Genomic DNA, 57,671 nt, shown 5'->3' with positions numbered 1-57,671 from the left:
CTTGGCAGCACCGGCACCGCCGATCCAGTACATGGCTTCGCCCCGGGGGCTTTCCTGCACGATGACCCGTTCCGCCGCATGGCGGCGCCCCAGGCGGCACAGCTTGGCCGGGCGCAAGGCCTCCAGCGGCATGTTGGGGATGTTCACATTGAGCAGCCAGGGGGTTTCGTTGACCAGTTGCTGCGCACGCATCTGCGCCACCAGTTCACGCGCCTTGGCCGCGGCGGCCTCCAGCTCGGCCCAGCCCTTGTCCACCTGCGAAAAAGCGATGGCCGGAACGCCAAAAAGATATCCCTCCATGGCAGCACCCACCGTGCCGGAATAGATGGTGTCATCGCCCATGTTGGCGCCATTGTTGATGCCCGATACCACCAGGTCGGGCCGGTAGCCCAGCAAGCCAGTCAGCGCGATGTGCACGCAGTCTGCCGGGGTGCCGTTCACATAGCGAAAACCATTCGCCGCCTTGTGCACATACAGCGGCGAATGCAGCGTCAGCGCGTTGGACTTGGCACTGTTGTTATGTTCTGGCGCAACGACCTCCACCTCGACCCCGTCGAGGGTCTTGAGCGCGTCATGCAGCGCGACGATGCCGGGGGCCTGGAAGCCGTCGTCATTGGAAATCAGGATCTTCATGGTCTGGGTAGGGGTTGCAACGGATTGTAGGTGGGCAGGCCATTGCTGCGCCCGAGGGCGCCAGAGAAGCCGCCGCCGCAGCCCGTCGCTCGTGGGACATCCGGCACGCCAGCGCCCCACCTATCATGCGGGCCATCATTGACAAGACCGACCGACAGGAGACTTCCCCATGCATGCCTGGCTTTGCACCAACCCCACCGGCGTCGAGGCACTTGCCTGGACGGAGCTGCCCACCCCCACCCCCAAGGCGGGCGAGGTGCTCATCGAGATCAAGGCCGCCAGCCTGAACTTCCCCGACCTGCTGATCGTGCAGAACAAGTACCAGATGAAGCCGCCACTGCCCTTTGTGCCCGGCTCGGAATACGCGGGCGTGGTGGCTGCCGTAGGCGAAGGCGTCACGCACCTCAAGGTCGGCCAGAACGTGGCCTGCCTGTCGGGCACCGGCGGCTTTGGCACCCACACCATTGCCCCCGCCGCCCTGTGCATGCCGTTGCCAGACGGCTTTTCGCATATCGATGCAGCCGCTTTCATCATGATCTACGCCACGTCGCACCATGCGCTGGTGGACCGCGCACAGCTCAAGGCGGGCGAGACCGTGCTGGTGCTGGGCGCTGCCGGGGGCGTGGGCACGGCCGCCATTCAGATCGCCAAGGCCATGGGCGCACGTGTGATTGCCGCCGCGTCCAGCGACGAAAAGTGCGCGCTGTGCACTTCCATCGGAGCCGACGCGACCATCAACTACAGCAAGGACAACCTGCGCGAGGCCATCAAGACCCTCACGGACGGCAAGGGCCCCGACGTGATCTATGACCCCGTGGGTGGCGACTTTGCCGAGCCCGCGTTCCGCTCCATCGCCTGGCGCGGCCGCTATCTGGTGGTCGGGTTTGCGTCCGGCCCCATCCCGGCCCTGCCGTTCAATCTGGCGCTGCTCAAGGGCGCGTCCATCGTGGGCGTGTTCTGGGGCGACTTTGCCAAGCGTGAACCCAAGGCCAACGCCGCCATGATGGGCGAGCTGGCACAGTGGTATGCCCAGGGCAAAATCAAGCCCGTGATCGACCGCACCATGCCCATGGCCGAGCTGCCCGCCGCCTACGCCCACATGGGCTCGCGCGGGGTGATGGGCAAGCTGGTCATGGTGAACTGACGGCCAGCCGCCCCCTTTGGAACGTGTGGGCAGATCTCGCAAGGGGTCCTCCCCATGTTCCTGGCTGGCATACCCGTGTGGCCCGGCGTACCAGCACGCACGGCGCCTTGCCTGTGTCACACTTGTGCATTCCAGCCTCCTGACACTGGTGCCCGCCCATGGCCGACCGACCACCTTCCGAGATCGCGCGCGAGACGCTCAAACAACTGGCCGCTCGCCGACTGGCCCCCACGCCAGACAACTACCTTGCGATCTACGATGAAATAGCGGGCATCCGCAGCCCGCAGCCTTTCCCCGAGGGACCGCTGAGCAGCATCCAGCGTGTGCTGCCCGGCCAGACACCTGCGCAAAAACGCCTGCTGGGCCAGTTCGAACGCGCCATCATTACCAAGGACTGGACATCGCTGCAGAGCGTGATGGTGGGTTACGCCAACCTGGGTCTGCACCCGGCCACGGCTTCCAAACCCATCGAGGTGGCCGATGCGCCCACCGCACTGGGCGAACTGCCCGCCGAGTTTGCCGAAGCCCTGGCCCGCCTCATCGACAACACCCTGCCCGCCCTGGGTGACGACGATCCCCGCGTCATCGACATGGCGCAGCAGCTCATCACCTTTCTGCGCGAACCCACGCCCCTGGTGACCACCGCGCAACTCATGCTGGGCAACTTCAGCTACCGCCTGTCGTTCGCCACCGAAGAACAAGCCTCCATCCGCGCGAGCCTGCTCGAGCTGCTGCACATGATCTTCGAGAACATCGCGGTGCTCAGCGTGGACGACCGCTGGCTGCAGGGCCAGGCCGAGGCGCTGATGAGTGCCTCGACCCCGCCCCTGACGCTGCGGCGGCTGGACGATGTGCAGCGCCGGCTCAAGGACGTGATCTTCAAGCAGACCGAAGCCAAGGCGCGGTCGCTGGAGGCGCAAGAGCAGATGAAGGAAATGCTGGCCACCTTCATCGAGCGGCTGGCGCGCATCACCGCATCCAGCACCAGCTACCAGGGCACCATGGAGCGCTGCGCGGACCTGATCGGCAAGGCCAGCACACTGCAAGAGATTGCCCCGGTGCTGCAGGAGGTGATGAGCGCCACCCGCGCCATGGCGCTCGACAGCCGCGTGACCCACGATGAGCTGCAGGACCTGCGCGAGCGCACCGAGGCCAAGCGCGCCGAGGTCGCCAAGCTGCAGGAAGAACTGGACCGCGCCAGCGCCCAGGCCCGCCACGACCCGCTGACCGGCAGCCTCAACCGCAAGGGCCTGGACGAGGCCGTGGAACGCGAGATCGCCCGCGCCCGCCGCCTGGGCTCGTCCCTGTGCCTGGCGCTTCTGGACGTGGACAACTTCAAGACCATCAACGACCGGCTGGGCCACGCGGGGGGCGACGCTGCCCTGGTGCACCTGGCGCAGGTCACGCGCGAGGTCATGCGGCCGCAGGACTTGCTGGCACGGTACGGCGGCGAAGAGTTCGTCATCGTGCTGCCCGACACCACCGTCGAAGCCGGCGTGGCGGCCATGACCCGCTTGCAGCGCGAACTGACCACGCGCTTCTTCCTGCAAGGCACCGAAAAGGTGCTCATCACCTTCAGCGCAGGCGTGGCCCAGTTGGTTGAAAGCGAGAGCGCCACCGACGCCATCGTGCGGGCCGACCAGGCGATGTATCTGGCCAAGCGCTCGGGCAAGAACCGGGTGATGGCGGCGTGACCACCTCCCCCCTGTGTCGCCTTCGGCGCCATCCCCCCGGAGGGGGACGCCAGCAGCGCCGCGGGGCGGCCCTTGTGCGGCGGCCACTGGTCTGGGTTGCGTCAGTTTCTGAGCACGGCGCCCGACGCAAAGGGCAGCTGAATTGACATCCGAGCAAAGACGGCAGTTCCTGCGCAACGCAGCCCTGGCTGCCTCCGTCGCCACCCTCCCCCGCTGGGCCTGGAGCAATCCGCCCGCGCTGCAAAACAACCCCTTTGCCCTTGGCGTCGCCAGTGGTGACCCGGCGCCTGATGGCATGGTGCTCTGGACGCGGCTCTTGCTCGTCGATCCAGCGCAGATGCTGAGCACCCACACCGTGCGGTGGGAGGTGGCGCACGACGCTGGGTTTGCCCAGATCGTGCAAAAGGGCGAGGCCACTGCGCTGCCCGCGCTGGGCCACAGCGTGCATGTGGAGCTGCAAGGCCTGCAACCCGCACGCTGGTACCACTACCGCTTCATGCTGGGCGATGCGGTTAGCGCCACCGGCCGCACGCGCACGGCGCCTGCGGCGGGCGACATGCCCGGGGCGCTGCGGGTGGCGTTTGCCTCGTGCCAGCGCTGGGAGCATGGGCACTACGCGGCGTGGCGCCATCTGACTGCTGACCAGCCGGACCTGGTGCTGTTCCTGGGCGACTACATCTACGAATACGCCACACCAAAAACCACCACCGATCTGGCGCGCACCCACAGCCTGCGCCATGCCACCACGCTGGCCGACTACCGCGACCGCTACGCACTACACAAAAGCGACCCCGCCCTGCAGCTGGCCCATGCCACCTGCCCGTGGGCCGTGACCTGGGACGACCACGAGGTGCAAAACGACTACGCCGCCGATGCGGGCCGGGGCGAAGGCCCGGGCAGCGCCGCCTTTCTGGCCCAGCGCAGCGCGGCCTGGCAGGCGTTTTACGAAAACATGCCGCTGCGCACGACCAGCCTCCGGGGCCCCGCGTCCGCCACCGGCCGGGACACGCTGCAGATCTACCGCCGCCTGCGCTGGGGCCGACTGGCGCACATCCACCTGCTCGACAGCCGCCAGTACCGCAGCTGGCAAGCCTGCCGCACGCCCGAGGCCAGCAGCGCGCCCGCCGTGCGCCCCGCCGACTGCGCAGAGCTGGCCCAGCCGCAGCGCAGCCTGCTGGGCAGCACGCAAGAGCGCTGGCTGGACGCGGGCCTGGCCGCAGACACGGCCAGCGCACAGGCCACGCGCTGGAGCGTGATCGCACAGCAGACGCTGTTCTCGCCGCGCCACTACCCCTCTGGCACGGTGCCCACAGACGCCTGGGACGGCTACCCCGCTGCACGCCAGCGCCTGCTGCAATCCGTAGCCCGGCACACGCCGCGCAACACGGTGCTGCTGGGCGGAGACATCCACCAGAACTACGTCTGCCGCGTGCATGCCGATGCCGCTCGCGCCGACTCGGCCGTGGTGGCCAGCGAGTTCTGTGGCACGTCCATCAGTTCGCGGTCGGGCACCACGCAGGCCAAGGTGGACGCCATCGTCCGCCACAACCCGCATGTGCTGCTGGCACGCTGCGACCAGCGCGGCTACGGCCTGGCCGACATCACCCCCACACGCTGGTCCACCACGCTGCGTGTGGTGGACGACCCGCTGCGCGCTGACAGCGGCGCCTCCACGCTCGCCCGGTTTGTGGTGGAAGACGGCCGCGCAGGGCCCCAGGCGGCCTGAGGCGACCTGGGAAGGCGTGAGCCGACCCGCCGGGCAGGCAAGCCTCTGGTCGTTGCGCCCCGCCAGGGCCCCGGGATGGCCTGTGAACCGCCGCTGACGGTCGGTAACAACTATCTTTTTGATAGCTGCTCAGACATATTGCACTAGCGCTACCGCCGCAAAACACCTTCAATCGGTGCACAAACCCCAGGGGCAGCCTCCTGCACGCCCTCGCAGGCTGCAGCAAGGCCCCTTACCATGGCCGCTTCGCTGCTTGCACCCACAGGAGACCCGCATGTCACCCACTGCCCTGCCTGCCACGTCGCACCTGCGCCGCCCGTTCACTCGCAACCTGCTGGCCCCTGCGGCCCTCGCCACCCTGATGGCCCTGGCAGGCTGCGCCGGTGCGCCATCCCAGTTCGCCTACACCGTGCCCGCCCAGCCCGAGGGTTCGTCCGGCTACACCGAAAAACCGGGCTGGGCCACGGAGAAGTTTGCCGTGGCTGCTGCCAACCCGCTGGCCACCGATGCGGGTTACCAGATCCTCAAGGCCGGCGGCTCGGCCGTCGATGCGGCCATTGCCGTGCAGATGGTGCTGACGCTGGTGGAGCCCCAGTCCAGCGGCATCGGCGGCGGCGCCTTCCTGCTGCACAGCAACGGCAAGCTGGTGGAGGCCTACGATGGCCGCGAAACCGCGCCCGCTGCCGCCGATGAAAAGCTCTTCCTGGGTGCCGACGGCAAGCCCGTGCCCTTCTACGACGGTGTGGTGGGCGGCCGCTCGGTGGGTGTGCCCGGCACCGTGCGCATGCTGGAGATGGCGCACAAGCAGCACGGCAAGCTGCCCTGGGCCACGCTGTTCCAGCCCGCCATCACGCTGGCCGAGGGAGGCTTCAAGGTCAGCGCGCGGCTCAACACGCTGGTCAAGGCCGACGCCCACCTCAAGAAGGACCCCGTGGCCGCCGCCTATTTCTACAAGGCCGATGGCGACGCGCGCGATGTGGGCGTGAACTTGCGCAACCCCGAGCTGGCCGCCGTGCTGCGCAAGATTGCCGCTGAAGGCAGCAAGGCCCTGCACGAAGGCGAGGTCGCCCAGGCCATCGTGGACAAGGTGCAAAAGCACCCCACCAACCCCGGCAAGCTCAGCCTGGCCGACCTGGCGGGCTACCAGCCCAAGAAGCGCGAGGCGCTGTGCCACGACTACCAGGTGGCCAGCAAGGACTACCGCGTGTGCGGCTTTCCACCGCCCAGCTCCGGAGCCATCGCCATCGGGCAGATCCTGGGCATCCTGAAAAATACCGACGCCGCCGCCAAGCCCCTGCAGGACGGCCTGCCCAGCGCGGACTGGCTGCACCTCTACACCGAGGCCGCTCGCCTGGCCTTTGCCGACCGCGCGCTGTATGTGGCCGACCCCGACTTTGTGCAGCCGCCCGCCGGCAGCTGGACCAGCCTGCTCGCGCCCGCCTACCTGGCCGAGCGCGCCAAGCTCATCGGCACCCAGAGCATGAAGGTCGCCCAGCCCGGCAACCCCGGCGCCGTCAAGACGGGCTTTGCGCCCATGCCCGACCAGCCTGAATACGGCACCAGCCACATCAGCATCGTCGATGCGTTTGGCAACGCGGTCGCCATGACCACCACCATCGAAGACCAGTTCGGTGCGCGGCAGATGGTGAAAGGCTTCCTGCTCAACAACGAACTCACCGACTTCAGCTTCGCCCCCACCGACGCGCAAGGCCAGCCCATTGCCAACCGCGTGCAGCCCGGCAAGCGCCCGCGCTCGTCCATGGCACCCACGCTGGTGTTCGACAAGGCCACGGGCGAGCTCTTGATGAGCGGCGGCAGCCCCGGCGGCGCGGCCATCATCCACTACACGGCCAAGACGCTGTATGGCGTCTTCAACTGGGGCCTGATGCCGCAGCAGGCCATCAACCTGCCCAACTTCGGCTCGATGAACGGCCCGACGCTGCTGGAAGAAAAACGCTTCCCACCCGCCACCGTCGACGCCCTGCGCGCCCGGGGTGCCGAGGTGCGCGAGATGAACATGACCAGCGGCCTGCAAGCCATCACACGCGGCCAGGCGCATGGCAAGAAGCTGTGGATGGGCGGGGCCGATCCACGCCGCGAGGGCGTGGTGATGGGCGACTGAGAGCCAGCCCTGCGCGGCCCACCACGGTGCTGCGCGCCGAGTGCGCAGCCGCCTGGGCGGACATGGCGCGCGCCAAGGACGGACCCCGCTACAGTCTTGCCCCATGGATCTCCGAAGCCTGCGCTACTTCATCGCCGTGGTCGAGGCCGGCAGCCTCTCGCGGGCGGCGGGCAGCCTCTACATTGCGCAGCCCGCCCTCACTGCCCAGATCAAGAAGCTGGAGTCCGAGCTGGGCGCGCAGCTGCTGGAACGCTCGCACGCGGGCGTCACGCCCACACAGGCTGGCGTGCAGCTCTACCAGGACGCCCGGCGGCTTTTGAGCGACGCCTCGGCCATGCGGGAGCGCATCCAGCGCCTGCCGCAAGGGCCAGAGGGATCGGTCACGATTGCCGTGCCGTTTCTGCTGTCATCGCTGCTCATGGGCCCGTTGCTGGCGCACCTGAAGGACACGCACCCGCGCATTCGGGTGTTCGTGCTCGACGACCTCAGCCTCATGGTCAGGAAAGCCATGCTGGACCGGCGTGCGGACATCGGCGTACTGGTCGACGCCGCGCAAGTGGAGGGCCTGCACTGCCGTCCCCTGGTGCGCGAGGCCATGTACTTTTGCGGGCACGACCCCGGCGCCACGGTGCGTGCGCTGCTGCGCCCAGCGCCTGACGCAGCAGCCACAGCCCAAGCGCCTGCTGCGCGCCGGGCCGGCGCGCGCGCCACGGCAGCGCGCGCCGCCAGCCCCACCATGCGCCCCACCATCGACTTTGCCGATGCGGCCGCACAGCCCCTGGTGCTGCAGTCGCGCCGCTACACCATCCGCCAGCGGGTCGAAGAAGCCGCCGCCGCGCGCGGTGTGGCACTGAACATCGCCCACGAACACGACTCCGCGCGGGTGATCCGCTCGCTGTATGCGTGCGGGGGCGGCTTCACCTTCACCCCTGCCTGCGCGCTGGGGGATGCCCCTGCCTCCGGCACCGACTGGATGGTGGCCCGCGTGGTCAACCCGGAGATGACGCGCAGCTACACCCTGGCCACCGCTGCGGACCGCGAGGTGGACGGGGTGATGCAGGTGGTGATGGACGCCCTGGAGGCCGTGGTGCGGCAGCTGGTGGCATCGGGCAGGTGGGAGGCCGCTGTGTGACCCGAGTGACCGCAGTGACCTTGCTCGAGTCCGCGCAGTACCAGGACGACGCCGCAGCCACGTTTGCCGCGGTGGCCGCCCAGGTGGCTGCAATCGTGCCGCAGGCGCGCATCGAACACATCGGCGCCTCGTCCATTCCCGGTGCAGTCTCCAAGGGTGACCTCGATATCTGCGTGCTGGTGCCGCCGCAAGACCATGCACAGGGCGTGGCAGCGCTCGAAGCCGCAGGCTGCAGCGCCAAGGCCGACACCCTGCGTGCGCCCGATCTGTGCATGCTGCTGTGGCCCGGCGCCACGATGGACGTTGCACTGCAGGTGGTGGCCTGCGGCTCGCCGTTCGAATGCTTTCTGCACTTTCGCGATGCCTTGCGCGCCGACTCCGCCCTGGCGGCAGAGTACAACCGGCTCAAGCAGCGATTCGCATCCGAGGGGATGGACCGCTACCGCGAGGAGAAGGCCCGCTTCATCACGCAGGTGCTGCGGGCGGCGGGCAAGCCCCTGGCTGCCGACTGATCACATTCCCATAAAGGCTCTAACGATTCCGCTTCAGGAGACACCGCCATGGCATCCAAAACCATTTCGTCGTCCCAACCCGCCTCCACCCTCATCGATCAGCGCATCGCAGACCTGGCCGACTGGCGCGGCCCGGTGCTGGCACGCATGCGTGCGCTCATCCATGAGGCCGCCCCCGGCGTGGTGGAAGAGTGGAAGTGGATGGGAACGCCCGTATGGTCGCTGGGCGGCATCCTCTGCACCGGCGAGAGCTACAAGGCCGCAGTGAAGCTCACCTTTTTGAAGGGCGCCTCGCTGCCGGACCCGGCGCGGCTGTTCAACGCCAGCCTGGATGGCAATGCGCGGCGCGCCATCGACATTCACGAGGGCGACGTGGTGGATGCAGAGGCGTTCAAGTCGCTCATCCGCGCGGCAGTGGCACTCAACGCCGCCAAGCCCGCCAGATCCGCCGCCAAAAAGCCCGCCACCCGCACGAAGGCGGCATAACACTGTCGCAGCCGCGCACGCAGCGTGTGCGGAAGGCACGCTACGGCACGGGCATCAATTTCAGTGATGCCTGCCCATCAGCAATCGGTATTTCCCTGATACCCCGTCTTCTGGAACAGTGACCCCATGCCCCGCGCTCGACGGGGCCAGTGTTTCAGGAGACAGCCATTACCACCTCGCCCCCCATTTCCCCGCGCGTGGTCGCCAACGTCGGCGCCCTCGTGGCGCGCAGCGCCCGTGCCCATGCCCGCCGCATGGCGGTCAAGAGCCCCGCACGCAGCATCACTTATGCCGATCTGGAGCAGCGCACCAACCGCCTGGCCAACGCCTTGCTCGGCCTGGGCCTGCAGCGCGGTGACCGCGTGGGCATCTACCTGCCCAACTGTGTCGAGGTCGTCGAGATCGAGATCGCCTGCTACAAGGCCGGGCTGATCAAGGCGCCATTCAACGCCCGGCTCTCGCCCACCGAGGTCGGCGCCATTGCCGCCAACAGCGGTGCGGCGCTGATCGTGACCACCGCCGAGCGCGCCGAGACCATCGGCCCGCATGTGGCGCAATGCATGCCCGGCGCCATGCCCCGGCTGCTGCTGACCGACGATGCGGGCCCCGCAGGGTATGAAGCGGCACTGGCCCAGGCCAGCGACACATTCACCCCGGTGGTCGTGTGCGAGGACGAAGTCGCCGTGCTGCACTACACCTCGGGCTCGTCCGGCGTGCTCAAGGCGGCCATGCAGACCTTCGGCAACCGCCTTGCGCAGCTGCGCAAGTTCCTCACGCGTTCGGACGGGCAGCAGCCCGGCCACATCCTGGGGCTGGTGGGCCCGATCACCCACGCATCGGGCATGCAGATGGTGCCGGCGCTGTGCCAGGGGGTCACCATCCGCCTGTTCAACGGCTTCGAGCCCCCGCGCTTCATCGCCGACATGCGGACCGACCGCGTGACCCACACCTTCATGGTGCCCACCATGATCAACATGCTGCTGACCGAGCTGGAGGGCCAGTACCGCCCCCTGCCGGACTTGCTGCGCCTGGGCTACGGCGCCGCCCCCATGGCGCCCGCGCGCATCCTGCAGGCCATGGATGTGTTCGGGCCCATCCTGCAGCAAGGCTACGGCGCGGGCGAGACGACCTCGGGCGTGTGTGGCCTGTCGGTGGAAGACCATCTGTTTGCCCGCGCGGCGCGGCCAGAGCGGCTGGCATCGTGCGGGCGCCCGTTTCTGGAATGCGATGTGCAGATCCTGGGCGACGACGGCCAGCCCGTGGCCACCGGCGAGATCGGCGAGATCGTGGTGCGTGGCGACGACATCTTTGCGGGCTACTGGCGCGCCCCCGAGCTGACGGCCGAGGTGCTCAAGGACGGCGCGTACCACACGGGCGACCTGGCCCGCATGGATGACGAGGGCTACGTCTACATCGTGGACCGCAAGAAGGACATGGTGATCAGCGGCGGCTTCAACGTGTACCCATCGGAGGTCGAGGCCGTGCTGTACCAGCACGATGCCATTGCGGACGCCTGCGTGTTCGCCGTGCCCGATGACAAGTGGGGCGAGGCCGTGGCCGCGCACGTGGTGCTCAAGCCCGGCCGCGCGGCCGGCGCCGACACCACCGCTGCGATCGACGCGTTCTGCGCCCAGCACCTGGGCGGGTTCAAGCGGCCACGGCGCATTGAGTTCGTCACCACCCTGCCCAAGAACCCCAACGGCAAGGTGATGCGCCGTGCCGTGCAGGCCCCGTACTGGGAAGGGCGTGGGCGGATGGTGAATTAGGTACATCCCCCTGAGGCGCTGCGCGCCTTCCCCCTTCTCTCGCATCGCTGCGCGCTGCGGGAAGGGGGACGACGCCATCGCTGCGGGGCGGCCCTTGCTCGGCGTCTCTCGCCTGGGCCTGCGCCACTTTCCAGAGCCCGCTGTCACAGCCAACGACAAGGAATCCAGACATGAACAATGACATCGCATCCCCCCTTCCCGCGCCGCTGTTTCCCGGCATGCCTTTTGAAGGCTCGCCACAGGCGGCCGAGCTGATTGCGCGCATCAACGAGTTTCTGTATGGCGAGCTGGCCGCGCTGGCGCGCGAGCATGGCATCGACCACGAGCACGCGCCCGACAAGGCCTTGCTGCAGCAGGTGTGGAAGCGCTCGCACGCTTTAGGCTTTTACGGCATGACGCTGCCACAGAAGATGGGCGGCCTGGGCCTGTCCACACTGGACCATGTGCTGGTCAAGGAAGCCATCTACGCCAGCGGCTCGCCGTTCGCTCCCCATGTGTTTGGCGAGCTCAGTGGCCCGCCACGCGTGGGCGCGCTGGCGCGCATGGCCACGCCGCACCAGATGCAGCAGTTCATCCTGCCGGTGGCCCGGGCCGAGATGGCAATCTGCTTCGCACTGACCGAAGCCGAGGCCGGATCGGACGCTGGCAACGTGCAGACGCGCGCCGTGCGCGATGGCGACGACTACGTCATCACGGGCGCCAAGCGCTTCATCTCGGGCTCGCCGTTTGCCGACTACGCGGTGCTGATGGCGTCCACCGCCACACACGACGACCCCGATCCGAAAAAGCGCGAGGTCACGGCCTTCTTTGTGGACCTGCATGCGCCCGGGGTGCGCGTGGAGGCGGGCTATAAGACCATGGCGGGGCAGACGAGCACGGGCAACATCGTGCTGGAGGGCACGCGCGTGCCCGCCGCCAACCTCATTGGTGAACCTGGGCGCGGCCTGGCGCTGGCGCTGGGCCGCATCAGCGTGAACCGCCTGCTGCACTGCCCGGCCATGCTGGGCCTGGCGCAGGTGGCGCTGCGCGATGCACGCGACTATGCGCAGCAGCGCCAACAGTTCGGACGCGCCATCGGGCAATTCCAGGCCATCCAGCACATGCTGGCCGACATGGCGACCGATTGGGCCGCCGCGCGCGGGCTGATGCTGGCCACGGCACGCGCGATTGATGCGGGCGCCGAGCCACGCGCTGAATCGTCCATGGCCAAGCTGTTCTGCTCGGAGGCAGCCTTTCGCATCGCCGACCGCGCGGTGCAGATCCACGGCGGCGAGGGCATCGTGCAGGGCCGGCGCGTGGAGTTCCTGTTCCGCATGCTGCGCATGTACCGCGTGCTCACCGGCACGAGCGAAATCCAGCGCAACACCATCGCCAAAGAACTCATGGCATCCCCCTGAGCGGCTGCGCCGCCCACAGCGCGCCAAAACAACCCTCGCAGAAAATGACACGGAGACAAGACAAGACATGACCAATCAACCCATCCCCCACCTGCGCCGCCGCGTACTGCTCGCTGCAGGCCTGCTGCCACTGCTGGCCAGTACATCCGCCATGGCCGCCGAGCCGTGGCCCGCGCGCCCCATCAAATGGGTGGTGCCCTACCTCGCCGGCACGGGCCCGGACACCACGGCCCGCATCGTGGCCGAAGCGGTGTCGAAGGAGCTGGGCCAGCCCGTGGTCATCGAAAACAAGGGCGGCGCAGGCGGCAACCTGGGCGCACGCCAGGCGGCCAAGGCCGCGCCCGACGGCTACACCTGGGTTTACTCCGCCTCACCCATGGCGGCCAGCATGCGCATGTACAAGCAACCAGGCTACGACGCACTCAAGGACTTCCGCCATGTGATCGGGCTCACCAGTTCGGACACGGTGGTCATCGTCCACGCGCAAAGCGACATCCGCAGCCTGGCGGACCTGCTGGCGCGCCTGCGTGCGCAGCCCGGCAAGCTGGACTACGCGTCGGGCGGTGTCGGCACGCCCTCGCACCTGGGGGTGGAGATGGTGCTCAGCGTCAGCCAGGCGCAGGCCACGCATGTGCCGTACAAGGGCGCATCGGAAATCGTCAACGCGGTGCTGGGCCAGCAGGTCACCTTTGGAGCACCCATCACCGCGGTGGCGTACTCGAACATCGTGGCTGGCAAGCTGCGCGCATTGGCCGTGACCGGGCCCGCGCGCAATCCCAAGCTGCCGAGCGTGCCCACGCTGGCCGAGGCGGGCCTGCCCGGGGTGGAGCTGACCTCGTGGGGCGGCGTCTCCGTGCCCACCGGCACGCCCGATGCCATCGTGTCCCGCGTGCGCGCCGCGTTCGAAGCCGCCCTGCGCCAAGCTGCCGTGGTGACCGCGCTCGAAGAACAAGGCGGCATGGTCAACCCGCAAGACGGCGAGACCTTCACACGGGCCTTCGGCAAGGAAATCGGCTTCACCGAGGCGATGATGAAACGCATCAGGCTGGAACCGATGTGATGGCGCGAAGGGGTGAACGCGCCCACGTGCGCGGGCCCTACCCGTCCGTACCAGGCAACGCATTACTTCAATTTTGATAGCTGCCAGCGCATATAAATTGTGCGCTTGAGGCCTTTTTCATCTCAAAAAGGTTCCAAACCTCCATGCGAAACCTCCCAACGCTCGCGGCACTCGCCTTGCCACTTCTGCTGGGCCTGGCACCTGCAACCTTTGCGCAGGTGGCCGATGTCCGGCAGGACGCAACCGCCGCCACGCGTGCGCGCCAGACCGCGTCCCTGGGCACACTGGACGTGAACGCGCCCGCCAGCTTTGATGACGCACGCCGCGGCCTCATCGCCAGCCCCAGCGGGCAGGTGCGCAACGCGCAGGGCCAGGTGGTGTGGGACTTTGATGCGCTGCAGTTTGCACAGGACGAGGCCCCCGCCACCGTGCACCCCAGCCTGTGGCGCCATGCACGCCTGAACCAGACGCCCGGCCTGTACCAGGTGCGTGAGGGCATCTGGCAGCTGCGCGGGTTCGACCTGGCAAACCTCACGCTCATCCAGGGCCGCACGGGCTGGATCGTGGTGGACCCGCTCACCACGCAGGAGACGGCGGCGGCCGCCCTCGCCTTCGCGCGCCAGCACCTGGGCGCGCAACCGGTGTCGGGCCTGGTGTTCACGCACAGCCATGTGGACCACTTCGGCGGCGCATTGGGCGTGCTGACCGCGCAGGACGCCAAGGCACGCAGCGTGCCCATCGTGGCACCGGTGGGCTTCATGGAGGAGGCGACCAGCGAGAACCTGCTGCTCGGCCCCGCCATGTCGCGCCGCGCGGGCTTCATGTATGGCAGCCAGTTGCCACGCGATGCGCGCGGCGTGGTGGACAACGGCCTGGGCATGGCCGTGGCGGTCGGGCGCATCGGCATCCTGCCGCCCACCGTGCTCATTGACCAGCCCACGCAGGCGCTCGACATTGATGGCGTGCGCTTCGTGTTCCACAACGTGCCAGGCTCCGAAGCCCCGGCCGAGATGGTGTTCGAGCTGCCCGACCTGCGCGCGTTCGGTGCGGCAGAACTGGTCTCGCAGACACTGCACAACCTCTACACCCTGCGCGGCGCCAAGGTGCGCGACGCGCTGGCGTGGTCGCGCTACATCGACAGCGCCATTGCGCACGCACGCCGTGCAGATGTGGTCTTCCTGCAGCACGGCTGGCCCGTGTGGGGCCGCGAGCGCATCGACACCTTCTTAACCACGCAGCGCGACACCTACCGCTACCTGCACGACCAGACGGTGCGCCTGCTCAACGCGGGGCTGACACCCGGCGAGATCGCCGAGGCCGTGCAACTGCCCTCCACGCTGGCGGCGCAGTGGGCATCGCGCGGGTACTACGGCACCGTCAAACACAACGTGCGCGCGGTGGCGCAGTTCTACCTGGGCTGGTTCGACGCGCACCCCGCCACGCTCGACCCGCTGCCGCCTGTGCAGGCCGCGCGCCGCTACGTGGCCCTGGCAGGCGGCGCGGACGCTGCAGTGGCCGCCGCGCGCCAGGCCTTTGACGCGGACGACTACCGCTGGGCGGCCGAGCTGCTGCGCCATGTGCTGCTGGCGGACAGCAACAACGCAGCGGCCAAAGACCTGATGGCGCGCAGCTTTGAGCAGATGGGCTACGCCGCTGAATCCGCGCCCTGGCGCAACTTCTACCTGACCGGCGCGCAGGAACTGCGGCATGGCACTGCACCGCGCAACGCTTCAGGCCCGCGCGCTGCGGTGGCCGACATGCTCATGCAGACACCCATCCCGCAGTTCCTCGATGCAATGGCCGCCTCGCTCAACGGCCCGCGCGCGGACGGCGTGCGCCTGGCGGTGGCACTGCGCTTTACCGACACCGAAGAAAACCATGGTCTGTGGATTGAGAACGCGGTGCTGCACCACCGCCCGGGCACACCACCCTGGCCCGCAGACGCCACGCTGCTGCTCACCAAACCCGCCTTCCTGCGCCTGATGAACGGCCAGGCCACACCGCAGGAGCTGGCCGGCTCTGGCGCGCTGCGCATGGAAGGCGATGCGCAGGCCCTGCGGCAGCTGATGGGCATGCTGGACAAGCCGGTGCGTGATTTTCCGATCATGACGCGGTGATTCGTATGAAACAGGCCGCTAGCGCCTATAAATAATGCGTTCAATGCTCCCAAATGAGGAGCAAGACCCAGAGCCATCCCTCGATGGCTGGCTCCTCATCAGCCCGGTGGACCTGCGACACCGCCATCGGCCAGCGGGCTCAGTGCGGTGTCGATGCTGAAGCGATTCTTGCCCGCCTGCTTGGCCGCATACATCGCGGCATCGGCCTGGGCGAGCAGCGCATCGGCATCGGTGCCATGGCGCGGGTAGAGCGCCGCGCCCACGCTGGCCGAGATGTGCGCAACAGCCCCCTCCAGCACAAAAGGCTGCTCCATCGCAGACAGCACCTTGCTGGCCACGACCTCGCAGTGGTCTGCCCGCTCGATGGTGGCCAGCACGATGCCGAACTCGTCGCCGCCCAGGCGCGCCACGGTGTCTTCGGCGCGCACGCAGTCTTCCAGCCGCCGTGCCACCTGCTGCAGCAGCAGGTCGCCTGCTGCATGGCCCCACTGGTCGTTGACGGACTTGAACCCGTCCAGGTCCACATAGAGCACTGCGGCGTGCCGCCCGTGGCGCCGGGCCGTTTCGAGCACACGCGCCAGGCGGTCGTGGAACATCACGCGGTTGGACAGGCCTGTGAGCGCGTCGTGCAGCACATCGTGCGACAGGCGCATCTCCAGCTCCTTGCGCGCGCTGATGTCCTGCGTCACCACCACCAGAAAGTCCGGATGACCCTGGGCGTCCTTGACGAGGCCCAGCGCTTCGTACACCCACAACAGGCCGCCGTCCTTGCGCCGGTAGGCCTTTTCCATCTCGGGGGAGAACACGGGCGAGTGCGCCACCAGGCGCCGCGCCAGAAAGCGGCGCAGGGCTTCACGCTCGCCCTCGTCGCTCAGCGCAAACAGGTCGCGCTGGCGCAGCTCCTCCAGCGAATAGCCCAGCATGCGGCAGAACTTGTCGTTGGCACGCAGGATGCGGCCTTCGGGCGTGATGTGGGCGATGCCAGTGGCCGCCTGGTGGAAGGTGGCGCGGAACAAGCCTTCGCTCGACGCCAATGCATCGGCCACGGCCCGCTGGCGTGCCAGCACCACAATGAGCAGCGCGCCAAAACACAGCAGCGCCACACTGGCCCCCGCCGCCAGGGCGAGGTAGTCAACGCGCCGCTGCATCACCGGCGCCAGCACCTCGTCGGAGGTCGACCCCACCGTCACCATCAACGGGTAGCCCGCCATGCTGCGGTAGCTGAGGATGCGCGGCACACCGTCCACCGCGCCGTTCTCATCGATCAGTTCGCCTTCAGGGTCTTGCGCGCGGAGCTGAAACCAGGGCAGGCCCCGCGCATCGCCGCCAAAGCTGATCTTGCCCCCGGCTTTGCGGCCGCGCACCACGCCGTCCAGCCCTGTCAGCTCCAGCAGCCCCTGTGCACCCAGGTCGGCCTGGCGGTAAAAGTCGGTGAAGTTCGTCGGGTCCACCGACATCACCACCACACCACCAAAGCGGCCTCCCTCGCTCACGATGCGCAGCGCCATCGGAATGCGCCACTGCCCCGACACACGGCCCAGCACAGGCTCGCTCACAAACAGGTCATCGCGATCGCTGGCACGCAGCGCCTTGAAAAAGGCGCGGTCGCTGTAGTTGACGGCCCCGGTCTCCTGGCTGCTGCTGACGATGTCGCCCTGCTCGTTCACCACGCTGATGATGGTGAACATGGGCTCGCGGATCACGCCCCGCTCCACCCAGTCGCGCAGGTCAATGTCGGTGCCCTGCTGCAGGTACTGCTCGCGCACAAAGGCGGCGACCTGCTCGGCCGCCTTGAGGGTGCGGAACACCTGCTGCTCGAAGGCGATGGCCAGGTTGGCATTGGACTGCATGGCGGAGGCCACGGCCTGCTCGCGCTCGAACGCCACACGCTGCAGCGTGACCAGCCACAAGCCCGCCACGGCAACGATGCAGCCCAGCGCAATCGCCAGGCTCAGCGGCGTGACAAGGCGATAGCGGCGACGCGGGGCCCCGGCCTCAAGACGGTCGTCCGCGTCCGGTGGCCGCGTGGTGTCATCTTTTTGGTGCATGCCCCTCCCAATGTAACGGGGCATTTGCGGCAAGTCGACAACAGGATGGCCACCGGGCGCGGCCCACGCAAATGGAACCCTACGCGAGCCGTGCCAGCACCTTGGGCAGGCTGGCCACCAGCATCGCCACGCCCGACAGGGTCAACATGCCCAGCACGATCTGCCGGAACCGCGCATCGCTGATACCGTGGTACAGCCGCGCTCCGAGCAGCACGGGCACCAGCATGGCGGGCACCACGATGGCCAGCAGCGGCAGCGCCTCGCGGGTGACCAGACCGGTGGCCAGGTAGGTGATGAAGGTCACCAGCAGCATGGCCAAGTTGAAGTTCTGGATGATGGCGCGCTGCACGTCCTTGTCCAGACCGCGCAAGGTGCACCACAGGGTGGGCAGCACGCCGGTGAAGCCGCCCAGGCCGCCCATCACGCCGCCCGCCATGCCCACCAGCGCGTCGGCCACGCGCCCGCCGCGCGTGATGCGGGGCAACTGCTTGGCCATCAGCATCGCCGGGCACCACAGCACCAGCAGCGTGCCCAGGATGACCTTGAACGCGTCCATGTCCAGCCGGGGCAATACGGCCACGCCAACGGGGATGCCCACCAGGCCACCCAGCACAAAGGGCAGCAGGCGCACCCGGTCAAACCCCCGGCGTACCGTGGCCGCCGCCACCAGCTGGCCGGCGAGCGCGCCGCACACCGCCAACAGCGCGGCCAGGCGGGGCTCCAGCGTCCAGGCCCAGAACGACATGGCGACCATGCCAAATCCAAAACCCGACAGCCCCTGCACAAACCCTGCGGCCACTGCGCCCAGGGCCACGATCAACAGCACGGAATCCATGTCTCCCCCTCACTTGGTGTGAACGTGCGCGTAAGTGGGCTTCACGCCCCACGGAGCTCCACGCTCCTCACGCATCTGCGCGTTCGGCCGGAGAGTCCATGAAGCGCAAGCCCTGCGCGCCCAGCCGCCATTGTGTGCGCTGGCAGCAGGGGCAACGCTGTGGCGACGGATCGCGGTGCCGGTTCAATACAGCGTGGCCTGCTGGCGCGCAGGCAGTTCGCGGTCGTAGGCAGCGCCGTCAAATGCGCCCTGTGTGATGGACGCCAGGATGGCACCCGGGGTGGGCACGGGGCGCGGGGTGCCGGGCGGCACGGCATGCCACAGGCGCGAGCGCTGGATGGCGCGAGCGCACTGGAAGTACACCGCCTGCACATCCACCACGATCACACACTTTGGCGGCTGGCCGTTGACCACGAAACGCGCCAGCAGGTCGGGCGCGACGCTGATGCGCGCGTGGCCGTTGACGCGCAGCGTCTCGCCCACGCCGGGGATGAGGAACAGCAGCGCCACGCGCGGGTCGGCAACGATGTTGCGCAGGCTGTCGGCGCGGTTGTTGCCACGGCGCTCGGGCAGCAGCAGGGTCTTGTCGTCCAGCAGTTGCACAAAGCCGGCGGGGTCGCCGCGCGGCGAGGCATCCAGCCCGCCGGGGCCGGTGGTGGCCAGCACGGCAAAAGGCGACGCCGCGATCATGGCGCGGTAGGCGGGGTGCACATACGGCAGCTCTTTGTGGACGGAGGCATCGCTCAGCGTGCCCAGCAGGGCCTCCAGGCGTGGCAGGGTGTCGATGGCGTGCTCGTCGCGGGCGGGTGTCATGGGGGCGGCTTCCTTCGGGTGGGTGGGCAAGGGAGTGGCCATGGTGCAGCAGGCCTGCCGCGCTGACAAACGACTTTGCAGCCAGTCATGCATGCAAAAAATGCACGCATGGGTTTGGCGAAGGACTGCCTGCGATGGCTTCGCCACAGGACCGCGCCAGCAGCAAAAAAGAAGCGGCGCGCACCCAGCCCATCGGCCAGACGCGCGCCGCCCCATCGTTCAGCGCGCCGGGCGCAGCTTGACGCCGGGGAAGTCCACCGGCACGGCCAGCGCCACGTTCACGTAGTTGGTGAACAGGTTGAGCGCCACATGGGCCACGATCTCTACGATCTGCTCGTCGTTCACGCCCTGGTCGCGCAGGGCCTGCACATCGGCCGCATCGACCTGGCCGCGTTCGTTGACCAGTTGCAGCACAAAGCGCAGCACGGCGGCCGTGCGCGGGTCGGCCGATTCGCCCGCCTGCGCGGCGGCCAGGGCCTCGCCACTCACGCCCGCCTTGCGGCCCAGTGCGGTGTGGGCGGCCAGGCAGTAGTCGCAGGCATTGCGGTTGGCCACGGCCACGGCGATCTGCTCGCCCAAAGCTGCGCCGATCACGCCGCCTCCCAAGGCGCCAAACGCACCCCACATGCTTTGCAGCGCAGCGGGCGAGTTAGCCACGGCGCGGAACATGTTGGGCGTGGCGCCAAAGGCTCCGTAGACCTGGTCGAGCACGGCGCGCACAGTGCCGGTAGCGGCGGTGCGGTCGACGAGGGGGACGCGGGCGACGGAAGAAGAAGTAGAGGACATGGTGTGTTCCTTGAAGGTCATGAAGGGTTGGTGAGAACTTGTGCCTGTTCTCGGCACCCCTGCAGTGTCCGGCGCCATCGTGTACCATCTGGCACATAAAATCCACAATTCATACCTAATCATCCAAAACCATGCCGCCAAGCGTTCCTACACCCGCGCAGGCCTCCACCCCGCTCGACCGGTTGTCGCCGCTGCTGGAGCGGTTTCGGGTGCGGGCGCACCTGTTCCACAACGGGCCGCTGTGTGGCGTGACGCACTTTGCGGCGGCGCCGGGCCGGGGCTTTTTGCATGTGCTGCGCCAGGGCGAGATGGTGGTCACGCACCAGCCCCAGGCCGGCCCGCCCGAGCGGCTTCAGGTGTGCGAGCCCAGCCTGCTGTTCTATGCCCGACCGCTGGAGCACTTCTTTCACAACGCGCCCACCGAGGGCTCGGACTTCACCTGCGCCGCGCTGGACTTTGACGGCGGCACCAGCCACCCGCTGGCCCGCGCCCTGCCCCCGCTGGTGGTGCTGCCGTTGGGCGCGGTGGACGGGCTGCAGCAGTCGCTGGACCTGCTGTTTGCCGAAACCGACCGCCTGCGCTGCGGCCACCGCGTGCTGGCCGACCGGCTATTTGAAGTGGTGCTGCTGCAGCTGCTGCGCTGGCTGCTGGACCACCCTGAGCAGGCGCACATGCCGCCCGGCCTGCTCACGGGTCTCGCCGACCCTGCCCTGGCCCGCGCCCTCACCGCCTTGCACGATGCGCCGGGCCAACCATGGAGCCTGGCGCAGATGGCTGCGCAGGCAGGCATGTCGCGCAGTGCGTTTGCGGCCCGCTTCAAGGCGGTGGTGGGCGACACCCCCGCCGACTACCTGGCGCACTGGCGGCTGACGCTGGCGCAGGCCCATCTGCGCGGCGGACGGTCGTTGAAGTCGATTGTCAACGAGCTGGGTTACGCCAACCCCTCGGCGCTGTCGCGCGTGTTTGCGCAGAAGGTGGGCATGTCGCCACGGGTCTGGCTGGAGGGCCTTGCGGCATAGCGAGCTAAGCCGCCACCTCCTCTGCCCGGCTGGACGCGCGGCCCACGGGCCGCCACAATTTCCTGCGCCGGCTGCGCAGCGCCAGGATTTTGATAAAAACAGGCCCTAGCGCTTATCCTGATTGCGCAAACAGCTATTTAATTGATAGCACAACTCTGCGAATTGATCAGCCGCTGGAAAGGACTCACACCATGAACGCCGCTCTCACCCAACTGGCAGCCGACTGCGGGCTGGCCAGCGACGCCCACACCCCGCTGCGCCTGGCCTTTGGCCTGGCCTGTGTGCAGCGCGTGCGCCATCTGCTGGAAGATCCGGAGGCCATCGCCGGCCTCGACGTGCTGGCCGCGTTCACGGCGGGCACGGTGGATGCGGCCACTTTGGCCAACGCAGCAGAGCGGCTGAAAGCGGTGGCCTCGCACCACCGGGGCTCGCAGTCGCTGGACGGGTCGGCCCATGCCGCCGTGTCGGCCACCTACGCTGTGGCCAACGCGCTGGCGGGCCGGGCGCTGGAGGCCGCCAGCTACGCGGCCTATGCCACGGTGTATGCCTATGGCGGGTATGCGGTGCAAGACCTCTCTGCGTTTGAGCCAGAGCACCAGTGGCAGGTGCAGGCGCTGCAGCGGCTGCTGGACGATGCGGCGACCCAGCGGTCGGCGAGGCCCCTTGCCGCCAGCCAGCCCTGCGCATGAGCCGCCAGCAGGTTCTCGCCGCGCTGGCCGCCCCGCTGCGCGTGATCCCGGAGGCCGAACTGGCGCAGGGCAACGTCATCGACGAGGTGGCGGACTGGCCGCCCCGGTGCGAGTTGCTCGTGATCCTGCGCCGCCCTTTCGCGACGGCCTACCCGACCGGGCCTGGCGTGGAGTTCACCGCCATCGAAGACCGGCACTACTGGAAGTCCGAATACAACCTGGAGGACGGCCGGCAGACGCTGGCGTGCGGTTTTGGCTGAGCCGGGTGATCAGACGTTGATGGCGGCCGCCGACCCGGCCTGCTTGCGCAGCTCGAACTTCTGGATCTTGCCGGTGCTGGTCTTGGGCAGCTCGCCAAACACCACGGCACGCGGCACCTTGAAGCCCGCCAGGTGCTTCTTGCAATGCGCCACGATGTCTTCGGGCGTGGTCTGCGCACCGGCCTTCAGCTCCACAAACGCGCAGGGCGTCTCGCCCCACTTGGGGTCGGGCTTGGCCACCACGGCGGCGGCCAGCACGTCGGGGTGGCGGTAGAGCACGTCTTCGACCTCGATGGACGAGATGTTCTCGCCGCCCGAGATGATGATGTCCTTGCTGCGGTCCTTGATCTTGATGTAGCCGTCGGGGTACTGCACGGCCAGGTCGCCGCTGTGGAACCAGCCGCCCGCGAAGGCCTCGTCGGTGGCCTTGGGGTTCTTGAGGTAGCCCTTCATGGCGATGTTGCCCTTGAACATGATCTCGCCCATGGTTTCGCCGTCCTGTGGCACGGGCAGCATGGTCTCGGGGTCGAGCACGCGCACATCGCGCTCCAGGTGGTAGCGCACGCCCTGGCGGGCGTTGAGGCGGGCGCGCTCGCCAATGTCCAGGGCATCCCAGGCTTCGTGTTTGGCACACACGGTGGCGGGGCCATACACCTCGGTCAGGCCGTACACATGGGTCAGGTCGAACCCCATTTTTTCCATGCCTTCGATCATCGACGCCGGGGGCGCAGCGCCTGCCACCATGGCCTTGACGCCGGATGGCACACCCGCCTTCATCGCCTCGGGCGCGTTGACCAGCAGGCCGTGCACGATGGGCGCGCCGCAGTAGTGCGTGACACCGTGGTTGCGGATGGCGTCGAAGATGGCCTGCGCGTCCACCCGGCGCAGGCAAACGTTGACGCCAGCACGCGCCGCAATGGTCCAGGGAAAGCACCAGCCGTTGCAGTGGAACATGGGCAGCGTCCACAGGTACACCGCATGTTTGGGCATGTCCCACTCCAGCACGTTGCTGATGGCATTGCTGGCGGCACCCCGGTGGTGGTAGACCACGCCCTTGGGGTTGCCCGTGGTGCCACTGGTGTAGTTCAGCGCAATCGCATCCCACTCATCGGCGGGCAGGCTCCAGGCAAAGGCCGCATCGCCGCTGGCCACAAAGGCTTCGTAGTCGGTGCCGCCCAGGCTTTGAACGGCGGGGCCGTAAAGCGCGTCCTGCACCTCGATCACGCGGATGGGGGTAGTGCCCGTGCGCAGGGCCAGTGCCTTGGCCATGGTGCCGGTGAACTCCGGGTCCACGATCACGGCCTTGGCCTCGCCATGGTCGAGCATGAAGGCGATGGCCTCCGGGTCGAGCCGGGTGTTGAGGGTGTTGAGCACCACGCCGGCCATGGGCACGCCAAAGTGCGCCTCCACCATCGGCGGCGTGTTGGGCAGCATCACGGCCACGGTGTCGTTCTTGCCGATGCCGGCCTGGGTCAGCGCGCTGGCCAGCTGGCGGCAGCGCGCGTAGGTCTGGGCCCAGGTCTGGCGCAGCGTGCCGTGCACGATGGCCAGACGGTCGGGGTAGACCTCGGCCGTGCGTTCGATGAACGACAGGGGCGACAGGGCGGCAAAGTTGGCTTCGTTGCGGGGCAGGTGCTGGTCAAAGATGGAGGTCATGGGTCTGGGCAAGAAGGTGAACTACACACAGCCTAGCGCCGCAGGCTGACACGAAAGCAACACGGGCCGGCGCAGGCGCGGTGTGGACTGCGGTGCGCAGCCTCACAACCTTCGCTTGTGGCTCTGCTTGATGCGGTACATGGCCGCGTCGGCGCTGGCCATGAGTGTGCGCGCATCCTGCGCGTCGCGGGGGAACAGGCTCAGGCCGATGCTGGCGCGTACGGCCAGGGGCTCGCCGTCGATGTCCAGCGGTGGCTCGAACGCGTGCTGCAGCTTGGTCACGATCTGCAGCGCGGCCTCTTCGGAATCCACGTTTTCGCACAGCACCGTGAACTCGTCCCCGGCGAGCCGGGCTACGGTGTCCACCTGCCGCACGGCGCCGACGATGGTGCGTGCCACAGCCTGCAGCACCAGGTCGCCCACGGCATGCCCGCGCGTGTCGTTGATGGCCTTGAAGTCGTCCAGGTCCACGAACAACAGGGCACAGCTGCGGCCGCTGCGGCGCGACAGCTCCAGCACCTGGGCCAGGCGCTGCTCGAACATGCGGCGGTTGGGCAGGCCGGTGAGTGCGTCGTGGTGCGCCAGGTGGGCCATGGCGTCACGGCTCAGGTTCAGCTCGGCCAGCTGGCGGCTGATCTGCTGCTCCATGTCCTGGAAGCTGCGGGCCAGCTCGCCCACCTCGTCGCCCCGGTGCACCGGCAGCGCGCCGTGGGCCTCCCCGCGTGAAAACGCCTGCGCAGCCTTCACCATGGCCTGCAGCGGCTGGGTCACCAGGCGCGACACCCCGGCCGCCAGGGCCACACCCACCACGCTGAGCACCAGCAGGATCTTGAGGATGCTGCGGCCCAGGTCCAGCACCTCGCCCTGCACCACGGCCAGCGGCTGCGAGAGCCCCACGACCATGAAACGCCCCTCGTCCGCGTTGCCAAAGGGCATGCGCACAAAGGCAAAAACACGCGCCTCCTCGTCGTCGGTGCCGGACTGGCTGAGTACCGCCTCTTCGGCACGGCCGTCGACCAGCGCGGCCACCTGCGGGAACGACTCCTGGATCAGGATGCGCTGGCCCCGGTCAAAGCCAAAGGTCTGCGCGGCGTCCGGGTGCACCAGAAAGTCACCCCAACGGTTGCTCAGATAAAACCCGTAAGGGGTCGGCAGCGCCGCATTGAAGTTGTGCAGGAACGGCGCGGCCGCCACCCGCACCACCACCACGCCCCGCAGCTGGCCCCCCTGCACCACAGGCGACGCCATGTTGAACACGGGCACGGCCGCCTCCTGCGCGGCGTCTTCATGGTTGATGCCGAACTCGGACACATACACCTCCCCATCGGGCAGGCTGAGGGCTTCGAACACAAACGGAAAGTGCGACTTCTCCTGCAGCTGGTCATCGGGCACGCGCACCAGCTTGTCGCCCTGGCGGTCGATGCGCACCAGCTCCAGCCCGTAGTCGCTGGCGCTGATGAAGCGGATCTGCAAATAGGCGGGATGGGCCTGCAGGTTGGCCTTGAACAGGTCGGCCAGCCGTCCCTGGTCTTGTTCGACGGCAGCGGCGTCGGCCAGAAAGGCTGTGTCGCGCGCCACCGTGCCAAAGCCCGCCTGCATGTGGCGCGCCAGCACCTGCGTGGTGGCCAGCAGCGAGCGCTCGGCCCGCCCCTGCAGGCGTTCGCGGCTCGAGTCAAAGGTGTAGTAGCCCGCCAGAATGGCCGCGAACACACTGAACGAGGCCAGCAGGGCCCCCAGCCTCAGCGCGATGCTCCATTTCACGCGTGCCATCGGTCAGAACCGGTTGGGTCGGTCGCCCGACACGATGCGTTGCCAGAGGCGGGCGCGCAGGGCTTCGTCTTCCACCGGCTCCAGCCACACGATGGGGCCCATGGTCCCCCCGGGCACATCGCCCGCCAGCGCTGGTGGCTCGTCCAGGGTGTTGGCCAGCCCTTGGCGCCGCGTGAACTCGCGGCTCACGGCCGGGTCGAGCATGTAGTTGATCCACTCGGCAGCCAGCGCGACCTGGGTGGAGCGGCGGGTGATGGCCCAGCAATCCAGCCAGGCGAGCGCGCCCTCCTTGGGCACCACGTAGCCCACATCCAGTCCCGCATCGCGCAGCTGCTTGAGCTGCTGCTGGCCGTAGTTGGCGTGCATTACCGCCACCTTGTGCTTGCGAAACAGCTCCACCGACTCCTCGGGCAGGCTGTAGAACGACCGCACATTGCGCCGCAGGGCCACCAGGTCCTTGGCCAGCGGGCTGAAACGGGCGGCGTCGATGCGAAAAGGCGGCAGGCCCCGGCGCATGGCGGCCAGCGAAAACCCGTGGCTGCTGCCGTCAAACGCCAGCACCTTGCCCTGCCAGCGCGGGTCCCACAGCACGGCGATCGACTGCGGTGGCGTGCTGAACTGCTGGCGGTCATACACCAGCCCCATCTCGGAGTAGGTGAAGGGCATGGCATAGACCTCGCCCCGCCAGCCAATGCCCGAGATGGTGTGCAGCTGGCGAAACCGGGGCAGCTGCCCAGCAGTGTTGCGGATGTTGCCGAGCGGCAACGGCGCGAGCTTGTCATGGAGGATCAGCCGCGCAATTTCCGCCGTGTTGGCAGCCACCAGGTCAAAACCCGGCCCGTCGGTGCTGTCCATCTTGGCGCGCAAGACGTCGTCCGATGCCACGATGGTGATCTCCACCTTGACCCCATGGCGCTTCTCGAACACCGCGACAAAGTCCGGGTCGGCATAACCCGGCCAGGCCAGCACCCTGAGGACCGTCGCGGCCTGCGAGGCCCCCGGCAGCCATGCGAGCCCCGCCAGCGCGAACAGCAGCACGGGCAGGCTGGCGCGCCACCCGTGCAGCGCCCTACCCGCCAACGCCCGCCCACATGCCGCGAACCCCATGCCAAAAGCCTTTCCAGCAATAACTGGTTACAAAGAGTTTACGCGGACAATAGGGCGCGTGACGATCCCTCAGTCTTTCATTCAGGAACTGCTCACCCGTGTGGACGTGGTGGACATCGTGGGGCGCTACGTCCAGCTGAAAAAAGGTGGCGCCAATTTCATGGGGCTGTGCCCCTTTCACGGAGAGAAGTCGCCCTCTTTCAGCGTCAGCCCCGCCAAGCAGTTCTATCACTGCTTTGGCTGCGGCAAGAACGGCAATGCCATCAGCTTTCTGATGGACCACGCGGGCATGGGGTTTGTCGAGGCCGTCCAGGACCTGGCCCAGAGCGTGGGCCTGCAGGTGCCCGATGACGACATCTCCCCGCAGGAAAAGGAACGCGCCGCCGCCGCGCGACAGAAACAAGCCACGCTGAACGAGGTGCTGGAGAAAGCCGCCGACGCCTACCGCCGCCACCTGCGTGACTCGCAGCGCGCCATTGGGTATTTCAAGGGCCGGGGTGTCTCGGGCGCGGTGGCCAAGCGCTACGGACTGGGCTACGCGCCCGAAGGCTGGCGCAGCCTGGCCAGCGTGTTCCCAAGCTACGACGACCCGCTGCTGGAGGAAAGCGGCCTGGTCATCGTCAACGACGAAGACGGTGGCAAGCGCTATGACCGGTTTCGCGACCGGGTGATGTTCCCCATCCGCAACGTCAAGGGCGAGTACATCGGCTTTGGTGGCCGGGTGCTGGGGGACGACAAGCCCAAGTACCTCAACTCCCCCGAAACCCCGGTGTTCCACAAGGGGCGCGAGCTGTACGGCCTGTTCGAGGCCCGCACGCCCATCCGGGAGGCAGGCTACGCGCTGGTCACCGAGGGCTATATGGACGTGGTGGCCCTGGCGCAGCTGGGTTTTCCGAACGCGGTGGCCACACTGGGCACGGCGTGCACGCCAGAGCATGTGCAAAAGCTGCTGCGGTTTACCGACGCGGTGGTGTTCAGCTTTGACGGCGACAACGCCGGGCGGCGCGCCGCGCGCAAGGCCCTGGACGGCGCCCTGCCCCACGCTACCGACACGCGCAGCATCAAGTTTCTGTTCCTGCCCGCAGAGCACGACCCGGACAGCTTCATCCGCGACCATGGCACCGACGCCTTTGCGCGCCATGTGAGCGACGCCATGCCGCTGAGCCGCTTCCTGGTCGAGTCGGCCAGCGAGGGCTGCGACCTGGCCACCGCCGAAGGCCGCGCGCACATGGCCAGCAATGCACGCCCGCTGTGGACGGCGCTGCCCGACGGCGTGCTCAAGCGCCAGCTGCTGGGCGAGCTGGCCGAGCTGACCCAGCTCAATGCCCGCGACCTGTCCGACCTATGGGGCCAGGCCGCCGCCCGCGACGGCCTGCGCGCTGCACACCATGCCCCCCCGCAGCGCCACCCGCCCCGTACCGCCCCTGATGACGCCCCCAGTTGGGATGCCCCGCCCGACACCGATGGCTGGCAACCCCACAGCGAGTCGACAGGCACGGCCTACGACCCCGGCTACGGCAGTTACGGCAACCAGGGAGGCTACGGAGGCCAAAATGGCTATGGCAGCGGCGGCAAGCCTCCGTTCCGCAAGGGAGGCGACTGGAAAAGCGGCGGGGGCTGGAAAAAACGCGACAAGGACGCTCCCTGGCCGCCCCAGCCCCGTTTGCCCCGCACGCCGGCCATGGGCCGGGCGGACCACGCGGCGCGGCTGCTGCTGTCGCACATGGCGTTTCTGGAAGAGCTGACGCACGACGACCACACCACACTGGCGGCCCAGCCTGCGCCCCATGGGCCACTGTTTGCGTGGCTGGAGGCGCAGTTCCACGAACATGGCCCCCTGGCGTGGGCCGTGCTGCGCGAAAGCCTGCGCGATCACGAGTGCGAAGAGCTGGCCGTCAAGGTGATGACCGGCTCGCATGCGCAGACCGAGGGCGAACTGCACGAATTGCGGCTGGAGCTGCGCGACCTGCTCACCCGCATGCAGATCGAAGACATCAAGGAGCAGCAAAAAGTGCTGGTGCTGCAGGTGGCACAAGACCCCTCGGCCCTGGAGCGCTACCGGGCGCTGGCCGAAAAGCGCAAGGAACTGGAGCAAATAGCGCCAAAAACCACTTGAATAGGGTCTGGGCGGTATAATATAAGGTTAGTTATTGGCAAGAGCGACAGCAGCACCTCCGAGCCGGGCCACCGTGACAAACGCGCACCTATGCGCTGATGGGCCCACTTATCGCAAGGACTGCACACCAAATGATCGCCCAGACATCTTGCCGCTGAGGGTGTCCCCTCCAGGCGCAAAGCCCTCGTTGCTTTGCGTTGCCACCCGCGCCGGGATCTGAGGCGCTTGCGTTTTCTTTGTGTCCGTTTTTGATTCTGAGGTTGCTCCATGCCCGCTCAAAAGTCCGCGAAGTCGCCCAAGTCTGCCTCAGGCACCGCCGCAAAGGCTGTCTCCAAAACCGCGGCCAAAGCGCCGGCCAAGGCGGCCCCCAAAAAGGCCGCTGCCGCCGCGCCCGCCCCGGTCGCCAAGAAAGTGAAAACTGTGCCCGTGAAAAGTACCGCCGAGCTGATCAAAGCTGCCGATGAGTTGCTGAAGAAGAAACCTGCCCGCGCCAAGGCCGTCGCCGCCGCCGACGACGAAGAAGCGCCCAAGAAAAAGCCTGGCCGCCCCGCCAAGGCTGCTGGTGCCGCCGAAGCCAAAGCCCCCGCCAAGCGCGGCCGCAAGCCCAAGGCAGCCGCCGGCGGCGATGAGAGCGTGGACGATACCGACCTGTCGGACATCGAGGCCGACCTCGAAGGCGAGATCGAAGAGACCCCCGAGGCAGCCGCCACGGTCGAGAAGGTCAAGCCCCTGCGCATGAAGATCAGCAAGGCCAAGGAACGCGCCTTGATGAAGGAATTCGGCCTGGACGAAACCGTCCTGTCCGAAGAGGACATGCAAAAGCGCCGCCAGCGCCTGAAGGCCCTGATCAAGCTGGGCAAGACCCGCGGCTACCTCACGCACGTTGAAATCAACGACCACTTGCCCGACAAGCTGGTCGATGCCGAAACCCTCGAAGCCGTCATCACCACCCTGAACGACCTGGGCGTGGCGGTGTACGAGCAGACGCCCGATGCCGAAGCGCTGATCATCACGGACAACGCTCCCGCTGGCGCCACCGAAGAAGAAGCCGAAGAAGCCGCCGAAGCCGCGCTGTCCACCGTGGACTCGGAATTCGGCCGTACCACTGACCCCGTGCGCATGTACATGCGCGAAATGGGCACCGTGGAGCTGCTGACCCGCGAAGGCGAAATCGAAATCGCCAAGCGCATCGAAGGCGGCCTGATGGCCATGATGGAGGCGATCAGCGCATCGCCCGCCACCATCGCCGAGATCCTCAACATGGGCGAGGAGATCCGCGAAGGCAAGGTCGTCATCTCGACCATCGTGGACGGCTTCTCCAACCCCAACGAGGCCGACGACTATGTGGCCGAAGAAGACTTCGACGAATTCGACGAGGCCGATGACGACGACGGCAAGGGCGGCTCCAAGGCGCTGACCAAGAAGCTGGAAGAACTCAAGAAGCAGGCACTGGAGCGCTTTGACAAGCTGCGTGAGCTGTTCGAAAAAGTGCACAAGGTCTACGACAAGGAAGGCTACGGCACGCCTGCCTATGTCAAAGCGCAAGCTGCTTTGTCGGCCGAGCTGATGACCATCCGCTTCACCGCCAAGACCATCGAGAAGCTGTGCGACATGGTGCGCGGCCAGGTGGACGACGTGCGCAAGAAGGAACGCGAGCTGCGTCGCATCATCGTGGACAAGTGCGGCATGCCCCAGGAGACCTTCATCAAGGACTTCCCGCCCAACCTGCTGAACCTGCAGTGGGTCGAGAAGCAGGCCACCGCCGGCAAGCCCTGGTCGGCAGTAATTGCGCGCAACATCCCGCCCATCCAGGACCTGCAGCAAAAGCTGATCGACCTGCAGTCGCGCGTGGTCGTGCCGTTGGCCGAGCTCAAAGGCATCAACAAGCGCATGAACGAAGGTGAAGCCACCTCGCGCGATGCCAAGAAGGAAATGATCGAGGCCAACCTGCGCCTCGTGATCTCGATCGCCAAGAAGTACACCAACCGTGGCCTGCAGTTCCTCGACTTGATCCAGGAAGGCAACATCGGCCTGATGAAGGCGGTGGACAAGTTCGAATACCGCCGGGGCTACAAGTTCTCGACCTATGCCACCTGGTGGATTCGCCAGGCCATCACCCGCTCGATCGCCGACCAGGCGCGCACCATCCGTATCCCGGTGCACATGATCGAGACGATCAACAAGATGAACCGCATCAGCCGCCAGCACTTGCAAGAGTTTGGTTTCGAGCCCGATGCGTCCATCCTGGCGGCCAAGATGGAGATCCCCGAGGACAAGATTCGCAAGATCATGAAGATCGCCAAAGAGCCGATCTCCATGGAAACGCCGATCGGCGACGACGACGACAGCCATCTGGGCGACTTCATCGAGGACGGTGCCAACACCGCGCCTATCGAAGCCGCCATGCAGGCCGGCCTGCGCGACGTGGTCAAGGACATCCTGGACGGCCTCACCCCGCGCGAAGCCAAGGTGCTGCGCATGCGCTTCGGCATCGAGATGACCAGCGACCACACGCTGGAAGAAGTGGGCAAGCAATTCGACGTGACCCGCGAGCGCATTCGCCAAATAGAAGCCAAGGCGCTGCGCAAGCTCAAGCACCCCAGCCGCTCTGACAAGCTGCGCAGCTTCATCGACTCGCTGTAAGCCTCGCGACCCAGCCTTTATGGCTCCAACGCCCTGCCCCGCACCTGCGGCGCAGGGCGTTTTTCATGGTGCGCTGATCGGCGCACCGCTCTGCACGGGGCCATAAACCCCGTGTTTACCCTGATGCCAGCGACAGCAGACTGACAGCTTGGCTGGCGACCATTGCGCGCAGCCCAGGTGGTGCGCAGGTCCCTTCCCTGTGCATGCCGCCACAGGCTGACTGCGTTGCTTCGGCGTGGCAACGCGCAAGCAACCCAGTCAGGGCGCTCCCGCAGCGGCCTGAGATCTGGTTCCCGACGCCCTTCCTGCCTTCCCTCTTGTCAAAGGACTTTCCATGTCTGCAGCCATCGACCGCCGCCGTGCCCTTGCCCAATCCGTTGCGACCGCCCTGGCCTGGACTGCGCTCGGCCCCTCCGCCTGGGCGCAGAGCGCTGCGCCAGCAGCCCGTCCTGCCCCTGCAGCCGCCAAGCCTGCCAAGCTGGCGGGCACCGTGCGCATCGTGATCCCTGCCAACGCCGGTGGCGGCTGGGACCAGACAGGCAGAGCCCTCGGAGCAGCCATGGTCGCAGCCGGCGCTGCGGACCAAGTGGAATACGAAAACATCGGCGGCAAGGGCGGCACCATCGGCCTGGCCAAATACGCCGAAAAGTACAGCAACGACCCCAACACGCTGCTGATGGGTGGCATGGTGATGGTGGGCGCCGTGGCACTGCAAAAGCCTGCAGTGGACATGACACAGATCCAGCCCCTGGCGCGGCTCACCAGCGACTATCTGGTGGCGGCCGTGGCAGCCAACTCGCCCATCAAGACCACCAAGGACCTCGCCGATGCGCTGCGTGCCGACCTCAAGGCCGTGCCGATTGCCGGTGGTTCGGCCGGTGGTGTGGACCACATCTACGCAGGCGTGCTGGCCCGCGCCGCCAAGGCCAACCCGGAGGGGCTGGTCTACAAACCCTTCCCTGGCGGTGCCGAGGTGGTCGAGGCCGTGCTGTCGGGCAACGCGGCGCTGGGCCTGTCGGGCTACAGCGAGTTCAACGATGCCATTGCCAGCGGCAAGCTGCGCGCGGTGGGCGTGTCGTCGCGCCGCAGCGTCTTTGGCCTGCCTTCGTTCCGCGAACAGGGGCTGGACGCTGTGATGGCGAACTGGCGGGGCGTGTTCACCGGCAAGGGCGTGTCCGCCGCACGCACGGCGGAGATGCTGGCCGCCGTCGAAGCCGCCACCCACCACGAATCCTGGCTGCGCACGCTCAAGCAGAACCGGTGGGAACCCTCTTGGCTCACCGGCAAGGATTTGGCAGAGTTCATGGAACTGGACCTCACGACCGCCCGCGTGATGGTGTACCTGCTCAAGCTGAAGGCCTGAGAAGGTCTGAACACCCCCGCCGCAAGCGCCTCTGATCACCAGCCGACCGGCCTGCTGCAGAACCTTTGGAGCCTCTGATGAAAATGTCCAACTACTCCATCGGCGCACGCATGGCCACGGCCCTGGGCCTGGTGCTGACCCTGTTGCTGGGGGCCGCGCTGTTCGGCATTGCCGCCCTGTACCGAACGCTGGGCACCTACGACACCACGGTGCAACAGCGCGTGGCGCAGGAGCGCGCCGTGAGCCGCATGGAAAGCGAGTTCAAGACCCAGGTGCTGGAGTGGAAGAACACCCTGCTGCGGGGCGAGGACTCGCGCAAGCGCGAACTGCACTGGAACGCCTTCCAGGCCAGTGAAAAACGGGTGGCCGATGCGGCCAAGGCGCTGGAGCCCCAGCTGACCGACGCGCAGGAAAAGGCGGCGCTGCAAAAGTTCACCCAGGCCCACGCCCAGATGGCGCAGGGCTACCGCAAGGGCTTTGAGGTGTTCCAGTCGCTGGGCTTTGTGCCCTCGGCGGGCGATGCGGACGTGGCCGACATCGACCAGGGCCCCGCCAAGCTGCTCACCGAGCTAAGCCAGCAGGTGGCCGCCAGCAGTGCGGCCATCGCCCAGGAGGCTGCGCAGGACGCCCGGCGCGCACTGTTCAGCAGCCTGGTGGCACTCGCGCTGGTCACGGCGCTGGGCGCCTGCGCGGGCTGGCTGCTCACCCGCTCGGTGGTGCGCCCCCTGGGGGTGGCGGTGTCGGTGGCGCACAAGGTGGCGGCGGGCGATCTCACCACACGCATCGAGGTGGAGGGCAAGGATGAACCCGCGCGCCTGCTGGAGGCCTTGCGCGCCATGCAGGACAACCTGGAAAACGTGGTCTCTGGCGTGCGCAGCAATGCCGAGGGCGTGGCCAGCGCCAGCGCCGAAATTGCGCAGGGCAATGCCGACCTGAGCATGCGCACCGAAGAGCAGGCATCGTCGCTGGACGAAACCACCTCGTCGATGCAGCAGCTGCAATCCACGGTGCAGCAGAACGCCTCCAACGCCCAGCGCGCGAACGAGCTGGCGCGCAACGGCGCCACCGTGGCGCAGCGGGGGGGTGACGTGGTCACGCAGATGGTGGAGGTGGTCCAGGGCATCCAGGACAGCTCGCGCCGCATTGCCGACATCATTGGCGTCATCGACGGCATCGCATTCCAGACCAACATCCTCGCGCTCAATGCCGCCGTCGAGGCCGCGCGCGCCGGTGAACAAGGCCGGGGCTTTGCCGTGGTGGCCAGCGAGGTGCGCAACCTCGCCACCCGCAGCGCCAGCGCCGCACGCGAGATCAAGCAGCTCATCCAGACCAGCGTGGAGCGCGTGCAGGCCGGCTCGGACCTGGCGCGCAACGCTGGCACCACCATGGCCGAGGTGGTGTCGTCCATCCGGGGTGTGAGCGCGCTGATGGAAGAGATCAGCCAGGCCAGCGCCGCGCAGACCAGCGACATGCTGCGCGTGACGCAGGCCATCGTGCGCATGGACGAGGCGACACAGCAGAACGCCGCCCTGGTGGAGGAGAGCGCCGCTGCCGCAGGCAGCCTGAGCGGGCAGGCGCAGCAACTGGTGCAGGCCGTAGAGGTGTTCCGCCTGCGCCACGCCCACCCCGCGCTCCCCGCGCCGCGCGCCTGACGGGGGTTGCCGCAAGGCAGTTGCACATCACACCGCACCCGCGGTGGCACCGCAGCCCTGCGGGCGCAGGGCCACGGCGGCCATGCAAATGCTATCAATACAATAGCTACTCAGGCATATTGCACTAGCGCAAGCGCCCGAAAACCCTCAAAACCTGCCTGCTGCTGCGCAAAAACACGCTGCAGGCAGCCCTCTGCGCTGCGTCAGTCGATCTTCACGTTCGCGTTCTTCACCACCTGCGCCATGCGCGCTGCTTCGCTGCGGAAGAAGGCGGCGGCCGGCTCGGGCGGCGTGAGCTTGATCTCGTAGCCCTGCGCGATCAGCGCATCACGGGCCTCGGGCATCTCCATGGCGGCCTTGAAGCCGTTGTACAGCCGCGCCAGCTCGGCCTTGGGCAGGCCCGCAGGCGCCACGGGGGCGATCCACCCGTCCAGCTCATAGCCCGGCAGGCCTTGTTCGGCAATGGTGGGCACGCCCGGCAGTGCGGCCACGCGGGTGGCCGTGGTCACCCCCAGGGCCCGCAAGGCGCCTACCTTGATGTGCGCAGCCGCGGGTGCCACTGCCACCACCCCCAGCTGCACCTGCCCGCCCAGGATGTCGTTCATCAGCGGGCCCATGCCCCGGTAGGGGATGTGCTTGATGTCGAGCTTGGCCTGGTCCACGAACATGGCCGCACCCAGGTGCAGGATGGTGCCGTTGCCCGACGAGCCGTAGTTGAGCACGCCGGGTTTGGACTTGGCCAGCGCGATCAGCTCCTGCACCGTCTTGGCGGGCACCGCAGGGTGCGCGACCAGCACAAACGGCGTGGCGCCCAGGATGGTGATGGGGGTGATGTCGGCCAGCGAGTCGAACGGAATGTTCTTGTACACGCTGGGGTTGACCACGTGGTTGTTGGACACCACGCCGATCACCGAGCCGTCCTTGGGCGCACGCACGATCTGCGTGGTGCCGGTGATGCCGCCCGCGCCCGGAAGGTTCTCGATGACGATGGGCTGGCCCAGCGCCTTGGCCAGGCTGGTGCTGATGGCGCGGATGGCGCCGTCGGCCCCGGAGCCCGCCGACAGCGGCAGGATCACGCGCAGCGGCTTGCCATCGCCCTGGGCACGCGCCATGCGGGGCAGGCCCCAGGCGGCGGCGCCCAGCGCGGCCGCGCCGGTTGCCAGCGCCTGGCGGCGCGTGAGCACGCCATGGCCGGCGGGCGAGATGCGGTGCATGTCAAAAGCAGGGGTGGGCTGGGGCACGGTTGTCTCCGGTAGTGGGGTTGGAATCCGGGGCCTGCGGTCTGCGCCGCGTGGGTTGCCCCGGTCGTCAAGGAAAAATCAGGCAATGGCCCCGGTGGCCTGCAGCGCGGTCACTTCATCGGCTGTGTAGCCCAGGCCCTGCAGCAGCTCGGCGGTGTGCTGGCCCAGGCGCGGCGGGTCGCAGCGCACATCGAGCCGCTGGCCGTCCATGCGCAGCGGCATCAGCGTGATCTGCGCGGTCTGCCCGGCACGTTCGCCATCGGGCAGCGTGATGTCGGCCAGTCCGCCCGTGGCTTGCAGGTGCGGGTCGTCAAACAGCTCTTCAGGCCGGCGGATGGGTGCAAACGGCAGGCCGTGGCGCTCGAAGATGGCCGCCAGTTCATCGGCCGTGTGCTGCGCCAGCCGCTCGCGCAGCACGGGCATCAGCGTGGGGCGGGCGCGTACGCGGTCGTTGTTGGTGGCCAGGCTGGTGTCGGCCTTCAGGTCGGCATAGCCCATGGCATCGCAAAAGGTCTGCCACTGCGCATCGCTCACGGCGGCCAAAAAGATCTGCCCGCCGTCCTTCACGCTGAACACGTCGTACACGGCCCAGGAAGAGATGCGGTCGGGCATGGGCGCGGCCGGTTTGCCGGTGACGGCGTACTGCATCATGTGCTGGCCGACCAGGAACACGTTGTTCTCGAACAGCGCCGAGTCCACCTCCTGCCCCCGCCCGGTGATGCCGCGCTGCATCAGCGCCGCCATCGCGCCAATCGCGCCAAACATGCCGCCCATGATGTCGTTCACGCTGCTGCCCGCGCGCAGCGGGTCGCCGGGGCGTCCGGTCATGTAGGCCAGGCCGCCCATCATCTGCACCACCTCGTCGAGCGCCGTGCGGTGCTCGTACGGGCCGGGCAAAAAGCCCGTGTGGTTGACGTAGATAAGGCGCGGGTTGACCTGGCTCAGCGCGGCGTAGTCCAGGCCGTATTTCGTCATCACACCGGGCTTGAAGTTCTGCGCCACCACGTCGGCCGATGCGGCCAGCTTGCGCGCCACCGCCAGGCCCTCGGGGCTGCGCAGGTCGAGCGCAATGCTCTTCTTGTTGCGGTTGAACATGGGAAAGAAACCGGCACCTGCGCCCAGCAGGTGGCGCGTGCGGTCGCCATCCACGGGCTCGACCTTGATGACCTCGGCGCCCAGGTCGGCCAGCACCATGCCGCAGGTGGGGCCCATGACCATGTGGGTGAACTCCACCACGCGCAGGCCTTCCAGCGGCAAGCGGGGGGACGAGGGGGTAGCGGGTGTGTGGTCGTTCATGTTCAGGGCGTTCCGAAAAAGGTTTCAGGCCGTTGTGGCTTCGCACAGCGCGGCGGGTGCGGCATTCTGCGGCAGCCCGGCCTGCCACAGCGTGCCATGCAGGGTCTCGCCCGCCAACCATCCGGCCACACGCTGGCGCAGTTCGAGCAGCGCGGCCACGTCGATGCCCGTGGCAACGCCCATGCGCTCCAGCATGAACACCAGGTCTTCGGTGGTGACATTGCCGCTGGCGCCCGGCGCGTGCGGGCAGCCGCCGATGCCCGCCAGGCAGGCGTCAAAGCGGGTGATGCCTGCCTGCCAGGCGGCATACACATTGGCCAGACCCATGCCGCGCGTGTCGTGGAAGTGCGCGCAGGCCAGGCGGTCGCCCACCAGGGCCCGGGCTTTTTCAAACAAACGGGCGACCGAGGCCGGGTCGGCAAAACCCACGGTGTCGGCCAGGCTTACGTGGTCGGCGCCTGCGTCGAGCAGCGCCTGCATCAGGCGCAGCACTTCGCTCTCTGCCACCTCGCCCTGCAGGGTGCAGCCAAAGGCCGTGCCCACGCCACCTTCGATCAAGGTGCAGCGGCCGCTGCTGTCGCGCAGCGCACGGATGCGCGCCACCTCGGCCACCACCTCGTCGGGCGTCTTGCGCAGGTTGGCCAGGCTGTGGGCGTGGCTGGCAGACAAAGGCACCACCATCAGGTCGGCACCACAGTCCAGAGCGCGCTCGGCGCCCTTGAAATTGGGCACCAGCACCGAGGCCACCAGGCCGGGCAGCGCTTTGGCATGGGCCAGCACCTCGGCCGTGTCGGCCAGCTGGGGCAACAGACGGGCGGGCACGAAGGAGCCCACCTCGATCTCGCGCTGGCCGGCGGCGTAGGCTGCGTTGAGCCATTCGATCTTGTGCGCGGTGGACACCACCGTGGCAATGCTTTGCAGGCCGTCGCGCAGGCCCACTTCGCGGACGATGGCGCGGGCCACCGGGGGCTGCAGGTCGGACGGGATCGGGGAGGTGTGCACGGGATGTCTCTTTCGGGTGGGTCTGGGCAAGATTCTAAAAATTCCCGAATGAATCAGAAAATACATCTCGGAAGCCATAACATTCCCAAACGGAACATCACAACACTTGGAGGTTTGCCATGCGCGACCTGGATCTGCAGACCCTGCGCCTGTTTGCCGCCGTGTGCGAGCAGCGCAGCATCGCGCGCGTGGCGGAGCAGGAGTCCATCGTGGGTTCGGCCATCAGCAAGCGGCTGGCGCAGCTGGAAGACACCGTGGGCACGCCGCTGCTGCTGCGCAAGCGCCGAGGCGTGGTGCCCACCCCGGCGGGCGAGACGCTGCTGGAGCACGCCCGCACCATGCTGGCCAGCGTGGGGCAGATCGAGCGCGACATGGCGGCCTACGCCACCGGCACGCGCGGCCATGTGCGCATGCTGGTCACGGCCTCGGTCATGGCTGAGTCGCTGGCCGACGACGTGGCGGCCTTCTTGCAAGACCCGGCGCACCGCAATATCCAGATCAGCCTGGAAGAACGCGTGAGCCCGGACGTGGTGCAAGGCGTGCGCGACGGCAGCGCGTCCATCGGCATTTGCTGGGACGCAGCCGACCTGTCGGGCCTGGAAACCAGCGCCTACCGCAGCGACCACCTGGCTGTGGTGGCACACGAGTCGCACCCCGTGGCCCAGCTGCAGAGCGTGCGGTTTGCCGACGTGCTGGAGCACGAATTCGTCAGCATGCCCGCGCTCAGTGCAGTGCAGGTGCTGCTGGCGCGTGCCGCTGCGGTGGAGGGAAAAATGCTGGCCCACCGCGTGCTGGTGTCCAACTTTGACGCCGCGCTGCGGGTGGTGCGCGCCAACCTGGCCATCAGCGTGGTGCCGCGCGAAGTGGCCCAGCCGTTTGCCCAGCTGGCACCGGTGCGCATCGTCCCGGTGAGCGACCCCTGGGCCCAGCGGCGCTTTGCCATCTGCTACCGCAGCGCCCAGTGGCTGCCCCCCGCGGCCCAGTTGCTGGTCGCGCATCTGGCGGGGCTGGGGCGCAGCTGACAGGGGCCGAAAACCGTGGCCCTGTCGCAACAGTTTGATACGCAACATTGTATTTTTCGCCACTAGCGCATGTGTGCTGTGCGTTCTGAGCTACTAAACTTGTAGCAAAATGGGTTCCGCGCTATAGTCTCAGCGCATCAGCGGGCCCGGTTGACGGCCACCCGCACTGAATCCAGATCCAACACTTGCGCGAGGAGAAGCGTCCATGAGCTCCAAAGAAAATGCTTCCATCAACCAGCTTTTCGAGAAACTTGAATGCCGCTATGCGCTGCGCGTGCTGTGGGCCCTGAAGGACGGCCACCCCCAGACGTTCCGCCTGCTGCAGGACAGCGTGGGTGGCATCACCCCCAACACGCTCAACACCCGCATCAAAGAGCTGCGCGAAGCCGGTTTTGTGGACCATGGCAGCGACGGCTACACCGTCACCCCCTCGGGCGCTGACCTGCTCAAGCGCCTGTCGGACGTGCAGGCCTTTGCCACCCGCTGGGTCGCAGGCCGCGCCAAGAAGGCCTGAGCCCTCTTCCCTCCCCCTGCTCGCCCTGCCCCGCAGGGAAAAGCCCCGCCGGACCTCCGCGCGGGGCTTTCGTTAAAATAGGGATCAAAATAGCTTCAAGCGCAATCAAAACATGCGTCTGAAGCTATATTTTTAATAGCAAACAAGGAACTTCCATGGCACTGACCACCACTGCATCCGGCCTGCAATACGAAGACACCACCGTGGGCGAAGGCGCCGAAGCCACCAAGGGCCAGAACGTGTCGGTGCACTACACCGGCTGGCTGTACAACAACGGTGAGCAAGGTGCCAAGTTCGACTCCAGCCGCGACCGCAACGACCCTTTTGAATTTGCACTGGGCGCCGGCATGGTCATCAAGGGCTGGGACGAAGGCGTACAGGGCATGAAGATCGGCGGCCAGCGCACGCTGATCATCCCCGCCGCCCTGGGCTACGGTGCGCGCGGTGCGGGCGGCGTGATCCCCCCGAACGCCACGCTCAAGTTCGACGTGGAACTGCTCAAGGTGGGCCGCTGATCTCAGCCCCCTTCCGGTCTGCATCGGCAAAACAAAAGCGGCCCTCGGGCCGCTTTTTTCATGCCCGCGCATCTTGCAAACGGGCTTTGGCTGGGGAGCCCTCAGACTCCTATCCATCAAGACCAGTCCGGAACCCCGGGGCCTCAATCAAACAGCGCCTTGTCCAGCCGCTCGAACTTGGCATCACCCACCGCCTCCCGGATTTTGGGGGCCAGTGCCGCCAGGTCTTCAAAACTGCCTGCGCCCTCCACCGCGAGGTTCAAGCGAAACCCGCGCAAGCCCAGCGCCGCCGTCAGCTCCGTGGCGATGGGATACGCCGCCTGGTAGCGCTCCATGGGCGAACGCCCCGAGCCTTCGACGGGCGACGCCACCGTGCCCAGATCGGTGGCGGGAGCCTCTGCCAGCGTGGCGGATGCGAGGGATGCACTGGCAGCAACGGAGCCAACGACTGCGGCAGCCATCTGCCCACCCACCGGCGCCAACAGCCCCTGGGCGATCATGGCCTGCACATCGTCCTGCGTGATACCCATGGCCGCCGTGGCCGCCAAAATCTCCCCCGTGGTGCGCTTGCCGTCAAAAAGAATGAAGGCCGAACGCTGGCGCGAGCTCAGGCTGCCGTGACGGTCCTTGAGTGCTTCCTGGCCTGCGGGGGTTTTGACGAGAACCATGAGTCTCCTAGTAGTGAGCAGTCGCGGGGGGACGCCGCAAGGCTATCACCTGCGAACCAGAATCCCATGTTTTGGCACCTCTGCAAATCGGGGTTTACACATAACCCCCGCGCAGAGCCAATCCCTCACATCTCCGAGCGAATGCGTGGCAGCGGCGGTGCAGGCCGGGTGATCCAGCTGACCACCAAGGTAACGAGCAGGCCACAGGGCACACCAAACACCCCGGCCGAAATGGGCTGGATGCCGAACCACAACCCATCGGCCAGCAGCCAGCGCGGCAGCGCCTGCATGGCGGGCACATGCGACAGCATGTAGTACACCGTGATGGCCAGCCCGCCCAGCATGCCCGCCACCGCGCCTTGCCGCGTGGTGCCCCGCCAGAAGATTCCCAGCACCATCACCGGCACAAACGCCGACGCCGCCAGCGAGAAGGACGCCGACACCATGGGCAGGATTTCGGATGGCTTGAGCGCCGCCACAAACGCAGCCGACAAGGCCACGGCCAGCAGCGTGAACTTGGTCAGGATCACCCGCTGCTCGGGCGACGCCTGGCGGCGCGTGTCCTGAAAATACAGGTCGCGCACGAGCGCATTGCTGATCGTGAGCAGCAAGCCGTCGGCCGTGGACAGCGCCGCTGCCAGGCCCCCTGCCGCCACCAGGCCCGACACTACGTACGGCAGCCCACCCAGTTCGGGCGTGGCCAGCATGATGAGGTCAGCCCCCAGCCGGATCTCTCCAAACTGGATCAGGCCATCGCCGTTCACGTCTTCCACCGACAGCAGCGAGCTGTCCACCCGCGCCCACTGCGCCATCCAGGTGGGCAGGGCCTCAAAACTGCTGCCCACCAGGTTCTGCATGACCTCGAACTTCACCAGCACCGCCAGCGCGGGCGCACTGAGGTACAGCAGCGCAATGAAAAACAGCGACCAGCCCACCGACGCACGGGCCGCAGACACCGTGGGCGACGTGTAGTAGCGGGTCAGCAGGTGGGGCAGCCCGGCGGTGCCCACCATCAGGCAGAACATCAGCGCGAGGAAGTTGCGACGCGTGAGCTCGTAGTCGCGTTGCTCCTCGGGGGTGCCGTGGGGGTCGCCGGCATAGGCCTGGCTGTGGGGCGGCAGCCCGCCCAGGGGGCGCGCGCGCTCGTAGTTCTCGCGCATTTCGCGGGTCCAGCGCTCGCGGGCAGCTGCAGCATCGCGGGGCAGCGCCGCCAGCTCGCGGCTGGCGGAGACGATCAGGCCCACATCAGCATTCTGCGCACGCAGGGCCCGGATGCGCTCACGACCCTTTTCGCGTTCACGCTCCAGGGCCGCCTCCACATCCTGCAGGCGCGCTTCGAAGTCCTTGGCGCGCTGCAGGTAAGCCTGCACCACCTGGTGTTCGGCCGGGGAGTCGAGCAGCTGCGCCTCCAGGTCGGCAATCTTGCTGATCTGCGCGCCATATACCAATGGCGCCAGCGGGTTGCCCAGTTGCTTGTATGCCAGCCACGACACCGGGATCATGAACGCCAGCAGCAGCACCACATACTGCGCCACCTGCGTCCAGGTGATGGCCCGCATGCCGCCCAGGAACGAGCACAGCAGCACCCCGCCCAGGCCCAGCATGATGCCGATCTCGAACTGCACGCCGGTGAGGCGCGACGCAATCAGCCCCACGCCGTAGATCTGCGCCACCACGTAAGTGAACGAGCACAAGACAGCCGCCAGCGCTGCAATCACACGCGGCCAGCGCCCGCCAAAACGCACATGGAAAAAATCGGGAATGGTGTACAGCCCCATGGCCCGCAGGTGCGGCGCAATCAGCATGGCGACGAGGCAGAAGCCCCCTGTCCACCCCAGCAGATAGGCCAAACCACCGGCCTGCCCTGGCGTGCCCGAAAAGCCCTGCAGGTACAGCGCGCCCGACAGGCTGATGAAGGACGCTGCACTCATCCAGTCGGCCGCCGTGGCCATGCCGTTGTACATGGGCGGAATGCGCCGCCCCGCCACGTAGTAGTCCTCGGGGTCGGTCGTGCGGCCGTACACGCCGATGCCGGCATACACCATGACGGTGAGGAACAGAAAAATCGGGCCGATCCAGTGGCGCGACAGCCCCTGGTGCTCCGCCCAGGTCATCAGGGCCAGAAAACCCAGCACCCCCGCCACGTACAGCGCCAGAATGCGGTGCAGCCGCCACAAATAGGCGCGGTCCGCCTCCGCACCGCCTGGCTTGCGCTCAGCCATGGGCGCGGTCTTCTGCGGCAGGGGCGGAACGCTCCAACGCCTCGCGTTGCTGCTGGTCCTGCCGCTCAAAACGGTTCATGGCCCAGCCGTAGGCGACCACGATGGCGATGAACACCAGCACCGCACCCTGCGCCGCAATCCAGTAGCCCAGGGGCCAGCCCCCCACCACCAGCACCTGCAGGTCGCGGGCGAAGTAGGTGGCACCGAACGACACCAAGGCCCAGAGCAGGAGCAAACCTGCCTTGAGCCACAGGTGGCGCACGTCGTGCAAATCGGGAGGAAACGGCCCCGCCATCTCGGCGTCGGCGGGGCGGTTGGCGGGCTGCTGCAACGGCATCACGGGCGCGGCATCACAGACACGATGGCGGGTGGTGCAGTGGGCACATGGTGCACAGGGCAGCCCGGTCGGTGCGTCAGCCTGCCAGTTGCTGCCAGGTGGCAATCACGCTGTCGGGGTTGAGCGAGATCGACGAGATGCCTTCCTTGGCCAACCACTGCGCAAAGTCAGGGTGGTCGCTGGGGCCCTGGCCGCAGATGCCGATGTACTTGCCCTGGGCCAGGCAGGCCTTGATGGCCTGGTGGATCAGTGCCTCCACGGCCGGGTCACGTTCGTCAAAGTCCTGGGCCAGCAGCTCCAGGCCCGAGTCGCGGTCCAGGCCCAGCGTGAGCTGGGTCAGGTCGTTGGAGCCGATGGAGAAGCCGTCGAAGAACTCCAGGAAGCGCTCGGCCAGGATGGCGTTGCTGGGCACTTCGCACATCATGATGACCTTGAGGTCGTCCTTGCCACGCTGCAGGCCATGGCTGGCCAGCAGCTTGGTCACGCGTTCGGCCTGGCCCAGGGTGCGCACAAAGGGCACCATCACCTGCACGTTGGTCAGGCCCATGTCGTTGCGCACGCGCTTCAAGGCTTCACATTCCATCGCAAAGGCTTCGCCGAAGTCTTCGCTGATATAGCGGGCGGCGCCACGGAAGCCGAGCATCGGGTTTTCTTCCTCGGGCTCGTAGCGGCTGCCGCCGATCAGCTTGCGGTACTCGTTGGACTTGAAGTCAGACAAGCGCACGATGACGGGCTTGGGCCAGAAGGCAGCAGCGATGGTGGCCACGCCTTCAGCGACCTTGTCCACGTAGAACGCGCGGGGCGATGCATGGCCACGGGCCACGGATTCCACGGCCTTCTTCAGGTCGGCATCGATCTGGGGGTAGTCCAGGATCGCCTTGGGGTGCACACCAATGTTGTTGTTGATGATGAACTCGAGCCGCGCCAGGCCAACGCCTTCGTTGGGCAGCTGGGCAAAATCAAACGCCAGCTGGGGGTTGCCCACGTTCATCATGATCTTGGTCTTGATGGGGGGCATCGCGCCACGCTGCACTTCGGTGACTTCGGTTTCGAGCAGGCCGTCGTAGATCTTGCCCGTGTCGCCCTCGGAGCAGCTCACCGTGACCAGCGTGCCATCCTTCAGACGCTCGGTCGCGTCGCCGCAGCCCACGACGGCCGGAATGCCCAGCTCGCGCGCAATGATGGCGGCGTGGCACGTGCGGCCACCCCGGTTGGTGACGATGGCGCTGGCGCGCTTCATCACGGGCTCCCAGTTGGGGTCCGTCATGTCGGTGACCAGCACATCGCCTGGCTGGACCTTGTCCATCTCGGAGATGTTGTGCACCAGGCGCACAGGGCCGGTGCCAATCTTCTGGCCGATGGCGCGGCCCTCGGCCAACACGGTGCCCTGGCCCTTGAGCTTGTAGCGCAGCTCGGCCTGGCCCTTGGCCTGGCTCTTCACGGTTTCAGGCCGTGCCTGCAGGATGTAGAGCTGGCCGTCGGTGCCGTCCTTGCCCCACTCGATGTCCATGGGGCGGCCGTAGTGCTGCTCGATCACTAGCGCATAGCGGGCCAGTTGCTCCACGTCGGCGTCGGTCAGCGAGTAGCGGTTGCGCTGCTCGGTGGGCACATCCACGGTCTTGACCAGCTTGCCGCTGGCGGCCTTTTCCTCAGGCGTGGAGAACACCATCTGGATCAGCTTGCTGCCCAGGTTGCGGCGGATCAGCGCCTTCTTGCCGGCCTGGAGCATGGGCTTGTGCACGTAGAACTCATCGGGGTTCACGGCGCCCTGCACCACGGTTTCGCCCAGGCCGTAGCTGCTGGTGATGAAGACCACGTCTTCAAAGCCGGATTCGGTGTCGATCGTGAACATCACGCCGGCAGCGCCCAGGTCGGAGCGCACCATGCGCTGCACACCGGCCGACAGGGCCACCACATCGTGCTCGAAGCCCTTGTGCACGCGGTAGGAAATGGCGCGGTCGTTGTACAGCGACGCGAACACTTCCTTCATCTTGTGCATGACTTCGTCGATGCCCACCACGTTCAGGAAGGTTTCCTGCTGGCCTGCAAACGAAGCGTCGGGCAGGTCCTCTGCCGTGGCCGACGAGCGCACGGCAAACGAGGCGGCGGGGTTGCCAGCGCTCAGCTTGGCAAATTCATCAGCAATGGCCTTTTGCAGGTCGGCCGGGAAGGGCTGGGCCTCGACCATGGCGCGGATTTCTGCACCGACTTGTGCAAGCGCGCGCACGTCTTCGGTGTCCAGGCTCTTGAGCTTGGCGCTGATGCGGTCGGCCAGGCCGTCGTAGGCCAGGAACTCGCGAAACGCGTGGGCGGTGGTGGCAAAGCCCGTGGGCACGCGCACGCCCTGCGGCAGCTGGGAGATCATCTCGCCGAGGCTGGCGTTTTTACCGCCTACCGCCTCGACATCGGTCATTCTCAGGTTTTCAAACGGTACGACCAGGGCGGTCGGGCTGAAAAGTGCAGACATGGGAAAGCTCCAGAAGTTGAAACCGGGTCTGCGCGCCTGCCCCCTGAGAGCGATGGGCGAGCGGCCATGCACAGGCTGCAGCTTTGTCGTTGTGGTTGTAGGCCGACGGTGTGCATGGTGAGAATTGGATAATTGTGACAATTGTAGGCCCGCGCATCTGGCAACGGGCTGACGCTTTCACGCGACTGACGCAAATCGGGCAATCACCACTTCTTTGTGGTGGCAACCCGGCTGGCGCAAGCCGCATCCAAAAAAAGGGGCTCCATGCACTCGCGCACCGTATTTTTTGTCTCTGACGGCACCGGCATCACCGCCGAAACCTTCGGCAACGCCATCCTGGCCCAGTTCGAGATGAAGCCGCGCCATGTGCGCCTGCCCTTCATCGACACCGTGGACAAGGCCCACCAGGCCGTGCGGCAGATCAACCACACCGGAGAAGTCGAGGGCAAAAAGCCCATCGTCTTCACCACGCTGGTCAACATGGAAGTGCTCAAGGTCATCCAGGACGGCTGCAAGGGCATGCTGCTAGATATGTTTGGCACCTTTGTGCACCCGCTGGAGCAGGAGCTGGGCATCAAGTCCCACCACCGCGTGGGCCGCTTCAGCGACGTGAGCCGCAGCAAGGAATACACCGACCGCATCGAGGCTATCAACTTCAGCCTGGCCCATGACGACGGCCAGAGCAACCGCGACCTGGCGGGGGCCGATGTGATCCTGGTGGGCGTGAGCCGCAGCGGCAAAACCCCTACCAGCCTGTATCTGGCCATGCAATGTGGCCTGAAAGCCGCCAACTACCCCCTGATCCCCGAGGATTTCGAGCGCCGCCAGCTGCCCCCGGCCCTGGTGCCGTTTCGCAGCAAGATCTTTGGCCTGACCATCAGCCCCGACCGCCTGGCCGAGATCCGCGCCGAGCGTCGCCCCAACTCCAAATACGCCAGCATCGAAAACTGCCGCGCCGAAGTGGCCGAGGCCGAAGCCATGATGCGCCGCGCGGGCATCCGGTGGCTGTCCACCACCACCAAATCGATTGAAGAGATTGCGACGACCATCCTGCAGGAGGTGCGGCCGGAGCGGCTGGTGTATTGAACAGCGTAGGGTGACAACGCTGCCACCAACCGACAACCACCAACCCCTCGGAGGGGCGATCAGAATGTTGAATAAAAACCGGGCCTACCGCCTTACTTACAAGAAAAGCAAGCTACAGATAACATAGCAACCTCTAAGAGAACGAACGGCGCAACCTGGCGTGCGCCGCTGGCTCGCCCCACAGATCACGGTAACCCACCGCCAACGGTACCGTCGCCCCCAAACAGCTCAAACACCATCCCGCGCAGCCACTGGTTGACGGGTTCGCGGTGCACTTTGGCGTGCCAGAACACGCTGATGGGCGCGTCAGGCAGTTTGACGGGGTGCGTGCGCAGCACCAAGCCAAAGGGTTCGACCAACTTGAGCGCCAGCCGCTCGGGCACCGTCGCCACCAGCGCCGTGCTTTGGAGGATGTGGCCCACGCTCACAAAGTGCGGCACGCTCAGCCGCACCAGGCGGTCGATGCCGGCCTTCTGGATCAATTCATCCACCTTGCCGTGCCCCGTGCCTGCGGACACGATCACCAGATGCTCGGCCGCTTTGTAGTCCGACAGCAGCAGCTTGGGCCGGTCCAGCGCATGGCCCTTGCGGAACAGGCACACATAACGCTGGCGGAACAAGCGCCGCTGGAAGAACCCGGCTTTCAGCTGCGGCAGCAGGCCGATGGCCAGGTCCACCTTGCCAGCCTCCATGTCTTCGCGCAGATGGGCGGCGTTGTTGCGCACGGTGTTCAGCGTGACGCCCGGCGCCTCCCGCCCCAGGCGCTCCAGCAGCGCGGGCAGGAAGACGATCTCGCCAATGTCCGTCATGCCGATGGTGATGGTGCGCTTGAGCGTTGCGGGCGTGAACTGTGTGCGCTGGTTCAGCCCGCTGTGGATCATGCCCAGCGCATACCCCACGGACTCGCCCAGTTGTTCGGCAAAAGGCGTGGGCACCATGCCGCCCGAGGTGCGCAGGAAAAGCTCGTCGCCAAAAATGCGCCGCAGCTTGGCCAGCGCGTTGCTGACCGCAGGCTGCGTCAGCCCCAGGTTGTCGGCCACCTTGGACACGCGCCGTTCGACCATGAGTTGCTGAAACAGCACCAGCAGGTTCAGGTCGATATCCGATAGCTCCATCGCCACTCCATCAGCTTGGGTGATATGAAGTGGCGATGGTATTGCAGCCAGTGATTCGCTGGCGCTTTCGTGGGCACAATGGGCTGGATGAAATCGAACGCAGCCCGCCATGGACATCCTCGTTCAGCCGCTTAACCGCGTGATCCGCGCCGAGCCCGGCGTGAACCTGCTCGACGCCCTGCGCGCGGCGCAGGTTCCGATGTCGTATTCATGCCTGTCGGGCCGCTGCGGCATCTGCCGCTGCCGGGTGCTGTCTGGTGAGGTGCTCGATGGCGGGCGCGAGCAGCAGCGTCCGCTGGACGGCGTGGACGGTGCCGTGCTGGCTTGCCAGACCTATGTGACCGAGCCCTGCACCATCGAAGTGCCCGCCCCGGAAGAGGCCGTGGTGCACCGTGCGCGCGTGGCCAAGGCCACCGTGGTGGCCATCGAGCCACTGGCGGCAGACATCCGGCGCCTGCTGCTCAAGGTGGCAAAACCGATTGCGTTTTCACCAGGCCAGTACGTGCAGTTGGGGTTCACGCCGACGCATGTGCGCCCCTACTCCATGGCAAACCTGCCGGGCGAACCGCTGCTGGAGTTTCATGTGCAACTCATGCCCCAGGGCCGGGTCAGCGGCTACATCGCCGGGCAGCTGAAGGTGGGGGACAAGGTCAAGGTCAGCGGGCCGCTGGGTGCGGCGTATCTGCGCCAACAGCACACGGGGCCCATGCTGTGCGTGGCTGGGGGCACCGGGCTGGCGTCGGTGCTGTCTGTGGTGCGCGGCGCAGTGGCTGCGGGCATGCGCAACCCCATTCACCTGTACTTCGGCCTGCGCTCGCCGCGCGAGCTGTATGGCCTGGCATGGCTGGACCATCTGCGCAGCGTGCACCCTGCCCTGCAGGTGCATGTGGTGGTGGCCTCGGGTGCCGACCCTGCCACACAGCGGCGCGGGCTGGTGACCCAGGCCATCGAGCAGGACCACGCGAGCCTGCAAGGCTGGCAGGCGTATCTGTGCGGCTCGCCGCCGATGGTGGAAACCACCACACTGCTGGCGCTGGGCAAAGGCCTGGAGGCGGCTCACCTCCATGCCGAGGCTTTTTACATGCAGGGCGACTGATTCCGTCTCCAAATCATCCGTGTCGTTGTTGCTTCGCCTTGCCGTGCTACAGCACTGTCTGCGGCTTCGCGCCTAGACACGAATGATTTGGAAACGCAATGAGGTTCTTGGAGTCGTCTGAATCCATTTGAACCGCTCACTCAGCGCGGTCGAAGCGCCGCGAGGGGCTTCGGCAGGCTCAGCCCGCATCCGGCTGCGCGCTGGGCGCCGCCTTGCGGAACGCATCCAGTTGCGCGCAGGCCGCGTCCACCGCCTGCACCAGCGGCCAGCGCGACACGTCCACCTTGAAGCGGCGCGCGCTCTCCACCTGCGGAACCAGGTACACATCGGCCAGCGTGGGGGTGCTGCCAAAGCAGAAATCACCGCGCTGCGGGTCCCTGGCCAGCAGCGCCTCGATAGCGTCAAAGCCCGCGCTGATCCAGGTGCCGCACCAATCGTTCACAGCTGCCTCGTCCGCACCAAAGCGGTGGCGCAGCGCCTCCAAAATGCGGCGGTTGTTGATGGGGTGGATGTCGCAGCCCACGATGGCGGCCAGGGCGCGCACCTGGGCGCGATCGCCTGCATCGCCGGGCAGCAGCGGTGGTGTGGGATAGCGCTCTTCGAGCCACTCGATGATGGCGGGCGACTGGATCATCAGGCGCTCATCGGCCTCCAGCACGGGCACGAACTGCTGCGGGTTGATGGCCTTGAAGGCATCGCCAAAATGTTCCTCACGCCGCAAGTCGACCGCAATCTGCTCGTAGACCAGCCCCTTGAGGTTGAGCGCGATGCGCAAGCGGTGGGAGGTTCCGCTGCGGAAGAAGGAATAGAGTTTCATGCTCAGTCTCTGTTTCAGTCCCTGTGTCAGGTCAGTCCAGGGCAATCTTGGCGCGCTTGACGACTTCACCGAACGTGCGCGAATCGCGTTCGATGGCCTTGGTGAGTTCAGCGGGCGGGCCAATGTAAGGCTCAAACCCGAAGGTCGCCAGGCGCTCCTTGACCTCTGAAGTGGCCAGCACCTTGCCCACGTCGGCATTGATCTTCTCGATGGCGGCCTTCGGCGTGCCAGCAGGCGCGAACAGGCCCACCCAGGTCTTCACTTCAAACCCGGCCGGGCCGCCCGCTTCGCCCATGGTCGGAATGTCGGTGAAGCCCGCCAGACGCTGGGGCGCAGCCAGGGCCAGAAACTTTACCTTTTTGGCCTGGAACATCGGCCCGGCCGTCGCCGCCGTTCCAAACGCCCACTTGATGTCACCCGTGGCCACCGAGGTGTAGACGCTGCCCATGTCCTTGTAAGGCACATGCATCATCTTTGTGCCCGTTGCTGCCTCCAGACTCGCCGCGCCCACATGGGCCACGCTGCCAATGCCCCAGGAGCCGTAGGTGATGTCGCCCGGCGCCGCCTTGGCCGCCTTGATCAAATCGCCCACATCCTTCCAGGGCGAGTTGGCCGCCACCACCACAAAGAAGTTCGTGAAATACACCGGAGCGACGGGCTCGAAATCTTTGGTCGGGTCATAGGGCAGTTGCTTGAACACATGCGGCTGCAGGGCCATGTGCGTGTTGTCCACCTGCAGCAGCGTGTAGCCATCTGGCGCAGCGCGCTTGGCATCGCCGATGGCGATGAAACCGTTGGCACCCGGCTTGTTGTCAATGACGAGTTGCTGCCCCCAATTGCGCGACAGGCGCTCGCTGAGGATGCGCATCACCGCATCGGGGCCACTGCCGGGCGAATACGGCGCGACGGAGCGGACGGGCTTGGCAGGAAAGGTCTGCGCCACGGCGTTGGGCACGCTCGCGGCGGCCACAAGGGCCAGCGCGCAAAGCGCCAGAGCGGGTTTAAAAATCTGTGAACGAATGGCGGTCAGCATGGGGGGTGTCTCCTTGGTTTTATGAAAGCCGAATCCGGCTTGGTGAGTGATGGATCAAACAGTGACTTGCACACGGTGGCTGTGCAGCGCCTCAAAAATCGGCGCGTCGCTGAAGCGGAACAGGTCCAGCGCGCCAGCGGCCGATGCCTGGGCCGAGAACGGCTGCCACGACGGCACCACAAACAAGTCGCCCCGCGCCACCTGCCAGGTGCGTTCACCCACCGTGACGGTGCCGCTGCCGTCAAACACCTGGAACACGGACGAACCCACCTCGCGGTGCACCCGCGTTGCACCGCCCGCGCGCACGCGGTGCATTTCGGTCCGCATGGTGGGCAACACATCGGCGCCGGTGGTGGGGTTGGTAAAGCGCACCGCCGCGTGCCCGGGGCTCAGCGTGCCCGCCTGGCCTTCGTCTTCCAGCGCCAGCTGATCGGCCAGCGCACGGTCGGTGTCCACCCAGCGGTAGGCCAGCAGGGGCGTGGCGGGCTGCGCCTGCACCATCGACACCGGGCGCAGGCCCGGGTGGCCCCACAGCCTTTCGGAATAGGAACGCTCGGCGGTGGTGCGCTCGGCGGGCGGGAGCTTCTCGCGTCCCACTTCGAAGAACTGGCTCTCGGTGTAGTACGAGAACGGAATGTCCAAGCCGTCGATCCAGGCCATGGGCTCGGTGGCAGCGTTGTGGTGGGCATGCCAGTTCCAGCCGGCCTGGGGCAGAAAGTCGCCCCGCGACATGCGCACGGCATCGCCATTCACCACGGTCCACACGCCCTCGCCTTCCACCACAAAGCGAAACGCGTGCTGCGTGTGCCGGTGCTCGGGGGCGTCTTCGCCAGGCATCAGGTACTGAATGGCGGCCCACAGCGTGGGCGTGGCAAAGGGGCGCCCGCCCAGCGCCGGGTTGGCCAGCGCAATCGCACGGCGCTCGCCGCCACGGCCCACGGGCACGATAGCGCCCGCCTGTGCGGCCAGGGCCTTCAAGCGATCCCAGCGCCACAGGTGCGGCACAGCCTTGGATTGGGGCTGGCAGGGCATCAGGTCGCCAATCTGCGTCCACAGCGGCACCAGCAGCTCTTGCTCAAAGCCCCGGTACAGCTGCTCCAGCTCGGGCGTCGGCTCGGGTTGGCCTTTGCCCGCAACGGCATGCAGCCGCACGGGGGAAGGCGTGAGGTCAATGGTCATGGTGGCTTGTCTCCTGGATGTGGTTTTTTCTTATTCCGCCGGGCCAACGTGGAGCACGATGCTGCCCACGCCCTCAATGTGGCCGTCGATGCGGTCGCCTGCCAGTACCGGGCCTACGCCCTCGGGCGTGCCGGTGAAGATCAGGTCACCCGGCTGCAGGTGGTAGAACTTGGACAGGTCGGCAATCAGCTCGGGGATGTTCCAGATCAGCTTGGACAGATCGGACTTCTGGCGCACAGCGCCGTTGACCGACAGCTCCAGGTCGCCCTGGCCCAGCACCACCTGCGGCATGGGCACGATCTCCGAAACCACCGAGGACTGCTCCACATCCTTGCCCAGGTCCCAAGGCCGGCCCTTATCCCGCGCCACCAGCTGCAGGTCGCGGCGCGTCATGTCCAGGCCACAGGCATAGCCATAGACAAGGCGGGGCGCATCGGCCTCGCTCACGCGAAAACCGGGCGCACCAATGGCCAGCACCAGTTCCATTTCGTGGTGGTAGTTGTGGGTGCCGGGTGGGTAGGCCACGGTGGCGCCCGACTCGACCAGCGTGGACGGGGCCTTGGTGAAGTAGAACGGCACTTCCACCGACTTGTCTACCGGGCGCCCCATCTCGACCGCATGCGCGTGGTAGTTGCGGCCCACAAAGAACAGGCGGTGGATGGGCAGGCGCTCGCTACGGCCCCGCACGGGCAGCGAATAGACGGGGGGCGGGGTCCAGAGGTAGGTGGTGGTCATCGCAGTTTCTTTCTTCAAAGGGAGGTGTCAGGAGGGGCAAGCGTTGGCTGTGACCACTGATGGCGCCAGAGCGCCAACCGTGCACCGCCAGCGCTGGATCAAAGTTTGGACATGGGTGTGGCCGGGTCGGCAAGCCGCTCTGTATCGACCGGCTTGCGCTGCTCGATCAAGCGGCGGGCAAACCGCAAATCACGCGCCGCGTTGGCGCCGATGGCTGCTTGCACCACATCGCCTGCCAGGTAGAACAGCACAAAGCTGCCGCTGGCCGCATCGCCGCGCTGCACCACGCGGTGCGCAGGCGTGGGCATGCCGTAGATCTGCAGGTTCATGCCGTACTGGTCGGACCAGAACCACGGCAGCGGCTGGTAGTCCACGGCCTGGCCCAGGGCCGAGCGCGCAGCGGCCATGCCCTGCTCCTGCGCGTTCTGCCACGATTCAAGCCGCAGGCTGCGGCCCGCCCAGGGGTTGGGTGCCACGGCCACATCGCCTGCGGCCAGGATGTCGGGGTCGGACGTGCGGCATTGGGCACCGACCAGCACGCCACCTTCGCAAGCCAGGCCCGCCGCGCGCGCCAGCTCGTCGTTGGGCACCAGGCCAACCCCCAGCACGATGGTGTCGCACGCCAGCGCGCTGCCATCGGCCAGCAAGACTTCCGAACGGCTATCTGCAGCGCGGGCAAAGCCCCGCACACCCGCGCCCAGCAGCACGCGCACGCCCTGGGCGCGGTGCAGCGCCAGCAGATACGCCGACACCTCAGCGGGCACGGTGCGTTCACACAAGCGGCTTTGCGTCTCCACCACCACCACTTCCGCGCCCTGCTGGCGTGCGGTGGCCGCCACCTCCAGGCCGATCCAGCCGCCGCCCACCACCACCACGCTGCGGCCAGGCCGAAGGGCCGGGGCCAGCGCCTGCGCATCTTCAATGGTGCGCAGCGTGTGCAGCGGCACCTGGTCTGCCCCCGGCACGGCAAGCCTCCGGGCGCGCCCGCCGGTGCACAGGATGAGCTTGTCGTAGGGCTGCGCTGTGCCATCCGACAACAGCACCTGCTTGGCAGCGCGGTCAATGCGGTGCACCTGCACGCCGGGCCGCCATTGCACCGCCAGGGCGTCAAAGGCCTCGGGCTTCATGAGGCGCGTGCTCTCCGGCGCGGCTGCGCCCGATAGCACCGCCTTTGACAACGGTGGCCGCTCGTGCGGCGGATGGGCTTCATCACCGATCAGCACCACACGGCCCGCAAAGCCTTCGCTGCGCAGCGTTTGCGCCGCCCAGCCGCCCGCCTGGCCCGCACCGACGATCACGATGGTGTGGGCCGAGTGGGCGTTTACGCCTTCATGCGGCAATGCGGCGGCCTCGACCTCAGGTCGTTCGGCAGTCATGGGGGCTCCTCGAGAGGTTCAGTCCAGGGCCAGCCACACGCGGCCGCCCTCGATCTTCACGGGGTAGCTGCGCAGCGGCTCGGTGACGGGCGCGCAGGTGGGTTTGCCGTTGCGCACATCAAACTTGCCCTGGTGCAAAGGGCATTCGATCTCGTGCCCCTCCAGAAACCCATCGCACAGGCGCGCATGGCCGTGGGTGCAGATGTTGTCGGTGGCAAACACCTCGCCGCCCACGCCATACAGCGCAATGTCGCGCCCGGCCACGGCCAGGCCCATCACGTCATCCTCTGGCACATCGTCCCGCGCTGCGGCGTCAATCCAGTTTGTCGTCATCGTCGTCATGGCGGCTCCTCAGATGGGGTAGATCAGCGAGTTGGGGATCATCTCGCTGTCGTAAACGACGAGGCGCGATGCGAATTTCAGGCCCTCGGGCGTGGGCACCACCTCATCCAGCGTGCGCCCCACGTTGAACACCGTCGATTCCTTCGACAAGCGCGTGCGCAGCACCGCATAGTTGGCCTCGCAGTGGATGCGACCATCCGCATCCACCTTGTGCACCAGCGGCGCACCCACCACATGGCGCTGGTAGTAGGGGTCGTGGAACAGCGTCTCGCGGATGCCGTAAACGCGGTCCTTCAGCATGCCCTTGCTGTCAAACGCCAGCGTGGCCAGCGGAAACCCGCGCTCGTGGTTCTCGCGCGGCTGCAGCTTGTAAACGCAGTTCTCGATGAAAAACTCTGGCCACGCCTCCCAGTCCGCCGCGTCGAGTGCGCGGGCGTAGCGGGCGTAGAGCTGGTTCAGTTCAAAGTAGGTCTGGAAGTCCATGGTCATGCCTCCGCCTCCATCACCTTGCGCCAGTATTCGTACATGCCCCGGATCAGCGTCTCGGTCACCATGTGGTCCGTGTCGCCCACATCGCGCCCGCCCAGCTCGGCCAGCGTGCGGTGCGCGGGCTTGGTCTCAAAGCCTTCTTGCGACCACTCGATCACCTCGCCATCGTCGGCCGACACAAAGCCCGCCGGGCCGAACAGATTGGCCTGGCGCAGGCGGCGCTGCGTCATTGCTTCGCTGTCGTCCTCAAAGCCGAAATGCGTCCACACAAAATCAAAAGCGCCCTTGCCATCGGGCTGGATGTGGCGCGTGGACACGCTGTTGACCTGCTGCTGAAAAATCACGCTGGGGAACACGGTCATCATCACCGCCGTGGGCACAGATGCCGGTGCGTTGGGCGCCGCAGCATCACCACTGCTGGCAGCCAGGGGTGGCCCCGCCCACCAGTCCTCCTGCGCAATGTCCAAAAAGCGCGGGTCGTTCAGCTCCATGCCCGCCTTGAAGCTGGACACCTGCGTCACATCCGCCGCCTTGCCCGCCGCGCCACGTGTGGACACCATGGCCGCATGGCGGTGCTGCGCATCCATCAGCAGCTGCGACTTGTTGTCCGCACGCCAGAGCCCAAAGGTAACGAACCAGGTGTGCAGCAGGCCGGGGTGGTACGGGTCCTTGATGTTCTCTTGCATCAGCTTCCAGTTGCCCGGAATGCGCTGGCGGTTGTAGCCCAGGATGGTGAGCTTGCGGCCATTGAACAGCCGGTCAAAGTAACCCAGGATGGTGGGGCCCAAAAACTCCTCCAGCGGCTCCACGCTGTGGTCAAACGACGCAAACACCACGCCGCCACGGGTAGCCACCTTGAGCTTGGTCAACCCATGCTCTGCCGGGTTGAAGTCCGCAGGCATACCGCCATTGACCTTGCCATCCTGCTTCACGCCACGCCGAAACGGCACACCCTGCAAGTCACCGGAAAGGGTGTAGTTCCACTGGTGGTACGGGCAGGTCAGGCTCTCGCGGTTGCCATGCCGCTCGCGGCAAAACGCCATGCCACGGTGGGCGCAGACGTTTTCCACCACATGGATCGAAGCATCCTTGTCACGCACCAGCAGCACCGAACGCTCGCCGATCACCGTGCGCTTGAAATCCCCTGCATTGGGAATCTCCGCCTCCAGGCCGACATAGCACCAGTGCCCGTTGTAGAACAAACGGTCCAGCTCCTTGCGGTACAGCGCCTCATCGGTATAGGCCTGAAAGGGAATGCGGCTGGTGCCGTCCGTCTCCCAGCGGATCTGCTGCGGGAACACGGTCACGGGGCATTCATGCATGGGCGTCTCCTTTGTTTTTTGTCATCGCCAATCAATCAGTCGATCCATCAATCCATCTGTCTTTCGGGGCCGGTGCAGATGCATCCAGCGCCTGGGGACCGATCATTCGCGCTGCAGCAATATCAGTCAATGGAACGCTGGTGATGTTTCACATCACTGGCATGAATATGACTTTGACCGCGGCGCGGGAGATTGCAGGGCCATGTGGCGGTGCAAGGCGCGCAAGGGCGCGCCGCACGCAGGTTGCGTGAGCGGGACAAACGGGAGCGGGTACTGGGGGCGGTCGGCCGAGAAGCATCTACCGATGGGTCTGGGCCGGGCGGACAGCCTGCGTGGCAGGGAGGCCGTTGAGGACAATGCTCAGCCGATGGGTGGCTTGGCCAATCAAGGGCATTTCAAATCAGCTCAGATCAGCAGGGGCTGCATTGCAGCGATAGTCGCCATCGCCGTTAAGCCTATGAATGATCGCTGTGCGCCGCAGATCGGACCGCGCGGAGGAGCTGTTCGCACCGCTAGAGCAAGACTCTGGGAATGAAATTTGGTGACGGGTGTCTTAATGTCTGCCAATATGCGTGGGCTAGTGCCGTCGACTGGGTGACACGAAGTCTTCGAGCCATCAGTCGAAGGCACTAGCTCGCGGTGGAGGGCGCCTTTCAGACGCCGCCGATAACCGGGGCTCCCGGCCAGAAGCGGTCGTCCTGAGAGATCGGTCTTGGAGCTACGTAATACGCGTACTCAAAGCCTGGAGCGGTTCAGATCAGGTGAAGGTTGGAGCATTTGCGCAGTGGAAACGCCTTGACCGCCAATATGCCCGCAGTGTCAAAATCGTAACGTTTCATTTAAAAAAGTGATCGAGATGGCGGACCTTGACGCGCACGGTTTCCAGTACAGGGGGCAATGCTATGAGGCACAAAAGGCCGTCGGCGCCCGCACGCACCGGTCGAAGAGCGCCGCTGAAACTTTGAACGCGATCAGGCCTATTTTCGCGCACGCAGGCATAACTCGACTTGCAGACATCACCGATCTGGACAGAATTGGCGTGCCTGTTACATTGGCCATTCGCCCCAACAGTCGAACGCTGGCAGTTTCATCGGGCAAGAGCACTGATCTTTGTTCGGCGCTAACGTCGGGAGCGATGGAAAGCCTCGAGTTGTATCACGCAGAATATGCGGAGCCGCCCCGTATTGTTTGCACCTACGATGACTTGATTGCTGACCATCAGGCAATCGATTTTAAAAGGCTGCCTCTTAG

General features: G+C 66.7%; 47 protein-coding genes and 1 pseudogene (1 of these 48 running past the window's edge). 24 read left to right on the top strand and 24 right to left on the bottom strand.

What is annotated here, in order from left to right; all coding sequences use genetic code 11:
• Positions 1-633, bottom strand: the 5' portion of a protein-coding gene (gene surE / locus N4G42_RS09055) for a 5'/3'-nucleotidase SurE (RefSeq protein WP_099729832.1). 156 nt of this gene lie to the left of the window's left edge; only the first 633 of its 789 coding nucleotides appear in the window; it begins with the start codon at positions 631-633; the stop codon falls past the left edge of the window.
• A 169-nt stretch (positions 634-802) separates the two neighbouring features.
• Between surE and N4G42_RS09050 the strand changes: the two genes are divergently transcribed.
• The 11 genes from N4G42_RS09050 to N4G42_RS09000 all read left to right on the top strand — a co-directional run bounded on the left by N4G42_RS09050 (position 803) and on the right by N4G42_RS09000 (position 15,789).
• On the top strand, positions 803-1,777 hold the full coding sequence (locus N4G42_RS09050; protein ID WP_260666929.1) for an NADPH:quinone oxidoreductase family protein: 975 nt from the start codon (positions 803-805) through the stop codon (positions 1,775-1,777).
• Between the two features lie 158 nt (positions 1,778-1,935).
• Positions 1,936-3,471 (top strand): sensor domain-containing diguanylate cyclase, encoded by a 1,536-nt coding sequence (locus N4G42_RS09045; protein ID WP_056061952.1) that lies wholly within the window; start codon positions 1,936-1,938, stop codon positions 3,469-3,471.
• A gap of 142 nt (positions 3,472-3,613) precedes the next feature.
• Positions 3,614-5,197, top strand: a complete 1,584-nt coding sequence (locus N4G42_RS09040) for an alkaline phosphatase D family protein (protein ID WP_260666928.1) — start codon at positions 3,614-3,616, stop codon at positions 5,195-5,197.
• Positions 5,198-5,471: 274 nt separating this feature from the next.
• Positions 5,472-7,319, top strand: coding sequence for a gamma-glutamyltransferase family protein (locus N4G42_RS09035; protein ID WP_260666927.1), 1,848 nt, complete (start codon positions 5,472-5,474; stop codon positions 7,317-7,319).
• A 103-nt stretch (positions 7,320-7,422) separates the two neighbouring features.
• The gene (locus N4G42_RS09030) at positions 7,423-8,451 is read left to right on the top strand and encodes a LysR family transcriptional regulator (RefSeq protein ID WP_260666926.1); all 1,029 of its coding nucleotides are present in this window, start codon (positions 7,423-7,425) and stop codon (positions 8,449-8,451) included.
• A 14-nt stretch (positions 8,452-8,465) separates the two neighbouring features.
• Positions 8,466-8,963: a GrpB family protein gene (locus tag N4G42_RS09025; protein WP_260666925.1), complete on the top strand. Its 498-nt coding sequence runs from the start codon at positions 8,466-8,468 to the stop codon at positions 8,961-8,963.
• 48 nt (positions 8,964-9,011) lie between these two features.
• Positions 9,012-9,449 carry a DUF1801 domain-containing protein gene (locus N4G42_RS09020; protein WP_260666924.1) on the top strand — a complete coding sequence of 146 codons (438 nt, stop codon included), beginning with the start codon at positions 9,012-9,014 and terminating at the stop codon, positions 9,447-9,449.
• Between the two features lie 197 nt (positions 9,450-9,646).
• The gene (locus N4G42_RS09015; RefSeq protein ID WP_260666923.1) at positions 9,647-11,215 is read left to right on the top strand and encodes an AMP-binding protein; all 1,569 of its coding nucleotides are present in this window, start codon (positions 9,647-9,649) and stop codon (positions 11,213-11,215) included.
• A 170-nt stretch (positions 11,216-11,385) separates the two neighbouring features.
• Entirely contained in the window at positions 11,386-12,612 is a 1,227-nt protein-coding gene (locus tag N4G42_RS09010) for an acyl-CoA dehydrogenase family protein (RefSeq protein ID WP_260666922.1), read from the top strand.
• 67 nt (positions 12,613-12,679) lie between these two features.
• Positions 12,680-13,672, top strand: coding sequence for a tripartite tricarboxylate transporter substrate binding protein (locus N4G42_RS09005; protein WP_260666921.1), 993 nt, complete (start codon positions 12,680-12,682; stop codon positions 13,670-13,672).
• 143 nt (positions 13,673-13,815) lie between these two features.
• A complete protein-coding gene (locus tag N4G42_RS09000) occupies positions 13,816-15,789 on the top strand; it encodes an alkyl/aryl-sulfatase (protein WP_260666920.1) in 1,974 nt (657 codons plus the stop codon).
• Between the two features lie 98 nt (positions 15,790-15,887).
• Here N4G42_RS09000 and N4G42_RS08995 read toward each other — a convergent pair whose 3' ends face one another.
• The 4 genes from N4G42_RS08995 to N4G42_RS08980 all read right to left on the bottom strand — a co-directional run bounded on the left by N4G42_RS08995 (position 15,888) and on the right by N4G42_RS08980 (position 20,271).
• The gene (locus tag N4G42_RS08995; protein ID WP_260666919.1) at positions 15,888-17,837 is read right to left on the bottom strand and encodes a diguanylate cyclase domain-containing protein; all 1,950 of its coding nucleotides are present in this window, start codon (positions 17,835-17,837) and stop codon (positions 15,888-15,890) included.
• A gap of 79 nt (positions 17,838-17,916) precedes the next feature.
• A complete protein-coding gene (locus N4G42_RS08990) occupies positions 17,917-18,672 on the bottom strand; it encodes a sulfite exporter TauE/SafE family protein (protein ID WP_260666918.1) in 756 nt (251 codons plus the stop codon).
• 183 nt (positions 18,673-18,855) lie between these two features.
• Positions 18,856-19,485, bottom strand: a complete 630-nt coding sequence (locus tag N4G42_RS08985) for a pyridoxamine 5'-phosphate oxidase family protein (protein ID WP_056743484.1) — start codon at positions 19,483-19,485, stop codon at positions 18,856-18,858.
• A 219-nt stretch (positions 19,486-19,704) separates the two neighbouring features.
• The gene (locus N4G42_RS08980) at positions 19,705-20,271 is read right to left on the bottom strand and encodes a carboxymuconolactone decarboxylase family protein (protein WP_260666917.1); all 567 of its coding nucleotides are present in this window, start codon (positions 20,269-20,271) and stop codon (positions 19,705-19,707) included.
• Positions 20,272-20,402: 131 nt separating this feature from the next.
• Between N4G42_RS08980 and N4G42_RS08975 the strand changes: the two genes are divergently transcribed.
• From N4G42_RS08975 to N4G42_RS08965, 3 genes are all read left to right on the top strand, one after another.
• Positions 20,403-21,290, top strand: a complete 888-nt coding sequence (locus tag N4G42_RS08975; protein WP_260666916.1) for a helix-turn-helix transcriptional regulator — start codon at positions 20,403-20,405, stop codon at positions 21,288-21,290.
• Between the two features lie 191 nt (positions 21,291-21,481).
• The gene (locus N4G42_RS08970; RefSeq protein ID WP_176886469.1) at positions 21,482-21,979 is read left to right on the top strand and encodes a hypothetical protein; all 498 of its coding nucleotides are present in this window, start codon (positions 21,482-21,484) and stop codon (positions 21,977-21,979) included.
• On the top strand, positions 21,976-22,239 hold the full coding sequence (locus N4G42_RS08965) for a hypothetical protein (protein WP_260666915.1): 264 nt from the start codon (positions 21,976-21,978) through the stop codon (positions 22,237-22,239). The genes N4G42_RS08970 and N4G42_RS08965 overlap by 4 nt, the downstream gene beginning before the upstream one ends.
• Before the next feature lie 9 nt (positions 22,240-22,248).
• Here N4G42_RS08965 and N4G42_RS08960 read toward each other — a convergent pair whose 3' ends face one another.
• From N4G42_RS08960 to N4G42_RS08950, 3 genes are all read right to left on the bottom strand, one after another.
• Positions 22,249-23,895, bottom strand: coding sequence for an acyl-CoA synthetase (locus N4G42_RS08960; RefSeq protein WP_260666914.1), 1,647 nt, complete (start codon positions 23,893-23,895; stop codon positions 22,249-22,251).
• 102 nt (positions 23,896-23,997) lie between these two features.
• Positions 23,998-25,665: a diguanylate cyclase domain-containing protein gene (locus N4G42_RS08955; RefSeq protein ID WP_260666913.1), complete on the bottom strand. Its 1,668-nt coding sequence runs from the start codon at positions 25,663-25,665 to the stop codon at positions 23,998-24,000.
• 3 nt (positions 25,666-25,668) lie between these two features.
• On the bottom strand, positions 25,669-26,772 hold the full coding sequence (locus tag N4G42_RS08950; protein WP_369882104.1) for a PotD/PotF family extracellular solute-binding protein: 1,104 nt from the start codon (positions 26,770-26,772) through the stop codon (positions 25,669-25,671).
• A gap of 58 nt (positions 26,773-26,830) precedes the next feature.
• On the opposite strand from N4G42_RS08950, the gene dnaG reads away from it, so the two are divergent.
• The 4 genes from dnaG to N4G42_RS08930 all read left to right on the top strand — a co-directional run bounded on the left by dnaG (position 26,831) and on the right by N4G42_RS08930 (position 34,546).
• Positions 26,831-28,888 carry a DNA primase gene (gene dnaG, locus N4G42_RS08945; RefSeq protein WP_260666912.1) on the top strand — a complete coding sequence of 686 codons (2,058 nt, stop codon included), beginning with the start codon at positions 26,831-26,833 and terminating at the stop codon, positions 28,886-28,888.
• Between the two features lie 267 nt (positions 28,889-29,155).
• Complete coding sequence (rpoD, locus tag N4G42_RS08940; protein WP_116749431.1) at positions 29,156-31,531, top strand: RNA polymerase sigma factor RpoD; 2,376 nt, start codon at positions 29,156-29,158, stop codon at positions 31,529-31,531.
• A gap of 334 nt (positions 31,532-31,865) precedes the next feature.
• Positions 31,866-32,894, top strand: coding sequence for a Bug family tripartite tricarboxylate transporter substrate binding protein (locus N4G42_RS08935; protein WP_260666911.1), 1,029 nt, complete (start codon positions 31,866-31,868; stop codon positions 32,892-32,894).
• Between the two features lie 77 nt (positions 32,895-32,971).
• On the top strand, positions 32,972-34,546 hold the full coding sequence (locus N4G42_RS08930; protein ID WP_260666910.1) for a methyl-accepting chemotaxis protein: 1,575 nt from the start codon (positions 32,972-32,974) through the stop codon (positions 34,544-34,546).
• Positions 34,547-34,749: 203 nt separating this feature from the next.
• Here the strand turns inward: N4G42_RS08930 and N4G42_RS08925 are convergent, their stop codons facing one another.
• The 3 genes from N4G42_RS08925 to N4G42_RS08915 all read right to left on the bottom strand — a co-directional run bounded on the left by N4G42_RS08925 (position 34,750) and on the right by N4G42_RS08915 (position 38,085).
• Entirely contained in the window at positions 34,750-35,760 is a 1,011-nt protein-coding gene (locus tag N4G42_RS08925; protein ID WP_260666941.1) for a tripartite tricarboxylate transporter substrate binding protein, read from the bottom strand.
• Between the two features lie 105 nt (positions 35,761-35,865).
• Complete coding sequence (locus N4G42_RS08920; protein ID WP_260666909.1) at positions 35,866-37,083, bottom strand: CaiB/BaiF CoA-transferase family protein; 1,218 nt, start codon at positions 37,081-37,083, stop codon at positions 35,866-35,868.
• Between the two features lie 24 nt (positions 37,084-37,107).
• The gene (locus tag N4G42_RS08915; RefSeq protein WP_260666908.1) at positions 37,108-38,085 is read right to left on the bottom strand and encodes a hydroxymethylglutaryl-CoA lyase; all 978 of its coding nucleotides are present in this window, start codon (positions 38,083-38,085) and stop codon (positions 37,108-37,110) included.
• Between the two features lie 119 nt (positions 38,086-38,204).
• On the opposite strand from N4G42_RS08915, the gene N4G42_RS08910 reads away from it, so the two are divergent.
• The 3 genes from N4G42_RS08910 (at position 38,205) to N4G42_RS08900 (ending at position 40,136) form a co-directional block, all read left to right on the top strand.
• A complete protein-coding gene (locus N4G42_RS08910) occupies positions 38,205-39,107 on the top strand; it encodes a LysR family transcriptional regulator (protein WP_260666907.1) in 903 nt (300 codons plus the stop codon).
• Between the two features lie 205 nt (positions 39,108-39,312).
• Positions 39,313-39,621 carry a winged helix-turn-helix transcriptional regulator gene (locus tag N4G42_RS08905; RefSeq protein ID WP_015013381.1) on the top strand — a complete coding sequence of 103 codons (309 nt, stop codon included), beginning with the start codon at positions 39,313-39,315 and terminating at the stop codon, positions 39,619-39,621.
• Between the two features lie 155 nt (positions 39,622-39,776).
• The gene (locus N4G42_RS08900) at positions 39,777-40,136 is read left to right on the top strand and encodes an FKBP-type peptidyl-prolyl cis-trans isomerase (protein WP_056061897.1); all 360 of its coding nucleotides are present in this window, start codon (positions 39,777-39,779) and stop codon (positions 40,134-40,136) included.
• 143 nt (positions 40,137-40,279) lie between these two features.
• Here the strand turns inward: N4G42_RS08900 and N4G42_RS08895 are convergent, their stop codons facing one another.
• The 4 genes from N4G42_RS08895 to ppsA form a co-directional block, all read right to left on the bottom strand.
• Entirely contained in the window at positions 40,280-40,804 is a 525-nt protein-coding gene (locus N4G42_RS08895; RefSeq protein WP_099729819.1) for a hypothetical protein, read from the bottom strand.
• A 125-nt stretch (positions 40,805-40,929) separates the two neighbouring features.
• Entirely contained in the window at positions 40,930-43,026 is a 2,097-nt protein-coding gene (locus N4G42_RS08890) for a VC_2705 family sodium/solute symporter (protein WP_260666906.1), read from the bottom strand.
• Positions 43,019-43,363: a DUF4212 domain-containing protein gene (locus N4G42_RS08885; RefSeq protein WP_260666905.1), complete on the bottom strand. Its 345-nt coding sequence runs from the start codon at positions 43,361-43,363 to the stop codon at positions 43,019-43,021. Before N4G42_RS08885 ends, N4G42_RS08890 begins: the two co-directional genes overlap by 8 nt.
• A gap of 76 nt (positions 43,364-43,439) precedes the next feature.
• Positions 43,440-45,830, bottom strand: coding sequence for a phosphoenolpyruvate synthase (ppsA, locus tag N4G42_RS08880; RefSeq protein ID WP_260666904.1), 2,391 nt, complete (start codon positions 45,828-45,830; stop codon positions 43,440-43,442).
• 264 nt (positions 45,831-46,094) lie between these two features.
• Between ppsA and N4G42_RS08875 the strand changes: the two genes are divergently transcribed.
• On the top strand, positions 46,095-46,916 hold the full coding sequence (locus N4G42_RS08875) for a pyruvate, water dikinase regulatory protein (RefSeq protein ID WP_015013375.1): 822 nt from the start codon (positions 46,095-46,097) through the stop codon (positions 46,914-46,916).
• Positions 46,917-47,101: 185 nt separating this feature from the next.
• Here N4G42_RS08875 and N4G42_RS08870 read toward each other — a convergent pair whose 3' ends face one another.
• Positions 47,102-48,031: a LysR family transcriptional regulator gene (locus N4G42_RS08870; protein WP_056061881.1), complete on the bottom strand. Its 930-nt coding sequence runs from the start codon at positions 48,029-48,031 to the stop codon at positions 47,102-47,104.
• Between the two features lie 109 nt (positions 48,032-48,140).
• Between N4G42_RS08870 and N4G42_RS08865 the strand changes: the two genes are divergently transcribed.
• On the top strand, positions 48,141-49,127 hold the full coding sequence (locus N4G42_RS08865) for a 2Fe-2S iron-sulfur cluster-binding protein (protein ID WP_121943321.1): 987 nt from the start codon (positions 48,141-48,143) through the stop codon (positions 49,125-49,127).
• 178 nt (positions 49,128-49,305) lie between these two features.
• On the opposite strand, the gene maiA is transcribed toward N4G42_RS08865, so the two are convergent.
• The 8 genes from maiA to N4G42_RS08825 form a co-directional block, all read right to left on the bottom strand.
• The gene (gene maiA / locus N4G42_RS08860) at positions 49,306-49,944 is read right to left on the bottom strand and encodes a maleylacetoacetate isomerase (protein WP_260666903.1); all 639 of its coding nucleotides are present in this window, start codon (positions 49,942-49,944) and stop codon (positions 49,306-49,308) included.
• Positions 49,945-49,975: 31 nt separating this feature from the next.
• Entirely contained in the window at positions 49,976-50,977 is a 1,002-nt protein-coding gene (locus N4G42_RS08855; RefSeq protein WP_121943323.1) for a Bug family tripartite tricarboxylate transporter substrate binding protein, read from the bottom strand.
• 54 nt (positions 50,978-51,031) lie between these two features.
• The gene (locus N4G42_RS08850) at positions 51,032-52,156 is read right to left on the bottom strand and encodes a cupin domain-containing protein (RefSeq protein ID WP_121943324.1); all 1,125 of its coding nucleotides are present in this window, start codon (positions 52,154-52,156) and stop codon (positions 51,032-51,034) included.
• Between the two features lie 30 nt (positions 52,157-52,186).
• Positions 52,187-52,891: a fumarylacetoacetate hydrolase family protein gene (locus tag N4G42_RS08845; RefSeq protein WP_121943325.1), complete on the bottom strand. Its 705-nt coding sequence runs from the start codon at positions 52,889-52,891 to the stop codon at positions 52,187-52,189.
• 98 nt (positions 52,892-52,989) lie between these two features.
• Positions 52,990-54,267 carry an NAD(P)/FAD-dependent oxidoreductase gene (locus tag N4G42_RS08840; RefSeq protein ID WP_121943326.1) on the bottom strand — a complete coding sequence of 426 codons (1,278 nt, stop codon included), beginning with the start codon at positions 54,265-54,267 and terminating at the stop codon, positions 52,990-52,992.
• Between the two features lie 18 nt (positions 54,268-54,285).
• Positions 54,286-54,609 (bottom strand): non-heme iron oxygenase ferredoxin subunit, encoded by a 324-nt coding sequence (locus N4G42_RS08835; RefSeq protein WP_121943327.1) that lies wholly within the window; start codon positions 54,607-54,609, stop codon positions 54,286-54,288.
• Positions 54,610-54,618: 9 nt separating this feature from the next.
• Positions 54,619-55,092: an aromatic-ring-hydroxylating dioxygenase subunit beta gene (locus N4G42_RS08830; protein ID WP_055398708.1), complete on the bottom strand. Its 474-nt coding sequence runs from the start codon at positions 55,090-55,092 to the stop codon at positions 54,619-54,621.
• A gap of 2 nt (positions 55,093-55,094) precedes the next feature.
• The gene (locus N4G42_RS08825) at positions 55,095-56,420 is read right to left on the bottom strand and encodes an aromatic ring-hydroxylating dioxygenase subunit alpha (protein WP_121943328.1); all 1,326 of its coding nucleotides are present in this window, start codon (positions 56,418-56,420) and stop codon (positions 55,095-55,097) included.
• 856 nt (positions 56,421-57,276) lie between these two features.
• Here N4G42_RS08825 and N4G42_RS08820 point away from each other — a divergent pair.
• A pseudogene (locus tag N4G42_RS08820) lies at positions 57,277-57,671 on the top strand (hypothetical protein); the annotation flags it as partial.

Source organism: Acidovorax sp. K2F (genome assembly GCF_025246485.1).
GTDB classification, from domain to species: domain Bacteria; phylum Pseudomonadota; class Gammaproteobacteria; order Burkholderiales; family Burkholderiaceae_C; genus Acidovorax; species Acidovorax delafieldii.
The sequence above is the reverse complement of the archived record's forward strand: the minus strand, read 5'-3'. Positions and strand labels throughout refer to the sequence as shown.

Excerpts from the sequence above, each read along its gene's own strand:
- N4G42_RS08990 (WP_260666918.1), bottom strand. The coding sequence starts at position 18,672 with ATGGATTCCGTGCTGTTGATCGTGGCCCTGGGCGCAGTGGCCGCAGGG.
- N4G42_RS09010 (WP_260666922.1), top strand. The coding sequence starts at position 11,386 with ATGAACAATGACATCGCATCCCCCCTTCCCGCGCCGCTGTTTCCCGGC.
- N4G42_RS08920 (WP_260666909.1), bottom strand. The coding sequence starts at position 37,083 with ATGAACGACCACACACCCGCTACCCCCTCGTCCCCCCGCTTGCCGCTG.
- N4G42_RS08825 (WP_121943328.1), bottom strand. The coding sequence starts at position 56,420 with ATGCATGAATGCCCCGTGACCGTGTTCCCGCAGCAGATCCGCTGGGAG.
- N4G42_RS09045 (WP_056061952.1), top strand. The coding sequence starts at position 1,936 with ATGGCCGACCGACCACCTTCCGAGATCGCGCGCGAGACGCTCAAACAA.
- N4G42_RS08935 (WP_260666911.1), top strand. The coding sequence starts at position 31,866 with ATGTCTGCAGCCATCGACCGCCGCCGTGCCCTTGCCCAATCCGTTGCG.
- N4G42_RS08850 (WP_121943324.1), bottom strand. The coding sequence starts at position 52,156 with ATGACCATTGACCTCACGCCTTCCCCCGTGCGGCTGCATGCCGTTGCG.
- N4G42_RS08885 (WP_260666905.1), bottom strand. The coding sequence starts at position 43,363 with ATGCCGTTGCAGCAGCCCGCCAACCGCCCCGCCGACGCCGAGATGGCG.
- N4G42_RS08910 (WP_260666907.1), top strand. The coding sequence starts at position 38,205 with ATGCGCGACCTGGATCTGCAGACCCTGCGCCTGTTTGCCGCCGTGTGC.
- N4G42_RS08970 (WP_176886469.1), top strand. The coding sequence starts at position 21,482 with ATGAACGCCGCTCTCACCCAACTGGCAGCCGACTGCGGGCTGGCCAGC.
- N4G42_RS08845 (WP_121943325.1), bottom strand. The coding sequence starts at position 52,891 with ATGACCACCACCTACCTCTGGACCCCGCCCCCCGTCTATTCGCTGCCC.
- N4G42_RS09005 (WP_260666921.1), top strand. The coding sequence starts at position 12,680 with ATGACCAATCAACCCATCCCCCACCTGCGCCGCCGCGTACTGCTCGCT.
- N4G42_RS08995 (WP_260666919.1), bottom strand. The coding sequence starts at position 17,837 with ATGCACCAAAAAGATGACACCACGCGGCCACCGGACGCGGACGACCGT.
- N4G42_RS09030 (WP_260666926.1), top strand. The coding sequence starts at position 7,423 with ATGGATCTCCGAAGCCTGCGCTACTTCATCGCCGTGGTCGAGGCCGGC.
- N4G42_RS08985 (WP_056743484.1), bottom strand. The coding sequence starts at position 19,485 with ATGACACCCGCCCGCGACGAGCACGCCATCGACACCCTGCCACGCCTG.
- N4G42_RS08925 (WP_260666941.1), bottom strand. The coding sequence starts at position 35,760 with ATGCACCGCATCTCGCCCGCCGGCCATGGCGTGCTCACGCGCCGCCAG.
- rpoD (WP_116749431.1), top strand. The coding sequence starts at position 29,156 with ATGCCCGCTCAAAAGTCCGCGAAGTCGCCCAAGTCTGCCTCAGGCACC.
- N4G42_RS08905 (WP_015013381.1), top strand. The coding sequence starts at position 39,313 with ATGAGCTCCAAAGAAAATGCTTCCATCAACCAGCTTTTCGAGAAACTT.
- N4G42_RS08975 (WP_260666916.1), top strand. The coding sequence starts at position 20,403 with ATGCCGCCAAGCGTTCCTACACCCGCGCAGGCCTCCACCCCGCTCGAC.
- N4G42_RS08980 (WP_260666917.1), bottom strand. The coding sequence starts at position 20,271 with ATGTCCTCTACTTCTTCTTCCGTCGCCCGCGTCCCCCTCGTCGACCGC.
- N4G42_RS08855 (WP_121943323.1), bottom strand. The coding sequence starts at position 50,977 with ATGCTGACCGCCATTCGTTCACAGATTTTTAAACCCGCTCTGGCGCTT.
- N4G42_RS08895 (WP_099729819.1), bottom strand. The coding sequence starts at position 40,804 with ATGGTTCTCGTCAAAACCCCCGCAGGCCAGGAAGCACTCAAGGACCGT.
- maiA (WP_260666903.1), bottom strand. The coding sequence starts at position 49,944 with ATGAAACTCTATTCCTTCTTCCGCAGCGGAACCTCCCACCGCTTGCGC.
- N4G42_RS08930 (WP_260666910.1), top strand. The coding sequence starts at position 32,972 with ATGAAAATGTCCAACTACTCCATCGGCGCACGCATGGCCACGGCCCTG.
- N4G42_RS08840 (WP_121943326.1), bottom strand. The coding sequence starts at position 54,267 with ATGACTGCCGAACGACCTGAGGTCGAGGCCGCCGCATTGCCGCATGAA.
- N4G42_RS08900 (WP_056061897.1), top strand. The coding sequence starts at position 39,777 with ATGGCACTGACCACCACTGCATCCGGCCTGCAATACGAAGACACCACC.
- N4G42_RS08875 (WP_015013375.1), top strand. The coding sequence starts at position 46,095 with ATGCACTCGCGCACCGTATTTTTTGTCTCTGACGGCACCGGCATCACC.
- N4G42_RS08965 (WP_260666915.1), top strand. The coding sequence starts at position 21,976 with ATGAGCCGCCAGCAGGTTCTCGCCGCGCTGGCCGCCCCGCTGCGCGTG.
- N4G42_RS08950 (WP_369882104.1), bottom strand. The coding sequence starts at position 26,772 with ATGGGGTTCGCGGCATGTGGGCGGGCGTTGGCGGGTAGGGCGCTGCAC.
- N4G42_RS08865 (WP_121943321.1), top strand. The coding sequence starts at position 48,141 with ATGGACATCCTCGTTCAGCCGCTTAACCGCGTGATCCGCGCCGAGCCC.
- N4G42_RS08870 (WP_056061881.1), bottom strand. The coding sequence starts at position 48,031 with ATGGAGCTATCGGATATCGACCTGAACCTGCTGGTGCTGTTTCAGCAA.
- N4G42_RS09035 (WP_260666927.1), top strand. The coding sequence starts at position 5,472 with ATGTCACCCACTGCCCTGCCTGCCACGTCGCACCTGCGCCGCCCGTTC.
- N4G42_RS09000 (WP_260666920.1), top strand. The coding sequence starts at position 13,816 with ATGCGAAACCTCCCAACGCTCGCGGCACTCGCCTTGCCACTTCTGCTG.
- N4G42_RS08960 (WP_260666914.1), bottom strand. The coding sequence starts at position 23,895 with ATGACCTCCATCTTTGACCAGCACCTGCCCCGCAACGAAGCCAACTTT.
- N4G42_RS09020 (WP_260666924.1), top strand. The coding sequence starts at position 9,012 with ATGGCATCCAAAACCATTTCGTCGTCCCAACCCGCCTCCACCCTCATC.
- N4G42_RS09050 (WP_260666929.1), top strand. The coding sequence starts at position 803 with ATGCATGCCTGGCTTTGCACCAACCCCACCGGCGTCGAGGCACTTGCC.
- N4G42_RS08835 (WP_121943327.1), bottom strand. The coding sequence starts at position 54,609 with ATGACGACGATGACGACAAACTGGATTGACGCCGCAGCGCGGGACGAT.
- N4G42_RS08955 (WP_260666913.1), bottom strand. The coding sequence starts at position 25,665 with ATGGCACGCGTGAAATGGAGCATCGCGCTGAGGCTGGGGGCCCTGCTG.
- N4G42_RS08890 (WP_260666906.1), bottom strand. The coding sequence starts at position 43,026 with ATGGCTGAGCGCAAGCCAGGCGGTGCGGAGGCGGACCGCGCCTATTTG.
- ppsA (WP_260666904.1), bottom strand. The coding sequence starts at position 45,830 with ATGTCTGCACTTTTCAGCCCGACCGCCCTGGTCGTACCGTTTGAAAAC.
- N4G42_RS08830 (WP_055398708.1), bottom strand. The coding sequence starts at position 55,092 with ATGGACTTCCAGACCTACTTTGAACTGAACCAGCTCTACGCCCGCTAC.